The 56,724-nt window shown below is 46.0% G+C and carries 46 protein-coding genes (1 of these 46 running past the window's edge); 8 read left to right on the forward strand and 38 right to left on the reverse strand.

All coding sequences use genetic code 11. The annotated features are described in order from the left end of the window. Positions 1-1,413, forward strand: the 3' portion of a protein-coding gene (locus AC1DYT_RS24370) for a hypothetical protein (RefSeq protein ID WP_477472100.1). Its footprint begins 1,383 nt before the window's first position; only the last 1,413 of its 2,796 coding nucleotides appear in the window; the start codon falls outside the window, past its left edge; it ends in the stop codon at positions 1,411-1,413. Between the two features lie 170 nt (positions 1,414-1,583). Here AC1DYT_RS24370 and rpsA read toward each other — a convergent pair whose 3' ends face one another. From rpsA to AC1DYT_RS24390, 4 genes are all read right to left on the reverse strand, one after another. Further along, positions 1,584-3,590 carry a 30S ribosomal protein S1 gene (rpsA, locus tag AC1DYT_RS24375; RefSeq protein ID WP_477472101.1) on the reverse strand — a complete coding sequence of 669 codons (2,007 nt, stop codon included), beginning with the start codon at positions 3,588-3,590 and terminating at the stop codon, positions 1,584-1,586. 340 nt (positions 3,591-3,930) lie between these two features. After that, complete coding sequence (locus tag AC1DYT_RS24380) at positions 3,931-4,212, reverse strand: Txe/YoeB family addiction module toxin (protein ID WP_477472102.1); 282 nt, start codon at positions 4,210-4,212, stop codon at positions 3,931-3,933. Continuing rightward, positions 4,194-4,403: a DUF2683 family protein gene (locus AC1DYT_RS24385; protein ID WP_477472103.1), complete on the reverse strand. Its 210-nt coding sequence runs from the start codon at positions 4,401-4,403 to the stop codon at positions 4,194-4,196. Before AC1DYT_RS24385 ends, AC1DYT_RS24380 begins: the two co-directional genes overlap by 19 nt. A 45-nt stretch (positions 4,404-4,448) precedes the next feature. Then, complete coding sequence (locus AC1DYT_RS24390) at positions 4,449-5,111, reverse strand: ACP phosphodiesterase (RefSeq protein ID WP_477472104.1); 663 nt, start codon at positions 5,109-5,111, stop codon at positions 4,449-4,451. A gap of 381 nt (positions 5,112-5,492) precedes the next feature. Between AC1DYT_RS24390 and tyrS the strand changes: the two genes are divergently transcribed. Then, positions 5,493-6,776, forward strand: coding sequence for a tyrosine--tRNA ligase (gene tyrS / locus AC1DYT_RS24395; RefSeq protein WP_477472105.1), 1,284 nt, complete (start codon positions 5,493-5,495; stop codon positions 6,774-6,776). Between the two features lie 77 nt (positions 6,777-6,853). On the opposite strand, the gene AC1DYT_RS24400 is transcribed toward tyrS, so the two are convergent. From AC1DYT_RS24400 to AC1DYT_RS24410, 3 genes are all read right to left on the reverse strand, one after another. Then, a complete protein-coding gene (locus AC1DYT_RS24400) occupies positions 6,854-7,525 on the reverse strand; it encodes a PH domain-containing protein (protein ID WP_477472106.1) in 672 nt (223 codons plus the stop codon). Positions 7,526-7,617: 92 nt separating this feature from the next. Continuing rightward, the gene (locus AC1DYT_RS24405; RefSeq protein ID WP_477472107.1) at positions 7,618-9,570 is read right to left on the reverse strand and encodes a gliding motility-associated C-terminal domain-containing protein; all 1,953 of its coding nucleotides are present in this window, start codon (positions 9,568-9,570) and stop codon (positions 7,618-7,620) included. Positions 9,571-9,661: 91 nt separating this feature from the next. After that, positions 9,662-10,648, reverse strand: coding sequence for a LuxE/PaaK family acyltransferase (locus AC1DYT_RS24410; RefSeq protein WP_477472108.1), 987 nt, complete (start codon positions 10,646-10,648; stop codon positions 9,662-9,664). Between the two features lie 676 nt (positions 10,649-11,324). Here AC1DYT_RS24410 and AC1DYT_RS24415 point away from each other — a divergent pair. Next, positions 11,325-12,005: a lipid-binding SYLF domain-containing protein gene (locus AC1DYT_RS24415; RefSeq protein WP_477472109.1), complete on the forward strand. Its 681-nt coding sequence runs from the start codon at positions 11,325-11,327 to the stop codon at positions 12,003-12,005. 65 nt (positions 12,006-12,070) lie between these two features. Here AC1DYT_RS24415 and AC1DYT_RS24420 read toward each other — a convergent pair whose 3' ends face one another. The 8 genes from AC1DYT_RS24420 to AC1DYT_RS24455 all read right to left on the reverse strand — a co-directional run bounded on the left by AC1DYT_RS24420 (position 12,071) and on the right by AC1DYT_RS24455 (position 19,276). Next, entirely contained in the window at positions 12,071-13,168 is a 1,098-nt protein-coding gene (locus AC1DYT_RS24420; protein WP_477472110.1) for an adenylate/guanylate cyclase domain-containing protein, read from the reverse strand. Between the two features lie 59 nt (positions 13,169-13,227). After that, on the reverse strand, positions 13,228-13,899 hold the full coding sequence (locus AC1DYT_RS24425) for a hypothetical protein (protein ID WP_477472111.1): 672 nt from the start codon (positions 13,897-13,899) through the stop codon (positions 13,228-13,230). 14 nt (positions 13,900-13,913) lie between these two features. Then, entirely contained in the window at positions 13,914-14,420 is a 507-nt protein-coding gene (locus AC1DYT_RS24430) for an RNA polymerase sigma factor (RefSeq protein ID WP_477472112.1), read from the reverse strand. Between the two features lie 93 nt (positions 14,421-14,513). Further along, on the reverse strand, positions 14,514-15,155 hold the full coding sequence (locus AC1DYT_RS24435; protein ID WP_477472113.1) for a hypothetical protein: 642 nt from the start codon (positions 15,153-15,155) through the stop codon (positions 14,514-14,516). Positions 15,156-15,166: 11 nt separating this feature from the next. Continuing rightward, on the reverse strand, positions 15,167-15,514 hold the full coding sequence (locus tag AC1DYT_RS24440) for a hypothetical protein (RefSeq protein WP_477472114.1): 348 nt from the start codon (positions 15,512-15,514) through the stop codon (positions 15,167-15,169). Positions 15,515-15,518: 4 nt separating this feature from the next. Next, positions 15,519-17,945 carry a penicillin acylase family protein gene (locus AC1DYT_RS24445; protein ID WP_477472115.1) on the reverse strand — a complete coding sequence of 809 codons (2,427 nt, stop codon included), beginning with the start codon at positions 17,943-17,945 and terminating at the stop codon, positions 15,519-15,521. 212 nt (positions 17,946-18,157) lie between these two features. Next, positions 18,158-18,739 (reverse strand): thermonuclease family protein, encoded by a 582-nt coding sequence (locus tag AC1DYT_RS24450; protein ID WP_477472116.1) that lies wholly within the window; start codon positions 18,737-18,739, stop codon positions 18,158-18,160. A 183-nt stretch (positions 18,740-18,922) separates the two neighbouring features. Further along, a complete protein-coding gene (locus AC1DYT_RS24455) occupies positions 18,923-19,276 on the reverse strand; it encodes a VOC family protein (protein WP_477472117.1) in 354 nt (117 codons plus the stop codon). A 62-nt stretch (positions 19,277-19,338) separates the two neighbouring features. On the opposite strand from AC1DYT_RS24455, the gene AC1DYT_RS24460 reads away from it, so the two are divergent. Then, the gene (locus AC1DYT_RS24460; RefSeq protein WP_477472118.1) at positions 19,339-19,623 is read left to right on the forward strand and encodes a (2Fe-2S) ferredoxin domain-containing protein; all 285 of its coding nucleotides are present in this window, start codon (positions 19,339-19,341) and stop codon (positions 19,621-19,623) included. Between the two features lie 81 nt (positions 19,624-19,704). Here the strand turns inward: AC1DYT_RS24460 and AC1DYT_RS24465 are convergent, their stop codons facing one another. Beyond that, complete coding sequence (locus AC1DYT_RS24465) at positions 19,705-20,229, reverse strand: ferritin (protein WP_477472119.1); 525 nt, start codon at positions 20,227-20,229, stop codon at positions 19,705-19,707. A gap of 128 nt (positions 20,230-20,357) precedes the next feature. Continuing rightward, the gene (locus AC1DYT_RS24470; RefSeq protein WP_477472120.1) at positions 20,358-20,726 is read right to left on the reverse strand and encodes a hypothetical protein; all 369 of its coding nucleotides are present in this window, start codon (positions 20,724-20,726) and stop codon (positions 20,358-20,360) included. A 108-nt stretch (positions 20,727-20,834) separates the two neighbouring features. On the opposite strand from AC1DYT_RS24470, the gene pgmB reads away from it, so the two are divergent. Together pgmB and bla are read left to right on the forward strand one after the other, a co-directional pair. Beyond that, positions 20,835-21,488: a beta-phosphoglucomutase gene (pgmB, locus tag AC1DYT_RS24475; RefSeq protein ID WP_477472121.1), complete on the forward strand. Its 654-nt coding sequence runs from the start codon at positions 20,835-20,837 to the stop codon at positions 21,486-21,488. A gap of 19 nt (positions 21,489-21,507) precedes the next feature. Continuing rightward, positions 21,508-22,236, forward strand: a complete 729-nt coding sequence (gene bla / locus AC1DYT_RS24480) for a subclass B1 metallo-beta-lactamase (protein WP_477472122.1) — start codon at positions 21,508-21,510, stop codon at positions 22,234-22,236. A gap of 25 nt (positions 22,237-22,261) precedes the next feature. Here bla and AC1DYT_RS24485 read toward each other — a convergent pair whose 3' ends face one another. From AC1DYT_RS24485 to AC1DYT_RS24495, 3 genes are all read right to left on the reverse strand, one after another. Further along, positions 22,262-22,747 (reverse strand): hypothetical protein, encoded by a 486-nt coding sequence (locus tag AC1DYT_RS24485; protein WP_477472123.1) that lies wholly within the window; start codon positions 22,745-22,747, stop codon positions 22,262-22,264. Between the two features lie 340 nt (positions 22,748-23,087). After that, positions 23,088-25,121, reverse strand: a complete 2,034-nt coding sequence (locus tag AC1DYT_RS24490) for a glycoside hydrolase family 65 protein (RefSeq protein ID WP_477472124.1) — start codon at positions 25,119-25,121, stop codon at positions 23,088-23,090. Positions 25,122-25,131: 10 nt separating this feature from the next. Beyond that, entirely contained in the window at positions 25,132-26,460 is a 1,329-nt protein-coding gene (locus AC1DYT_RS24495) for a vanadium-dependent haloperoxidase (protein WP_477472125.1), read from the reverse strand. Between the two features lie 204 nt (positions 26,461-26,664). Here AC1DYT_RS24495 and AC1DYT_RS24500 point away from each other — a divergent pair, with 204 nt between their 5' ends. Next, a complete protein-coding gene (locus AC1DYT_RS24500; RefSeq protein WP_477472126.1) occupies positions 26,665-27,603 on the forward strand; it encodes a GyrI-like domain-containing protein in 939 nt (312 codons plus the stop codon). Positions 27,604-27,606: 3 nt separating this feature from the next. Here the strand turns inward: AC1DYT_RS24500 and AC1DYT_RS24505 are convergent, their stop codons facing one another. The 8 genes from AC1DYT_RS24505 to AC1DYT_RS24540 form a co-directional block, all read right to left on the reverse strand. Next, positions 27,607-30,972 (reverse strand): FG-GAP repeat domain-containing protein, encoded by a 3,366-nt coding sequence (locus AC1DYT_RS24505; RefSeq protein WP_477472127.1) that lies wholly within the window; start codon positions 30,970-30,972, stop codon positions 27,607-27,609. Between the two features lie 46 nt (positions 30,973-31,018). Next, complete coding sequence (locus AC1DYT_RS24510) at positions 31,019-34,321, reverse strand: VCBS repeat-containing protein (protein WP_477472128.1); 3,303 nt, start codon at positions 34,319-34,321, stop codon at positions 31,019-31,021. A gap of 80 nt (positions 34,322-34,401) precedes the next feature. Then, positions 34,402-35,940 (reverse strand): RagB/SusD family nutrient uptake outer membrane protein, encoded by a 1,539-nt coding sequence (locus AC1DYT_RS24515; protein WP_477472129.1) that lies wholly within the window; start codon positions 35,938-35,940, stop codon positions 34,402-34,404. A 13-nt stretch (positions 35,941-35,953) separates the two neighbouring features. Beyond that, complete coding sequence (locus AC1DYT_RS24520) at positions 35,954-38,977, reverse strand: SusC/RagA family TonB-linked outer membrane protein (protein WP_477472130.1); 3,024 nt, start codon at positions 38,975-38,977, stop codon at positions 35,954-35,956. Positions 38,978-39,427: 450 nt separating this feature from the next. After that, positions 39,428-41,041, reverse strand: coding sequence for a DUF6377 domain-containing protein (locus AC1DYT_RS24525; protein ID WP_477472131.1), 1,614 nt, complete (start codon positions 41,039-41,041; stop codon positions 39,428-39,430). A gap of 245 nt (positions 41,042-41,286) precedes the next feature. Further along, the gene (locus AC1DYT_RS24530; protein ID WP_477472132.1) at positions 41,287-43,749 is read right to left on the reverse strand and encodes a glycoside hydrolase family 31 protein; all 2,463 of its coding nucleotides are present in this window, start codon (positions 43,747-43,749) and stop codon (positions 41,287-41,289) included. Positions 43,750-44,005: 256 nt separating this feature from the next. Continuing rightward, positions 44,006-44,533 carry an adenine phosphoribosyltransferase gene (locus tag AC1DYT_RS24535; protein WP_477472133.1) on the reverse strand — a complete coding sequence of 176 codons (528 nt, stop codon included), beginning with the start codon at positions 44,531-44,533 and terminating at the stop codon, positions 44,006-44,008. 49 nt (positions 44,534-44,582) lie between these two features. Then, on the reverse strand, positions 44,583-45,422 hold the full coding sequence (locus AC1DYT_RS24540; RefSeq protein WP_477472134.1) for a ComEA family DNA-binding protein: 840 nt from the start codon (positions 45,420-45,422) through the stop codon (positions 44,583-44,585). Between the two features lie 60 nt (positions 45,423-45,482). Between AC1DYT_RS24540 and AC1DYT_RS24545 the strand changes: the two genes are divergently transcribed. Further along, positions 45,483-47,237 carry a lysophospholipid acyltransferase family protein gene (locus AC1DYT_RS24545; protein WP_477472135.1) on the forward strand — a complete coding sequence of 585 codons (1,755 nt, stop codon included), beginning with the start codon at positions 45,483-45,485 and terminating at the stop codon, positions 47,235-47,237. 279 nt (positions 47,238-47,516) lie between these two features. Here the strand turns inward: AC1DYT_RS24545 and AC1DYT_RS24550 are convergent, their stop codons facing one another. From AC1DYT_RS24550 to radC, 10 genes are all read right to left on the reverse strand, one after another. Then, a complete protein-coding gene (locus AC1DYT_RS24550) occupies positions 47,517-47,999 on the reverse strand; it encodes a hypothetical protein (protein ID WP_477472136.1) in 483 nt (160 codons plus the stop codon). Positions 48,000-48,057: 58 nt separating this feature from the next. Continuing rightward, entirely contained in the window at positions 48,058-48,522 is a 465-nt protein-coding gene (locus AC1DYT_RS24555; RefSeq protein ID WP_477472137.1) for a hypothetical protein, read from the reverse strand. Then, entirely contained in the window at positions 48,477-48,983 is a 507-nt protein-coding gene (locus AC1DYT_RS24560) for an Mpo1 family 2-hydroxy fatty acid dioxygenase (protein WP_477472138.1), read from the reverse strand. Before AC1DYT_RS24560 ends, AC1DYT_RS24555 begins: the two co-directional genes overlap by 46 nt. A gap of 84 nt (positions 48,984-49,067) precedes the next feature. Next, positions 49,068-50,633 carry a ribonuclease Y gene (rny, locus tag AC1DYT_RS24565; protein ID WP_477472139.1) on the reverse strand — a complete coding sequence of 522 codons (1,566 nt, stop codon included), beginning with the start codon at positions 50,631-50,633 and terminating at the stop codon, positions 49,068-49,070. Between the two features lie 223 nt (positions 50,634-50,856). Then, the gene (locus AC1DYT_RS24570) at positions 50,857-51,150 is read right to left on the reverse strand and encodes a cell division protein ZapA (RefSeq protein WP_133234236.1); all 294 of its coding nucleotides are present in this window, start codon (positions 51,148-51,150) and stop codon (positions 50,857-50,859) included. 21 nt (positions 51,151-51,171) lie between these two features. Then, the gene (locus tag AC1DYT_RS24575; protein WP_128531645.1) at positions 51,172-51,462 is read right to left on the reverse strand and encodes a hypothetical protein; all 291 of its coding nucleotides are present in this window, start codon (positions 51,460-51,462) and stop codon (positions 51,172-51,174) included. Positions 51,463-51,639: 177 nt separating this feature from the next. Beyond that, the gene (gene pheT / locus AC1DYT_RS24580) at positions 51,640-54,039 is read right to left on the reverse strand and encodes a phenylalanine--tRNA ligase subunit beta (protein ID WP_477472140.1); all 2,400 of its coding nucleotides are present in this window, start codon (positions 54,037-54,039) and stop codon (positions 51,640-51,642) included. 104 nt (positions 54,040-54,143) lie between these two features. After that, positions 54,144-55,190, reverse strand: coding sequence for an acyltransferase family protein (locus tag AC1DYT_RS24585; RefSeq protein ID WP_477472141.1), 1,047 nt, complete (start codon positions 55,188-55,190; stop codon positions 54,144-54,146). 111 nt (positions 55,191-55,301) lie between these two features. Continuing rightward, positions 55,302-55,529: a hypothetical protein gene (locus AC1DYT_RS24590; RefSeq protein ID WP_477472142.1), complete on the reverse strand. Its 228-nt coding sequence runs from the start codon at positions 55,527-55,529 to the stop codon at positions 55,302-55,304. A 150-nt stretch (positions 55,530-55,679) separates the two neighbouring features. Further along, positions 55,680-56,378 (reverse strand): RadC family protein, encoded by a 699-nt coding sequence (radC, locus tag AC1DYT_RS24595; RefSeq protein ID WP_477472143.1) that lies wholly within the window; start codon positions 56,376-56,378, stop codon positions 55,680-55,682. Between the last annotated feature and the right edge of the window lie 346 nt (positions 56,379-56,724).

Genomic DNA, 56,724 nt, shown 5'->3' on the forward strand with positions numbered 1-56,724 from the left:
CTTCATGCGTGCGACCCCCAGGGCGCACCAATAATCGGCAGCTTCGCGGTTTCGGTAACGGACGATGCCTATATCAATGGTAAGGCGGGTACGGATAACATCGTTAGCCATTTGTTGCTTACCTCGGAACTGAAAGGCTACGTAGAAGATGCCGCCTGGTACCTCACCACTACTGATGCCGGCAAAGCAGCAGCGTTGGATAACTTAATGCTTGCGCAAGGTTGGGCGGCGTACGATTGGGCCAGTGTGCTGCAATCCACCAAACCGCCTAAATTTTTAGCCGAGCCTGATAATAGCCTGACCGGAAACCTGCGCAACCTTTTTAACAAGCCCGTGAAAGATGCAAAGCTAAGCCTGTTTTCGATAAACAAAAAATACGGCCTTGTTTTATACGACACCGTTAGCAACGCACAGGGCGAGTTTACTTTCAGCAACCTGCCTGTGTTTGATACCATAGCATACACCTTAAGGGTTAACAACAAAAAAGGTAATGCATCTACCGCCGACATCCATTTAAACACTTTTACACCCGCCAAAGTTGAGGAGGACGGTATCCGCCCTATGCCCTGGTTTGTGCACCTTACCGATAGCCTGATGCTGGGCTACTTTAATCGCCCGCAACCCGAGCGCGTGCCCGGCATAGATATGAAAGAGGTAAAAGGAACGCTGTTAAAGGAAGTAAATATAAAAGAACGAAAACCCTATGTAAAGGCTGGCGGGATGACAGGTTCCCTGGTAAAAGAAATAACCGAAGCAGAATTGATGGAGGCCGGCAAGATGACGCTGTATGACCTGCTATCGCACAAACTAAACGGTTTTGGCCTTAGCGCCCTTTACAAAGAAAGCCTATTTTCAAAACCTACCATGCACGATAAGCCCGCTCTTGTCAAAGGCATAGATATGATATATGACATAATAGTAGACGGATTAGGGAGCAATGTGATGACCGGCTCAACGTCTACGATAGACGTCCCCATTGGCGACCCACAATCTATGATAGACCTAATGCGTTACATTGGCGCAGATGACGTGAAGGATATAAAAATAGCCGACGGCCTAAGAACATTCATCACCGTAACTACACGCAGCGGTAATAGCTATTATACCCGTACATCGCCTAATGTAGTGGCCTACAGGCCCATCCCCTATTGTTTGCCAAGGCAATTTTACCGGCCCCGCTATACGGTTAATAGCACCGCACCTATTGCCCCCCGCCCGACAGTACACTGGGAACCCAATTTAATCACCGACAAAAACGGCAAGGCAACGCTATCCTTTTACGCGGCAGATAAGCCGGGAACCTATACGGTTACTATTGAAGGGACGGATATGAACGGGAATTTTGGGTATCAAATGAGTAAGATAGTGATATCCCCGCCGTTGGCGGCAAATAAAAGCAGCGCAACAAGGTAAGCTCTTACCCAAAAAGTACGCAAATCGCTCAAAGCTCTATAATCTCTGTGAACCTCCGTGTTTTTTCTCTGCGTGCTCTGTGGTTAAAAAAACAGAAAGCTTAAATCATCACCCAACAAAAAAGCCCTCCCGATTGCTCAGGAGGGCCTATATTTTAAACCTTAAGAGGATTAAACCTCTTCGGTTTCTTCTGTTTCGGCAGCAGCTTCAGGTTCAGCTTTTTTCGCCGGTGCAGCAGCAGGGGCTTTTTTAGCCGCTTTGCTTTCTGCGCCTTCCATTTGCTCTTTTAACTGAGCCAATACGCTAAGATCGCCTAAAGTTGATTTCTCTACAGATTCTTTCACTTTCTTCACCGCGTTGTTAGCAGATTTTGCTTCTTTCTTACGGTTTTCAAATTCCTGCACACGAGCGTCAGCGCGAGCTTCTTCCCATATACGTGAGTGTGAAATAACGATACGTTTGTTCTCTTTGTTGAATTCGATGATCTTGAACTCAGCAGCTTCTTCCGCTTTTACAGGTTTGCCGTCTTCTTTAATCAAATGTTTGGTTGGGGCAAAGCCTTCAACACCATAAGGTAAAGCTACGATAGCACCTTTATCGGTTACTTTGATAACGGTACCTTCGTGTATCGAATCGATAGTGAAGATAGTTTCGAAAGTATCCCAAGGGTTTTCTTCAAGCTGTTTGTGGCCTAAGCTCAGTTTGCGGTTATCGATATCAAGCTCTAATACAACCACGTTCAATTTTTCGCCAACCTTAGTAAATTCGTTAGGGTGGTTTACTTTTTTAGACCATGAAAGATCAGAGATGTGGATCAAACCGTCGATGCCGTCTTCCAGTTCAACAAACACGCCAAAGTTGGTCATGTTTTTAACTGTAGCAACGTGGGTAGTACCAATTGCATACCTGGTACCGGCATTTTGCCAAGGATCAGGAGTTAATTGTTTGATACCTAAGCTCATTTTGCGGTCGTCGCGATCTAGGGTCAATACCTGAGCCTCAACCTCGTCGCCCACTTTCAGGAATTCCTGAGGGTTGCGCAGGTTTTGCGACCACGACATTTCTGATACGTGGATCAAACCTTCAACACCCGGGATAATTTCCAGGAACGCGCCGTAATCAGCAACGGTAACAATCCTGCCTTTAACTTTAGAGCCGATAACTAAATCAGTATCAAGCGATTGCCAAGGGTGCGGGGTAAGTTGTTTCAAGCCTAAAGCGATACGTTTTTTCTCGTCGTCGAAATCAAGCACAACAACGTTGATTTTTTGATCTAATGCCAATACTTCGCGTGGGTGCTCTATGCGGCCCCAAGATATATCGGTAATGTGCAGCAAGCCGTCTACGCCACCAAGGTCGATGAATACACCGAAATCGGTAATGTTTTTAACGGTACCTTCCAATACCTGGCCTTTTTCAAGCTTAGCAACGATTTCTGTTTTTTGGTTTTCCAAATCGTCTTCGATAAGCACTTTGTGCGATACCACAACGTTTTTAAACTCGTGGTTTATCTTAACAACTTTGAATTCCATTGTTTTGCCCACGTAAACATCATAATCCCTGATAGGTTTGATGTCGATTTGTGAACCTGGTAAAAAGGCTTCAACGCCCATTATGTCAACAATCAAACCACCTTTGGTGCGGCTTTTTACAAAACCGGTGATGATTTCATCGTTATCCAGAGCCGAATTAATACGCTCCCATGATTTTTGTGTTTTAGCACGTTTGCGCGATAATACTAACTGACCGTTAGCATCTTCCTGCGACTCAACGAATACTTCAACCGTATCGCCGATCTTCAGATCAGGCGTATCACGGAATTCAGAAACCGATACCAAACCGTCAGATTTGAAGCCGATGTTCAAAACAACGTCTTTGCTGTTGATATTTACAACGGTACCCGTGATAATTTCGCCTTTGGTGATAGAACTGAAAGTACCATCATACAATTTCTCTAATTTCTCGCGGTCGCTATCGCTGTAGTTACCAAATTTTTTGTCGTCTGCATCCCAGTCGAAATCCTCAAGGGGTGCAACTGCGATTTTAGATTTGATTTCTTCGATTGATATCGAATCAGCTTCTGATTCAATAGTTTCTTTTTCTGCCGAGGCTGTAACTGTACCCAGTTCAGCTTCTTTAGCTTTTAATTCTTTTTCTGCTTCTTGTTTTTTTGCCATTAATAAATTTTACTCCTTTTTCCCAACACTCGTTTGGGACTGCAAAGGTACGGATATAATTTTTATAGATAAAAATATTTTTATTGTTAAATATTGATTTTTAGGCGGTTTTTACGGGGAATTTCAGGCGAAGCTTGCTCCGGAGAGGAATTATTGATGAGGTGGTAAGTGTTAAAATCTTTAGAACAAGATTTTGCACTAAGTACTTAAATATTATGGCGTTGCCTGCGTTAGCGCTTTCCGCTGCAAATCCTCGCCCTTGCCTACGCTCGGCCCCTCCCGCGGCTGTGGGTTTTCCGCTGCAATCGCTAACGCAGGAAATGATGGCTTTAATTTGAGGCTATTTATCAGAATAGTGACCTATGGCGGAAACCACTGTCACCGTAATGATTTGATCTTCAATAAAATATACTAGCCTGTCTTTTTTATTGATTCTCCTGGACCAATATCCGGCCAGGTCGTGCTTTAATTTTTCCGGTTTTCCTGTGCCTGTCTCGGGGTGATCATACAGTTCAGATATAATAACCTCAGCTTTTTTGATAGATGCTTTATCTCCTGACCTTTGAATGGCTAATAAGTCTTTAGCGGCATTATTGGAAATAATTACCCTAAATTTTCCCATATTGATTTATTGGGATCAAGTGTTATGAATTTACCATCTTCCACTTGCTTTTTACTTTGCTTGATTTTTTTAACGAAATCAGGATTGTACGGGCTTTTGGTAGTTTCAAAGTCCATTTTAAGTGCTTTAGCGAATGCTTTTATAGCAGACAATTGCTCATCGTTTTTTGGGTGCACAATCACTGTTTCCATAAACAAATTTAATAAATACCATTAGCCACACAAAATCTATTTTTCTCATAACTTCTCCCCTATCTCCTCATATATCTCCATAAAACTATCCAGCAAACCCATGCGGTAAGCTAACACAACCTCCGTCATAGCCGTTTGGTGCTCCGACGTAAACGGGTCGCGCCATACGCGCATGCAAATACGTTTGAGGGCATAAGTAACCTGGCCAAGGTTAGCATAGGTATGCAGGTAACGACTTCTTTTGAACTCAGCGTAAAACTCCCCGAATATCGCAGGGTTCTTCATGCCCGCAAAAGCCAGGAACTCATTGATGACTTCGATATCGCAACTATCCAGATGGCCGTAAAAATCATCTACCACTACGCTGTTCGTAGTAATGAGCAGGTTATCCAATATCAACTCAATGGTAATATGCCCTAAAAAGAAAGGCTTTACCGGCGAGCCCGCTATGGCAGGCGTAAGCAGGTTTTTAAGCGCATGCGAGTGGCGCAGGAAAAACTCCGAGGAGTGGAAGTACTTATCAACCAGCAAATGTTTGTTCCAGCCTTGTATAATGGAGTTGATATGCGGATTGCTATGCACCAACTTTTCGGGATGCAGCACGATGGTTTTATCGGCATTCTTCAACAGATCGGGCAGTACGGTACCTAAGGTAAAGTAGCAGTCCGTAGTATCGCGGTCGAAGTAATAATGCGACAAAAAATTCATAAACAGGGGCTAAAATGTTGCGTCATCAGCAAGAAACGAAAAAATCGGCACATAAAAAAGGCTTTACACAGATGTAATGGCAATATCACCCTGCGTTTACACCAAGAGTACGCGAAAGCTTTTTTGGTTCCCCTCTTGAGAGGGGCGCGCTGGTGTGTGTTGTGGCGGGGTGTGTTCGCCACCGCGCAATTGCGTAAGAGAAAGTACAAAGGACACACCCCTCCACCCCTCTCAAGAGGGGAATCGCACATTCCCCCCGCTTTTTTTCCAACGCCTCATGTACTTACAAGGGCAAAAAGGCGCATTTACATTTACGTGCAACGTATAAACTACTATCTTTGCCGTCCCGATAGCTATCGGGATTGATAACATACACACAACATGAATTTTGTAGAAGAATTACGCTGGCGCGGCATGCTGCACGATATAATGCCCGGGACTGAAGAATTACTGAATAAAGGGATGGTTTCCGGCTATATCGGCTTCGACCCAACTGCCGATTCGCTGCACGTAGGCAGCCTGGCGCAGATCATGACGCTGATACACTTCCAGCGTGCCGGCCATAAGCCTTATGCATTGGTTGGCGGCGCAACCGGCATGGTAGGCGATCCATCGGGCAAATCTGCCGAACGTAACCTACTGAGCGAAGAAGACCTACAACACAACCTCAACGGCATTAAAAGCCAATTGGAGAAATTCCTCGATTTCGGCAGTGGCGAAAACAGCGCCCAGATGGTAAACAATTACGACTGGTTCAAAGGCTTCGATTTCCTCAACTTTATCCGCGATGTAGGCAAGCATATCACCGTTAACTACATGATGGCCAAAGATTCGGTAAAGAAAAGGCTGGAAGGCGAAACGGGCATGTCCTTCACCGAGTTTTCTTACCAATTGGTGCAGGGCTACGATTTTTACTACCTATGGAAAAATAAAAACTGCGCCCTGCAAATGGGCGGCAGCGACCAATGGGGCAACATCGTAACCGGTACCGAACTGATACGCCGCAAAGGCCGCGGCGAAGCGTTTGCACTAACCACGCAACTCATCAAAAAATCCGACGGCACTAAATTCGGAAAATCTGAAGGTGGCAACATCTGGCTTGACCCGGCAAAAACGTCGCCTTACCAGTTTTACCAGTTTTGGCTAAACACCGGCGACGACGACGCCAAATCATACATCAGGATATTTACGCTATTCGATAAAGAAACAATCGAAGCAATAGAGGCCGAGCACGATGCGGCCCCTCACCTGCGCACGCTGCAAAAAGCGTTGGCGAAAGATATCACCCTGCGCGTGCACGGCGAAGCAGGCTTTTTAAAGGCTATCAAATCAACGGAGTTTTTATTCGGCAATACCGGAATCGAGTTCTTAAGCGAACTTAACGACGATGAAGTGCTGGCGATATTCAGCGGCGTACCAAACTTTACCATCAGCACGGCTGAGCTCGAAGCCGGCGTGCCTGTAACCGATTTACTGGCAGCAAAGACGACAATTTTCCCATCAAAAGGCGAAGCAAAGAAAATGATACAGGGCGGCGGCGTTGCCATAAACAAAGAAAAAGTTGGCACGCCGGATGATATTTATAGTACTGCTAACCTTATCAATAACAAATACTTAGTGGTACAAAAAGGAAAGAGGAATTATTTTTTGATTGTGGCTGAATAATCGCAGTCCTGCTAAAGCAAAAGCCCTAAGCAGCAACAACTGTTTAGGGCTTTTATATTTTATGGCAATAAAGCGAATTAAAAATCGCTCAGTAAATCCAGCTTCTTGGCGTTGTACTCTTCCTGCGATATTAGCCCGTTTTCAAAAAGCATCTTTAGCCTCTTCAACTTCTCGGTCAACTCATCCTTTTTAGGCTCTTCCGGTGCAACAGATGCAGGCGGCGGGGTGGGCACAGGTGCCGGAGCAGCAACAGGCGGCTGATATACCGGCGCAGCGGGCTGGTAGGCAAGCGGCGCGGCTTGTTCTATCTGCATCGAACCGGATTCGGCGCGTTTTTCTTCCAGATCTCGCAGGCGACGGGCCTCGCGCTCGGCTTCTTTGCGCTCCTGTGCATATTGGTACAGTTTACGGGCTTGTACTTTGGGCAGGTAATCCACACCCATTTCGGCACCATTGGTTGTTTTTACGCTGAATATGGCACCTATTATTTCTTCGCGGGTGTAAACATCTACGATATCCTTCCATACAAAATCCACAAATTTGATGGACAGCCCCAGGTTTGCCGGGGTAAAAAACAAGATACGCTTGTTGGTAAGCGCAATACAATCGGGAAACAGGTTCACTATCGGTTTCTTTTGCACCGCTATGTATAATATCTCCTCGCCGGTAGACAGCAAATCTACCAGGCGGCCGTAAATACGTTCAACGGCTTTGGGGTCTTGTTCTTCCTTTAAGAATTTCTCTATCATGATGATGGTTGATATTTTGTATCGGCGGCAAAAATAACAATAATATGCCGCTTGTAAATATACGTTTTATACCGAAAAAAACTTCCGGCACGTTACCTCAACAAGGTAATGTATGTTTTAAGCATATGGCTCAACCCATCGCCCATGGTGTACTTGGCAACCAGGTAATATATGCCCGCTGATGCCGGCTTGCCCCTATAATTGCCATCCCAACCACCGTTAAGGTTTCTCGAGTGGAAATATTGCTCGCCCCATCGGTTGTATATAAAATATTCAACGCCAATGGGGTTGCTGTTTTGGTCGGGCCGGAAGGTATCGTTCACGCCATCGCCATTGGGCGTAAAGGTGTTGGGGAAGGTAACCATATCGCAGCGGTCCTGCCCTATGGTTATGTCCAGTTCGTCTAATATACAGCCCTCTGCAGTCAATACCGTGAAATGGTTGCTGCCCGGCACCAGCCCCTTTATGGTTTGCCCTATGGCGTAAAGGTTTGCCCCATGCTTTATTTTAGTTGCGCCTTTTAAATCGCCGGCGGCAATAAAGGTTATCTGCCCCAGGGCGGTACAAACCGCATTCCGCATGGTATAAGTTAGTGCAGGCTTGTTTATGGCCGAAAGTGCAGGCACCAATACTTGCCGCTCTTTGCGGTCGCCGCCGGATGAGGTTACCACCAGCGTATAAGTCCCGGGCGGCACATTGGCGAAGGAATTGCTCAAACCTGTAACGCCATTAAGCGAATAGGTGTAAGTATCGGGATGTGGCGTGGTAATAACGGTTACGTTGGCATTGTTGTAATTGATGCATTCCTGCAAAAACTGTATGTCGGTAATTGCTATGGGAGGACAAACATCCTGCTCCAGCACGTAATCCTTTTCATCAATAAGGCAGCCATTTTTGTTGATGATGGTAAAATGGTAAGTACCTGCCGCCAACCCGGTAAACTTATGCCCAAACTCGTAAACGGCGTTATTGTACTGAATAGCATAGGCGGTGTTGCCGCTTGCGGTATTGAGCGTAATCTCGCCGGGCACATCGCATACAGGGTTCTTTTTGGCAATACTGATTATAGGATTATTCAGGCTGTAATCGGGGATTACAAAGTCGGCTTCGACGGGGAGTTCGCCCCCATTGGAGGTAATGGTAAGATGGTAATTGCCAGGCACAAGCGGGGCGATGATGCCCGAGGTATTGCTTTGGCCGGTATTGAGTGTGTAGGTGTATTCGCTGGTGTGCGGCTTGCATATCACCTGTATGGTGCCTTTATTTATCGCCCCGCATTCCTGGTTTATTTTAAGTTCCTGCAGGTCGATCACGGGCGCTATACCATTTTCGGTACTGCTGGCTGCGTCATAAACGGTGAACGGCAGGGTGCCAATGGTGCCTTTCACGGTTTTGGCATCCATATCAAGCTCCAACAGGTCGGTGCCGGATGTAAGGCTGCCCGCAAGCGCATATACTTTCAGTCCACCATTCTGAAGCACGGCAGCCAGGCCCAGAATAGATCGGTTAGGGATTGGGATGTAAAGGCTTGCAACCGCCGGGTTGTTGAGCGGTATCTTTACGATACCCTCAAAAGCCGCCATGTATAATTCATCTTTATAAAACATCAGGTCGCCTGCAGACTGGAAGGGCATGTCGCCTAAATAAACCGCCGCCGATGCCCCTGGTGCCAACGAAAACAGCTGGCTACCTGCTGCGTAATACACCACGCCATCTTTATCCACTGTGAGCGAATTGGCGGGGGCAGTTATGGGCAAAGAGATACAGTCGCTTACCGATGGTGTGCTGCCATCGGTAAGAGTGGCTTTCATCAAAGTGCTATAGGTTAGGTTATAATAAAGCGTATTTTGATACATTGCTATAGAGAAATAACCATTGCCGCATCCGGTTACATCCTGGGTTACCAGGCCGTTGCCTGTTATAGTAACCCGTTTAAGCTCCTGGTTGCTGGTATTTACGTAAAAAGTTTGGCCATAGGCGGCCGCGAGGATGCTCACCAGCATCGCGAATAAAGCAATCGTCTTTTTAATAAGGGGAGTTATCACGGGCGACAAGTTCAGGGACTTAAATATGCTGTAAGATACTATTTTGAAAAGACGCCTGCAATACATAGGCACCATTACGTGCATTGACGGGCTAACCCACCAATAAGTTACAACCACGGATGTCGGAATTATCGAAACGGCCCAAAACCTCAAAAGAACCATCGGCATACACCTTGCCCAAATCTTGCGTGGCTATGAACGAGCAGGAATTGATGTTGGCCAGATCGATAATGTTTACGCCACCTGTTTTGCCATCACCAACCATTGTAAGTGGGTCGTTGGTATCGCGGGTGATAACCTTCATCCAGGGCGGGCAATTAAATATCCCCTCCCCTTTGGAGTACGCTTGCGACAGCAGCTCCGTCATCCCGTATTCCGAATGGATGGTGCTTACGCCGAAACCTGCGCAAAGCGTGGCATGCAGTTCCTCACGTATCATCTCTTTTCGGCGGCCTTTCATTCCACCTGTTTCCATAACGATAAGGCCTGGGAAATCTATTTGGTACTGCTCCACAAAATCAAGCAGGGCAAAGGTTACGCCAATGAGTAAAGTGGGCTTGCCTGCCTCTTTTTGTGTGAGTAAGTTATTATAAAGCTCCTGGTGATTGTATAAAAAGAAACCACTATCCGCATTAGCAGATTCGGTTATCATATCCTGCGCCATATAAATAAGCGAGGACCCTTCGCGCTCCAGGTAGGCCGGCAACAGGGCAAGCACGGTATAATCTGTAATGTCTCCGTAGAATAAGTTGAAGGCCCGCCTAAAGCTTTGCACATACCAGCTTACATCGGTAACCGTGTGGCTGCTGGTAACCATGCCGGTGGTACCCGAACTGGTGAATACCACGTTAGGTTCTGCATCACCCGTAACAATCCGGTGCGATTTAAAGAACTCAACCGGCATGAAGGGTATTTGCGCCAGCTCAAAAACCAGCACGGGGTCTATTCTCAGGCCATCAATAAATGCCTTGTAAGCCGCACAATTGGCCGCCTGGTACCTGAATACCTGCAAGGCCGCATCCTCGAATGAGGCTTGGTTATTTAAAGTGAATATGGTTTCTTTACCCGGCTTGATCATGCTTTTGCAAAGATAAGGAAGATGCGTCAGATGTGCGGATTTCAGATTTCAGATGTGCAGATGATGCATGTTGGCGCGCAGTGATTGTCCAGTTTTATTTTATAGAAATTCTGGACAAATCCTGTAAAATCGGGCCGGGCCCGGAAAGGCCGACCTACCGTGATGTTGCCCTGCCACAGGCTTAAACTTGTTGAAACGTCGCTGAAAAACCCGCGTTTTTCTGTGTTTTTCTGTGTTTTTCTGCGTTTTTCTGCGTTTTTCGGAATTTTTTTGGGTTTTTCTGTAAAAGTATAAAAGGCCGAAATTTGCATGGAATGGCTGTTTTTGGCTAAATTCCGCCTGTACGGCCTCAAAAATATTTCCAGCTTTTTCTAACTTTTCGACACTTTTCTAAGCTGATTTTCCAGAAAATTCCAGGCGGGAAAACATCTCGATGTGCAGATTTCAGATGTGCAAATATGCAGATTTGGAATACGGCAGATGTTTCAAAAGTACCTGCACCTGACCTACATCTGCATATCTATCGGTTTCCGCAATCCACCGACATTTGCACATCTGAAATCTGCACATCTGCACATCCGCCAGCATTTGCACATCTCCCAGGCGTAACAAATCGGCCATTTTTGAGTTATTATAGCTAAAGACAATCAATAATTACACATCATTCTTATCTATCATGAAAGCTATTAAATTTTTAAGATTGCCGCTTCTCTTAAGCGCATTCTTTATACTGGCATCGGCCAAACCGGTTTCTACCGAAAAAGGCCTCGAGAAGATACACCAGGCTACCAACGTATTAAAAGCCTTCGGCGAGATGAAAGAAAGCATCCCGAGCGAATTGCTTAAGGAGTACGAGGGCATCGTTATCGTACCAAAGCTCATCAACGCAGGTTTTGGCATAGGCGGCAAACGCGGACAGGGCCTGGCTATGGTAAAACTGCCCGGCGGCAAATGGAGCGACCCTGTATTCGTTACCCTTACGGGCGGCAGCTTCGGTTTTCAAATAGGCGTACAATCGGTAGACCTTGTTTTGGTTTTCAAGAACAAAGGGGTACTCACCAAAGTTAAAAACGGCGATTTTACCATCGGCGGCGATATATCTGCCGCGGCCGGCCCGGTTGGTCGCAGCTCTACTGCCAGCACAGACCATAAGCTGGAAGCGGAAATTTACTCCTACTCGCGCAGCAAAGGCTTGTTTGCCGGCATCAGCGTAAACGGATCTAACCTGGCTATCAACAAAAGCCTCAATGCCGATTTTTATGGCGAGGGCGTTACCTCGGCACAGATTTTCGAACGTGCTACCAGCACCGAAAGTGCCATCGCCGAGTTGAAAACCACATTGAATTCGTTTGAATAATAAGCGATATCTTAAAACGAAAACGCCCGGGCAATGTGCCGGGGCGTTTTTTGTTTCCATGCTTTTTAGGGCGTATATACTACCGTAAGTATTTCCATTTGCTCATCCCTCCCTTTTAAATTATGCTGCCCGAGGGATTTTGTATGGAAAAGAAAGCTTGGCCCGAGGACTTTCGCGAGGGGACCAGAGATGAGTATATCCACATCGAACTGGTTGCACAGGCCCTGTATGCGGGCGGCTGTATTGAGCACATCGCCGGTAAAAATGATTTCCTTTTTTAACACACCTATCTCGCCGGTGGTAACCATGCCATAATGCAGGCCTGCTTTAAAGCCGGGCAGCAATCCAAAACGCGCTTCGTATTTTGATGCCTGCTGCGCCAGGGCATTTTTCATCGCAAAGAAACACCCGATACAGTCGTTGTTTTGCACGGTCTTGAGTTTCCAGGAGATAATCATTTCGTCGCCGGCGTATTGGTATATCTCGCCCTGGTAATCTATCACCGGCTCGGACAGGTCGGCAAAATATTCTTTGAGCATCTCGAAGTATCTTACGTGGCCCAGTTTCTCGGCAATCGTCGTGGATGAACGCATATCCAAAAACATGAATATCCTCTCTTCCTGTACCGGGCGGTGGTATTTCCCCAAAAAGAAATTACGCAGGGCGGCGTGGCCGATGCTAGCGCTTACCTCGGTATAAAATTGCGTAACCAAAATAATGGAAGCGATGTAAATAGTGACGCTTAACATGGAATAGTTGGTAAAAAAAATCCATGCAGTGTTCCAGAACGCTTTCCGACCCACTGCGATTACCATGTCGGGTGCTGTGCCGATGAAAGTAATGACGAGGAAGCACAGTATTATCAGGAGATAGACAAGCGATTTGTAAAGGATTTTTTTAGTGAAGCTTTTTTTGACGAACCACTTATTGAAACAAAAAACCTCCAGCACGCCCATAATTAAACCGGTTACCAAGGCCGCAATTGGCATGGTAATGATATTCCTCGTAAAAAAATAAGGGTTGCCGGTGGATGGGTAATAATTCAGCTTGCCCAGCAGGCCACGCTCCAGCAGGGTGTAAACCAAACTGAATACCAGCCACAGCACGCCGAATGGCACGATGCGCAGGATATTCCGTTTGGCTTTGGGCGAGAGCATTGTCATAAAAATCCGGTTGTAGCAAGGTATCGTTCTTTAGGCGTAATTGCAAGTTAAGCTGTAGGCTACTCCTGCCGCTCAAAATCCTCAATTTCGCCTAAAAATTGGTATGCGGCATTGGCCTGATACCAGCCGGAGCCCATTAATAAAGTTTTGGCAACTGTAGAGTTTATATTTTTTGAACTTAATTTATTAATGAGCCATAAAGCCAGGGGCAATAGAATTATATCAAAGGCCACGTTTGATAAAAAATAAGCCTTATGTGCGGGTTCCATAAAATCAACATTAAAAATCATTTTGCCGGCCAATAGTAACAGCAAAGGATATAATGGAAAGAGTATCAGAATATATCTAACGTAGATAACAATGCTCAATTTAAGTTGCTCTATTTTCTTCTGAATCGGGGCTACGGCATTATCAAACCCCATATCAACTTGTCTTATAATTACTAGCTGTTTAATAACATACACCAGGAATAGGATAAATAATAACCCAATGGCTGTTGCGGGCAAACTAAACTGTGGTATGCGCCAATTGTCGGCTGCAAAATTGCCGAGATATAGTATTGCTGGTATCAGCATCAGCAGCTCTATCATTTTCAGGTAAAATAGCTTGCTAAGCTTACTCTTTGCTCTGTCGAATTTCAGTTGTTTTAAAAGTTGCATATTCATTTGTAGGTTTTTATCCAGTTTGCGGTCGTACTCGGCCCATATATTTTGTAATTCCTGTAGTTCCATGGCTTCTCTGTATTTTATTGTTTGTTGAATTGTTGCTTGAGGTGTTGTTTGATGCGGCTTATTTTGGTGGCCACGTTGGTTTCGGTGATGCCGAGGATGTCGGCCATATCCCGGTAACTATTGTTATCTAGGTAGAGGATCATCAGCGCCTTGTTCAGTTCGTCCAATTGGTTGATGAATTGGTGCAATAGGGTAACCTTCTCATCCAACTGGCGGGTGGTATCAGCATCATCAGCTATCTCGAAAATGGCCTCGTTGATGGATATCGTAGCAGATTGCCTTTTATGATGCGAACGGTAGAATGAGATAGCGGTGTTGAGCGCTATGCGGTACATCCAGGTGGAGAGTTTGTACCTGTCGTTGTAATTGGGGTAAGCGTGCCAAAGCTGTATAATGACTTCCTGCACCAGATCCTTACGGTCCTCCTCATCCTTGCAATAGGTATTGCAGACTTTAAAAATCAGCTTTTTGTTCTGCTGAATGAGTTGTAAGAACTGGTCTTTATAGGCCTGCGGTGTCATTGGGTGATTTCTTTATACCATTATTCGCAGGAAGAGGAGAAAAATCACATGGGGTGAAGGAATTTTCTTTTTAAAATTTCCAGAAGCTTCTGTTTAAGCAAAATCGTTCAAGTGCTCTAACACAAACTTCAGGTTACCATTAACCGGAATTATTTCGAATGGGTCATGGGTTATTTTATATACGTTTTTTTCTAAATCAATGCCAATGAAATCGCCATCGCCAAGGTCTATAAGATGAAAATAGGTCTTATTATTTAAACTCACATTGTATACATCGCTAACGCTAACTAATTGCGTTTCATCGGGAGTTAAAATGCCTTTGATTTTTTCATAGTCGAGATTTTTAATGTATTCGATTTTTATCTTTTCGGTGTTGACCGTTTTAGCATCCAACTTAAACTTTCCCCTGTTATTTAACGAATACCCATTGATGACCCCCGACGAAACATAAATGGTGTATTGTAGATTCGTCTTGGTGTTTATGTCCGGAACAGTAATACCCGTTATTTTGTATTGACCAACATTCTTCTCGCTAAATTTCGAGAAGACTTTAGAATTAAAAGTAAATGCGTTATAACCAGGAATATCGCTTGCGCCAATTAATACCCCTCTGAATATCCCAGCCTGAACTTGTTCAGTAAGCTTTTCATATCCATGCGGAAGAGATTTAAGAGATTCCAGCAGCATCTCTATTTCCCATGCCTCAATCTTTGTTCGCTTAAATAATCCAAACATCGGTTTGCCAACTATCGCTTCGCTTCCTTCTCAAACACCCTTTTCACCAAAAAACCCGACATCGCGCTCATCCCCCCTATCAAGCCACCAATCAGAACCGTAACCAACAGCAACAGCAACCAATGTGATAATTGAAACAGGTGCGCAACGCGGGTAGCCAGGATGTTCTCGTTCGGCAAGCTTTTCAGCAGGGCCAATGCCAGCCAGGCCAATGCCAATGCACCAAAGCCCGACCAAAAGGCATGGCCGGACGCTTTACCTAAAAATATTGCCGAGGCAAATGCAAATATGCAGGCCACCCACCAGGGCAATATAAACCCGCTTATAAACGATAATAAAAGTATCAGTGCGAATAACATAGGTTTATTTGCTAAGGGTTAAGGTTGTCTTGATTCGGGGCGATTTTTGGGTTGGCGATTGCAGGTACAGCAGTTCGTTTAGCTTGCCGTCTTTCCAGGTCTGTAGCATATCGTCGTAATAAAAGCTGCCTGGGTTGCCGCTTTGCCCGCCGGGTAATATGCCGTAGCCCTTTACCTGCGGGCCTAATTGCACCACCATGCGCCATGATGGCCCGTGCCCGTCGATAAGCGCGTTTACTGTTGAACCCGCACCACCGCTTGCAAAATTGCCCGAGCCAAAACCCGGCAGGTTGGCCAGATGCCGCACCTCAAAGGGTTTAACTTTACCCCATTGCCAGTTGCCGGGCTTGCCTTGGTCTTTTACTAATTTATCTACCGCTACGTTAAAGCTGCGGCTCAGTACATCTGCGGCAGTCTCTTTCGTAGAGGTATTTCTACTGTCGAACCATACGGAGTTTGGGTCTTTCAGCAATAATTCCTCTGTCCTGTCCATCGATGGCCAGTTGAGCGGCATATCCTTGTCAGAGAAATTATTTTGCCAGGTGGCCCGGTAAAAATTGCTCCACCAGTTGGTGAATATAGCTGCCCCTTCCGAATCGGCTGCCAAAAACTTATCCCATTTCTTAAGGATGTTGAGGGCTGTTGTTTGGTTCTCATCCAGCTTGCTGGCATCGAGATATTTGAGCATGGTGGGCAATATATCCTGCGCGCGGATGCTGTAAGTATCTGTTTGCAGAATACGCATGCTATCGGCAGTGGCTTTTTGCATCGCGCCGAGGCGGTCGTTAATACGCTTGCCACGTTGGTAGGGCGCAAACTGCCAGTTGATGTAATACGGGTAAGTTGGGTCGGTAGAGCTCTGGTTGGCCGAGCTTACGAAGCCGCGTGGCGGGTTCTTCACCGTTGGGTTCTGTTCAAAAGGGATAAAGCCATGCCAGTCGTTAGCCGGGTCGCCGCCATCCATCAGGAATTTGCCCTGGTCCTTATACTTCAAAGGAAGCTTGCCGTTTGGGGTAATGGCTATATCGTTATCAACAGAGGCGAATACAAAGTTTTGCGCCGGTGCGCTGAAGTATTTCAAGGCCTCGCGGTAGTCGGCATAATTGCTGCCGCGGTTAAGCAGGTAAAAGGTTTTAAACTCGTTGCTTTCGTCGTGCGCTATCCACTTTAAAGCATTGCCCACGGGGATATTATCGTGCCCTTTGGCCATACCTGCATTATCATAAACCACCGGGCCAAATCGCGTGTAACGCACGGTATCGATGATATCCCGCTGGCCTTTTACGGCAATTTTCTCAACGCGGAGGGTAACTTTGTTCCATTGATTGTTGTACCAGTATTCGTTGCGGCTTTCGTCTTTAAATTTCAGCTGGTACCAATCTAAAATATCAGCATCAACATTGGTTACGCCCCAGCTTATTTTTTTGTTATAGCCGATAACGATGCAAGGCGCACCGGGCAGTGATACCCCGTAAACATTTACGCCGGGCGCCGATAACTGCATCTGGTACCATATGGATGGGAAGGTCAGATCCAGATGCGGGTCGTTAGCCAAAATGGGATAGCCCGATGCGGTTTTGCTGCCATTAATGGCCCAGTTATTACTGCCTATGCCCTCTACCCTTTCCTTCATCTTCATGCCCGTAAGCAGCTGCGCTTTAAAGGCCGCAGGCGGCGCAGGAATGGGCAGCGGTTTAAAATCCCATTTGGTACCTACCGGGATGATAGGACTCTCGTGCATAGGGTAATCGGGAAATAAATCGTTGGTTATCTTTGCGYCAAACTTATTCAGTACATTGGTCATAGCCAGTTCGTTGGTGCCGCCGGCTAAAGTTTCAGACATCAGCTTGAGCAAAAACGCGCAATTGATGGGCTTCCATTCCTCTGGTGCGTAATCCAATAGTTTGAATTCAATAGGATAATCTCGTTTAGATAACTGGTGTACATAGCTGTTCACCCCATCGGTATAAGCGTTGATAACCACCTTCATCACGGGGTCCTTCATCATAGCTTTCAGGGTATTTTCGGCACCGTACACCATGCCCATGCGGCGGTGGTAACGGTCAACATCCAGTGCTTTTGCGCCCACTACTTCGGATAATCGGCCCGATGCGCTGCGGGTTTGGATGTCCATTTGCCAGAGGCGGTCGCGCGCTGTAATAAAGCCCTGGGCATAGTATAAATCGTGGTCGTTTTCGGCGAAGATGTGGGGGATGCGGTTATCGTCGTACTGTATGGTTACCTTGCCGGTAAGGCCATCAATCTTCAGTTCTTCGGCGGCATCTATGTTTTTGCTTTCGGCATTTTGCCAAAAACCGGTGGCCGGGTTCAGGAACTTGCCTATAGGCGGTATATCGCCAAATTTTGTTTGTAGTGCCCAAATGAGGGCTGTGGTAATTATTAATGAAACCAGTGCCTTAAAAATTTTCATCGGGATGGGAATGGTGAAGCAAGATAGGGAAACGAGCGCGATTATGCGCGGAAAGATTTGCCAAATTTAAAAAGTTGACAAATCTAAATTACTACTTACGTCATGTTGGACTTGTTTCAACACCCCATCATAAAAGTCGTCATTTGCAAAGCCATTTCGCATTGTGGCCAACTTGTAGATGGGGTACCGAAATAAACGGCATGACGTATTGATTAAAAAGCAGTCGTATCGCTGTATTTCGGCTTCCTCTTCTTATAATGCCGTTTAGCCTTTTTGGGCTGTGTTACTTTATTTTGCGCGCGTTGCGCTTTTCCTTCCTTGCGGAACTCCCATGGCGGGGTTGGGTTGGCATCTTGCCAAAGGCCCAGATGGCTTTGTCGGGCTTCTTGCTCCAGTGTGGCCAGTTGCGGGCTTTTTGAGTAGGCGAGGTATTGCCAGGCATAGCCATTTTTCACCAAGGCGTAATTTACGTTGGTGCCATCGGCCAATTCTACCTGACCTACCGTGCGACCGTACCTATCCTGCGTGTTGGCTATAAGCTTTACCTGCTTGCCAAAGCACAGATCTGATGTAAATTGTTTGGCAGCCTGACCGAATGCCTGGCTCTTCTCGGGACAATCCACCTCGGCAAGACGCACTGTAGTTTGGATATTATCGGGAGAAAGCAGTACCATAGTATCGCCATCTTTAACGCCCACTACTTTGTAGATGTAATCTTTGCTGGTGTCTTTTTCGTCGTTGTTACAGGCGGTGGCAAGTATGAGGAGGAAAAGGAAAAAGTATCGTTTAAGCATGGGGCTAAACATCGTAAAAATTATGCATGGTTTTAATTAACCGCAAAGAACGCAAAGGATTTGCAGCGGCGTTAGCGCAAAGAACGCAAAGTCTTGCAAATTATTTAGTAAGCTTTTACGGTTGCAAGGCTTTGCGGCTCTTTGCGTTTTTCTTTGTGTCCTTTGCGGTTAAAACTAAATCGCTTATTTCCCGTGCAAACTCAAGGCATTCCCATCAGGGTCTATCACCGTTGCAAAACGCCCCCAGGGCATTTTTTGGGCGGGCTGCACTACCACGCCGTGGGCGGTCATCTCTTCGATATCTTTATCCAAATCCTCGCATTTGATAACCAAGCCGCGGATGCTACCCGGCGGCATTTGGGGGAACCAGTTCACCAGCGTAATAGAGGTATCAGATCCGGGGATGCCCAATTGTATCCAGTTAGAGCCGCCTTCGTATGGCGCTTCTACTATCAGCGTGAAGCCCATTTTTAAATAAAACTCCTTGGCGGCCTGTTGGTTGGATACAGGGATAGAAATAATCTCGATACCTTTCATTATGGTTGTGTGCTTTGTGGTTATAACATCATAAAAGTATAAATAAAAAATAAACCCGTTATTTGTATGGTTATTTATTTGGCAATAAGGAGGATGTGATGAGCAAGTTTACCGTACCCGATAAGGTTTTATTTGTATGTACCGGCAGCAAATGCGCCAAGCGCGGCGGTAAGGACATGTATAAGCTTGCCCATAAATTTGCCAAACACGCTAAGGATGATATCGAAGTCTTCAGGATAGAATGCACGGACAGGTGCGATTATGCACCGGTATGTACCATATCTCCGGGGAATACTTGGTTAAAAGAGTATTCGCCTAAGGAAGTTTTGAAATTGCTGGAGAGCTAAAAAGCCCCATCCGGTCGGGATGAGGCTTAAATATCATAGCCCTTCTCCTTCGGAGAAGGGTTGGGATGAGGCTTCTTACGCTTAGCCGTTGTATTCTATACCGCCAACGTGCTTGTCTATCTGCCACCTGCCGGTGCCTTCTTCGCCAATCACTTCGAATAATTCCAGTGCACGGCGTGCTTTGTATTCTTCTTCGCGCTGCTCTTTCAAAAACCAGTTCAGGAACTCGTTGGTAACAAAGTCCTGCTCTTTTAAGCAACGGGCGTAAATATTTTTGATTGACTGGGTAACGCTTATTTCCTGGTCTAAAGCTTCTTCGAAAACTTCGCGGAAAGAGTTATATTCCTGCTTGATACCGGTAACATCGGGCGAAATGGCGTTGCCACCCATATCCAGGATGTATTTATAAAATTTTAGTTGGTGCTGGCGTTCTTCTTCGGCCTGTTTGAAAAAGTAGTCAGAAGAAAAATCGTAACCATTGCGGTTACACCAAGAAGCCATGGCTAAATATACGGAAGACGAATACGCTTCTTTTTTTACCTGCTGATTTAAAAGCGACTCTACTTCGGCAGAAATCAGGCTTTTGATACGGATAAGATCTTTCATGTTCTTGTGGTTTTAGAGCTGATAACAAAAGGCAACAAACGTGCCGATTTATTTCGCTACACAATAATACCGCTATAAATCAGCAGCAAAGAAAATAAAAGCAATATGAATTCAGTCTAAATTATTTGTTAACACGACAGGCGGTACAGGCGGTCCTGTATAATGGTGTTCAGTTCAAACATCACGAAAGTTCCCTCTAGTATTTCTTTAAGGGCGATGATTTGCAGTAGGGTAAGCACGTAGGTATGGTCGCAGGCACAAATGAAGATGATTTCTACATCGGGCGCTTTGCCGCTGTTCAGCAGACGGTCTTCGATATCTACATGATAAACCGCTTTCTTCAATTTCAGCAGGCAACGGTAATCGAATTTATTAAGTTTACCCGCAAAATCAACGTACCAGCAACGCTCTTCATCGCACTGGTATATAGCGCCTTTTGTGGTGCTGAATACGTTAGTCCAGGTAGAAAGCTCTTGAGTATGCTGCGTTGTAACCATGTTTGCAATGCAAAGGTTGTATTTATTTATAATTAATCCAAATAATGTTAACAATTATTTATAATGATTATTAACAACCAAAACCTACATTAGCGGTTTAGTATAAAGATGAGCATCATAAAAGCCTGCATATTCGACCTCGACGGCGTTATCGTTGATACTGCCGTGTACCATTATAAAGCCTGGAAACGCCTGGCTAACGAGATGGGTTTCGATTTTACCGAACACCAAAACGAGCAGCTTAAGGGCGTAAGCCGCATGGCATCGCTTGATTTGGTGCTGGGCTGGGGTAATATTACCGATGCTACCGATGCCGAGAAGGAAGAAATGGCCACACGCAAAAACAACTGGTACACGGAAATGATTAACCTGATGACACCAGATGAGATACTCACCGGCGCAGGCGAATTTGTGCAGAGCTGCCGCGATGCAGGCATCAAAACGGCCATCGGTTCTGCAAGCAAAAACACGCCGATTATATTGGCCAAGCTGCAATTAACCCCCTTATTCGATGCCGTGGTAGATGGCAACAGCGTAAGCAAAGCCAAACCCGACCCGGAGGTATTCCTGAAAGGCGCCGAAGCCCTGGGCGTATCCCCTGCCGATTGCGTAGTATTTGAGGATGCCGTGGCGGGTGTAGAAGCTGCAAAAAACGCAGGCATGAAAGCCGTGGGAATAGGTTCCCCCGAAACACTTAGCGAAGCCGACGTAGTAGTGAGCGGTTTGGATAAGGTTACTTTAGATATGATAGAAGCATTGTAGCACTGAATGTTTTTTTGAAATGAGAAGAATTGCCTTTTTAATTACTTTTTTAGTAAGCATTGCTACCGCCGCCCTTGCTCAGCAAAAACCATTACCGCCCATAACCATTACCCCATTGGTTAAAAACTACTACGTAGTAACATCGCATGGCTACCCAGATAAGGATAGCGAACCATACCCTTCTAATAGCTTATTTGTGGTGACAGATGCCGGCATTGTTTTGATAGATACCCCCTGGGGCGAGGCGCAAACGCAGCAGTTGATAGACACCCTCGATAAAACTTACCATAAAAAGATAGTGCTTTGCATTGCTACCCACTTTCATGATGATAAGGTTATTGGTTTCGACATACTGAAGAAAGCCGGCACCAAAACCTACAGCAGCACGCAAACCTATAAACTCGCCAAAAAGGAGCACAATAAACTGCCCGAATTTACCTTCGGTCGCGATACTACTTTTACGGTAGGCGGCTTAACCCTAAAGACCTACTACCCCGGCGAAGGGCACACTAAAGATAATATTGTGGTGTGGTTCCCCGATGAGTTGGTGCTGGTTGGCGGCTGCCTGGTGAAAAGCCTGGATACGAATAGCAAAGGATTTACCGGCGATGCAAACCTGGAGCAATGGCCCGCCGCTATCGAAAACGTGATTAAGTATTACGGGCACGCCAAATATATCATCCCCGGCCACCTCGGCTGGCAAGGCGGCATTGAGCAGTTGAGCCACACCCTGGATATAGTGAAGTAGAAATTATCGGATTGCCGGAATGACGCTAAGCGGGAATTTGCCCAGCGAGTAGCGCTTTCTTTTGACTGTGCTTTAAATAACGCATGACTAATAGGTTCTTCAAAACCACAATGGCACCTATAATGATAATGTTATTTAGCGATTCTAAATCGACCAGGCCTTTGCTGCCAATAACAATGTTATTAAAAATCACGATCACCAAATTGGAGATAAACAAACAGCAGATATCTAAAAGAACCGGGTAAACGATGGTGTAACCCTTAAGGCCATACTTCCGCACAATCAAAAAATCTGCCAGATGGCAAATAATGACGAACACCAGGATACCAAAGAACACCCCACTCTTTAGGCTTGCTTGATAATAGTTAATCTTTGAAAAATTGTTGATGAGGAAGTTTTGAAATTCCGGATATAAGTTTTCTGCCGCAAAGAAAAAAGTTACGAATAGCAGGAAATGGAATCCATATTTCAGCAAGGCGTGCAGTATGATTTTATCCTTTAGTTTTTCCATTTTAAAATTTGTTTTTATTAGTCACACCGATAAGCAAAGCGCACTTGCATATCCGCTCTGCTTGCCGATGATTATTAATGCATCTTTTTGTTTTTCAAAGGAATTAATGAGCCCCCCTTCGGTCGGTTGTCCGCGTCGCCCCAACGCACTTTCCCCTCGCCGCTCCTTACAGTAAAGACCCGTTGGTGGAGCGCTTTGGGGCGATGCCTTTGGCCCGGGCTTTCCGTTACAAATCCTCGCGCAGCCGCACAAGCCAGCCCTTCGCTGCGGGTTTTCCACTGCAATCCCTATCGCGGTGGTAGTCGCCAACCATCTGCTGGGTGGCGGCCCGCCCTATTGCTTACTTCACCGTATAAGTCGCCTTATTCATCCCTACCCCGGTAATCTTCAACGATTTCCAGTTGGCGGGCAGCTTGCTTTTTATTTGTACAATGCCCGCTGGCGTAATGTCCAACCCGCCGAAGCCCATCAGCATAGCTTGTATAATGCCCCCGGCTCCTGTAGCAAAGTATGGGTTGGTACCGCCTTTGGTTTCGGCTATCACGCGGAATGGCGGGTTAAGATTAGGCTCGTAAGCTTCCTTAAACCAATGGTAGGCTTTGTCGCCATTGCCCAGGCGGGCGTATAGCAAGGCGAAAACGCCCTGCGTCATCGCCGGGGTGCCTTCGTTAGGCACACGAGTTTCGTAGTATTCCAGGTCTTTTTTTATCTGGGCCGGATCGGTGATGGTTTTCAGCGGGTAGGCCAGCAGGTTTACGTCGGCTTGTTTAATGCCCTCGCCTTTGTAAGTGGCAAACTCGGCGGTTACGCCATTATCCATCTTCAGGATAGGGATATTGTTGGCTACGTTCATCCAATCGGGGTTGGCGGTCAGGCCCAATATTTTGGCGGCAGCGGTTGCGTTTTTCAGATTAACCTGCGCGGCAGCGTTAGTAAAGGCGTTGTTATCGATATTCTCCGCCCATTCATCGGCAGCAACTACGTTCTTGATATCGTAATGGCCGGGTCCGTTGCGCTCTACCCGGCTTGCCCAAAAATCAGCGGTGGCCGATAGTATCGGCCAGCCTTTCTCGCGCAGCCATTCCTTATCCTGCGTTACGCAGTAATAGTTCCAGGCGGCATTGGCTACATCCGCAGTAATATGGTGTTCAAAAGGGCCGCTCAATGCCCAAACAGGCGTTTCTTCTACCCCGCTATCGGCACTTTCCCAGGGGAACATCGCTCCTTTATAACCATGCGAAAACGCATTCTTGCGGGCGGCATCCAACCGCTCGAAACGATATTCTACCATCGATTTGGCGATCTCCGGGTGCAGCACCAGCATGGCAGGGAACATCCACAAATCGGTATCCCAAAAAACGTGGCCGTTATAACCCAGGCCCGAAAGGCCCATGGGCGATGGTGATAAAGCCGTGCCCTCGCGCGAGAACGAGTATAAATGGTACAGCATACTGTGCACGTCTTGTTGTGACTGGGCATCGCCTTCTATCTGTATATCGCTCTCCCAAAGCTTGTCCCACGCCTGGTTGTGGAATTTGATCAGCCTGTCCTTACCTTCCAGCAGGGCAAAAATGGTTAAGCGCTCGGCCTCGTTCAATGGGTCGGCATGATGGGCAGAGGTAATGGACGAGCCTGTTACGCCATAGGAATAAGTTTGCCCCGCAGCAACCTGGTGGCTGAATTTCATCAGGTGCATGTTATTATCCCACATCTCGTGTATCACGCGCGGCTCCTGCCCGTGCGGTTCGTTGAACAAGAACGAAGTTGATGCACAAAGCTGCAGCTTGCCCGTAGGACTTTTTGCGGTGGAAGTTAACAAGCTGATAGTTACATGCGGACGGTCAATCTCATTATAATAGTTCTCTACCTGTTTCAAGGCATCGGGTGCCTCCATTACGCTGGCAGCGGTAATAGTGATTGCTTTTTTGGCAGTCACGGCAACATCCATCAGTACAGTATAAGGCAACTGCCGCAACGAATAGTAGGTGTATTTTATGCTCGCCTTATCGCCATAATCGAAGGTGGTGGTCATGGCGGCGTGCTGCATATCCAGCTCCTGCTTAAAATTGCTTACCATTTTGGCGTCCAGGCGGCGGCCATCAACCTCCAGGTACATGTTTAGTAAATTGAAGCTATTGAGGAAATTGCTTACCCGGCCGCGGCCATACAAATCATACGCGCCGGCCAGCACCACATTCTTCACCTTGAACGGCTCGGGCGAGGATACGATTCCAATCATGCCGTTGGCTACGGTAATGCCGTAGTAGTTCGCCGGGTCTATCTTATCGGCTTTTATTACCCAGGGGTCCTGCGCCATCAGCTTTACCGATGCCGAAAGGCTCATCAGCAAGCAAAACAGTTTAATACTTCTCATAAAATTGGTGCTATTTTATTTTCAATTGCAGTTTTTGGGTAACCAATTGCCCTATTTTACGTCCCTGCACGTTACCAACATCGCAGGCAATTTTATAGTGGATGCCGCCATAAACACGGGATATGGCCGCTTCCAGCGCCGCCGCACGGAACGACGGGAAACTGCGCGGCTCGATACCGAATTCAGATTCAGACGAATCGGTGTAAGCAATATTGTCGCCAAATGCACTAGTCAACACTTCGGCAGCAGCAGCCGAGATAACCGCGTGACCGCTGATATACTCGGGGAAAGGCGGGGTTTGTATGTAAGGACGCCAATCGGCATCTATTTGTTTAGTAATAACCGTTTCGGGGCGCACGCTGTTAGCCTGATATTTTACGTACCAGCAGTTGATGAATGCATCGAATAAGGCGATAGATGTTTCGGTGTAGGCTGCTACGGTTGTACCGAAGTCGGCTTTTTTTAACCTGCTGCCTGTGCCGGCAATATTCATCCAGTGCCCGCCGGGCGAGAACTTTTTGGTCGCGAAGGACGCATGGCCTATCACATTCAACTTAAAGGCGTTATCGTCCCAAAAATCGGCTATGTGTTTTTGCTCTTTGTTCAGGCTGTCTACCAGTGTTTTAACCTCCATAACGTTCTTGTAAAAAACGCTGTTCTTATCGGTCATGTTATAGGCTGGCGGCTCGGGTGCAGCAACCTGCGATGCCGAATCCAACACCATCGGGCGTATTTCGCCCCAGTGCGGCTCCAGTGCCTGGGCATACATGGGTGGCGTGGGTATCCAACGGCCGTCTACACGTTTTACGGTATATTTACTTGCCGAGCGTGTTTGCGCATAATGGTCCTTCTTGCTCCATTTAAGTATGTATTTGGCTACAGTATCGGCATACGCCACGGTATTATCGAACACGTCCGATGGCATACCTGCGTCCTTAGCCTTCTGTTTCAGGTCGTCGATATAGATCGACATGCTGCCTTCCGGAAAGGTAACCGCGTTGCCTACGGTGCAAAACGACAGCATGGAGGCAAACTTGAAATCGATCTCGATATCTTTTGGCGGGGTTGGTGCGGCGGGCAGGTGCTTTATTTGGCCCGATAAGCTGCGGAAATGCTTAGGGTCGCCGGCGGCTATTACCTGGTATGCGGCAATATTGGCGTACACATAGTTGCGCGACGCGATAACCGGCGGGAAATTATTCTCGAGGACGATATCGTTTAATTTCTTTACCGTAATGCGGTACAGTTCTGGGTCGTCGGTAACTTTTTGATAATCAGCTTTCTTGCAGGATGCAAAAGTTAGGGCTACACCTGCAAGCAAAATCAGGAAACGGTTCATAATGATGTATTGGTTTACGGAAAAACGCCCGGGAAACTGACGCCAGGCAGGTAATGGTTTTTCTTTGTTTAGAGGCTAATATAAGGGTTTTATTGCTAATTGGCGGGCATAAAATTGTTTGATTTTACCACATTGAATTAGTTACTTTTGCAACGCAAAACGCGTTCCTGCGTATTGCTTTTTTATTTGTTATTTATCCGTTTTATGAAGAAACCTGCTCTTTTAGTATTAGGTGCATTGTTATTGGCTTTCATCAGCCTTTATTTTATTATCCCACAAAATATCACCGCTACCAGTACTGTTACTGTTGATGCCGTAGATGGCAACGTATTCAAATTCCTGGTGAAAAAAGAGGCCTGGCCCAAATGGTGGCCCGGCGAACATATGGCGTCAGACAGTAATCTTTTTGCCCTTAACGGCAGGCTGTACACCATTCAAAAAGATGCCAATAGTTATATCGAAGTAGACATCAATACCGGCAAGGTGGAATTAGACGGCAAAATAAACTATCTGGCAATAGACGATGTTTCTACGAAAATTACCTGGGAAGCCGTTAAGCAAAGCAGCCTTAACCCCTTTACACGGGTAATGGAATTTATGCACATAAAAGACGAGCAAGCAGACATGGACAGCATATTGACCAGCTTCAAAAACTTCATACAAAAGGACACGAATGTTTACGGGCTGCGGATAAAAATCGTAAAACTAACTGATAAAAACATGCTTGCCACCAATATCACTACGAATGCTTTGCCATCTACATATTTATTGGGCAAAATGATTGCTGACCTGCGCCAGCAAATAGCTGCGCAAAATGCAACCGAGACTAATAAACCAATGCTCAATATAACCCCAACAGACTCTAATGCTTATCATGTGATGGTAGCCATCCCTATTAACAAGGTTATAAAACCCGGCGTCAAATCTGTTATCAACAATTTAGTACGTGGCGGTAATAGCATGGAAACAGAAGTGAAAGGCGGCAGGCATACCATCGATAACGCTTTTGCGCAAATGCGTGCTTTCCAGAAAGACTATAAGCTTACCTCTGTAGCCATGCCTTTTGAACTAATGGTGACCGACCGCATTGCACAGCCCGATACCGCCAAATGGGTAACCAAACTTTACTGGCCCATCCTTTAAGGTCTACTTACTTATCAGGAGCAATTTACCCTCGTAAGTAACTACCACATAGCTTTCGCCCGCGGCGGTCTTAACCAATTGTGGCGCGGTCATTTCCTGGAAGTTGAATAGCGGGTTCACCCAATATTCGGGCAATGAAAGCTGTTTGGTTTGCTTATCGTAATGCATGGTAACCAGGCCCAGAGCATCGTACTTACCCTCATAGGGCACTACGCCCCAAAAGTTGCCGTTTAGCAATACATCGCCCTGCTTATTGTTTAGCGCCGTAACCGAGCGTACAGGCGCTTGCTGATATAGATAAGGTAAAGCCGTAGAGGCTGTTGCATGTAGTACATCGCTAATGAACAGGCTTTTAAACTCATTGGATACCAGGCGGCTGTTTTGGTTGATGCGGTCCTCAAAGATATCCTCGGTGGTTTTATCTGCCATCTTCTGAAAACTCAGGAATTCCTTTTTTAAATAAGGCAGCTCCTGCTCCAGATCGTTCTTGGGGCGGAAAGGATAATACCTGCCTTTATAGGGGTACGATAGGATGAGGTCGTTCTTGCCATCGTTATCCAAATCATTATTGTAGGCGTACAAGGGCGCATCGGCCGATACGTTGTACTTGCTGTTTTCGCCCCAGTTGCCGGCTATCAGGTCGGCTTTTCCGTCGCCATCCAAATCGGTAATGGTGGCAGATTGCCACCAGCCTTTTGCCGCGTCCAACAACGGACTGCTGAATTTCGCCAGGTTTTTGCCTTTGTTAAGGAAAATCTGTACCGGGTTCCATTCTGATGCTATGATTAAATCTTCTTTTCCGTCCCCATCGATGTCTTTAGCGGTTATCTCGGTTATATATTTCAGCGTGGTGATTTCTGTATAAGCCTTCGGCGATGCCAGTACAAAATTGCCATTACCCTTGTTCAATAAAATGGTTGATGCCGCCGGCGCGGTATAATCCACAAACGATACACCCGCGCTCAGGAAGATGTCTTTTTGCCCATCGCCGTCAAAATCATAAAAAAGTATCTTTGACGCCAACTGCTCCGGCTGCGGGATAGCCTTATACTCAAACTGGTAATTGCCCTTGTTGATGTACAAGCGCACAGGCTGCCGTTTATTCGATTCTAAAAGCGGGTGATTTACAGTAAGCACCAGTAAATCGGGCAGGCTATCGTTATTTACATCGACCCATTGCGCGCCGGTATCGCCGTAATCTTTAAACGCATCAAAGGCAGCAACGCTCACTTTTGTGAAGCCGCCGGCCTTGTTGCCTGCCAAAATATATTTGTCATCGCCTGCCATACCGCCCACGTAAATATCGTCGAGGCCGTCTTTATTTACATCGGCTACGGCTACCGGCGGGGTGTGCGGCAGATAGGTATGCGGCAACAGGTTGTAATAATTAAAATCGGGTATTTCGTTCTGCTGCAGGGTGGCGAGTATGCTTGCCTTCACTTGCACATAGCTAAACTGCGCATTGCGTTTGGTATAATTGGTTATCAGGCCAACCATATCTGTAGTTTGCTGCGTTTGGCTTTTGTTGTAGGTAATCAGCGTTTTTTTGTTCGGGCTGAAGCTTTTGATAACCTGGTACGAATTATCAGGCCAAACCACCATCAGTTCTACGGGCTTATCGCCGGGCAGAAAGGTAAAGGTAAGGTTGTTATTCTGCGTACTTTCGTAAGCGGTGCTGGTTTGTATCTCCTGATGGTCAACCTCGTTGTTGGAGCGCAGAAAAAACTTTGTGCCGATACCATCCGGATTTAGCGCGGTGTATTTTACGCTGAAGTTTAGGTAAAGCGGCTTGACATCCTTAGCCTTCTCCATCGTCGTGTTCTGATAGATAGACGCCAGGGCATCCATATTATTGGTCACCATATCCAGATCGCCGTCGTTATCCAGATCGATAGAAACCGCACCTGCCGAAATGGTGGTATCGCGCATATCGTTCCCTTCGGATATATCGGTAAATTTCAGTTTTTCACCCGCGTGGTACAAATAGTTGTGCACCTGCCCGTCGGGCATCAGGTTTATTTTTTCTTTATCGAAGAAACGGCTCGTCTTGAAATCCTTTACTACGGCAGGGTCGCCCAGGTATTTCAGGTAATCCATATCATTAAGGCGTTTTTTGATGCCGTTGCTAAAAAAGATGTCCTTGCGCCCGTCCATGTCAAAATCCTGCACTAAAGGCGACCACGTCCAATCCGTAGCCGACACGCCCGCATACAGACTCATATCAACAAACTTGCTGCCGTTGCCCACGTTTAGTTGCAGGCTGTTTTTCGAATACTGGTAGTAGTACCCTGCATTCACCTCCTGGTTATAAATATCCAGCGGCTCGTCGTTTATGGTCGATTTTAGTGCTTTGATATCCTCGGGAAGCATGTCTGTACTTATCACATCCAAATGCCCGTCTTTATTGATATCCGTTATCGCATTCCCCATGGAGAAGAGGCTGGTATGCCCGAATGCGTTTTTCATTTCCTCTTTAAAGGTGCCATCCTTTTGGTTTACGTAGTAGTAATCCTGCTCAAAGAAATCGTTGCTTACATAAATATCGTCCCAGCCATCGTTATTCAGGTCGCCCACGCTTAAGCCAAGCCCATACCCTATTGGCGCCGAATAAATACCCGAGCCCTGCGTTACATCGGTAAATTTGCCATTATCATTGCGGAACAGGTGATCGCCCGCATCATGGCTGTATTTAAAGCGCTGGGTAGAATCGCCATAAGTATCTGTGCTGTGTACCGATGAAGTGAGCAGGAACATATCCAGATCGCCGTCTTTATCATAATCGAAAAAGCTGGCCTGGGTAGAGAAGCCTGAAAAATCGAGACCATACTTAGCTGCCGATTCGGTAAACGTGAGGTCGCCATTGTTGATGTATAGTTGATTTTTACCCTTGAAGCCTTTAAAGTTGCTCACCACGCAAACGTAAATATCCTTTAAGCCATCGCCGTTGATGTCTACCACGGTTACGCCGGTTTTCCAGTTGCCGGTGCCGGCAAGGCCCGCTTTTTTTGTAATGTCTTCGAATTTAAGCCCGCCCTTATTAAGGTACAGTTTGTTTTGGCCCTGGTTAGATACGAAGTAAAGGTCCTGCAGGCCGTCGTTATTGAAATCGGCAGCAGCGAGGCCTGCCCCGTTGTAGAAGTACAGGTAATCCAGGATATTTACCGAATCGCTTACCACGTTACGGTTCACAAAATCGAGACCGCTCTCGCTGGCTGGTACAAGCTTAAAAATACCATCACCTGCTTTTTTAGATCCGCAAGAATAGAAAAAAGCAATCAAAGCAAGCACCACACAGCATACTGCCACTGTGGAGCGGAGAATTATAGGGCGGGTATTAGGTAAGCGTTTTTTGCGCTTGGCGTTCTTCATTTTATAGATATTCCAGGTTTTCTACCGTCAAATGGTTCATGCAGGTTTACGGGCGTAATTTATAGGCTTTCAGCTTATCGTCGTTCAGGCCGAATAAAAAGTATTTCTCTCCATTGGCATTCTTTATTATCAACGACGAACGCACCTGGCCCGACAAATCCATCCCGCTTTGCGATGGCGAAATATACGTAAATCCGCCTTTACCATACTTATAAATTTGACCATGGCTGGCATCTAAACGGCCAACTTCGGGTTTAAAGCCATAAAAATTGCCGCCTAATATAATCGAGGGGATGCCGCTGCCGTCCAAATCCTCGCAAAGGATAGTATTTACGTTGGCCAACTGAGCGTTATAAGGCAATGCCTTCGCTATAAATTTGCCCCCCTGGTTTATGAACACCGCCGAAGCCAGATAGTTCATTTCGTGCGTTTCAGCTCCCTCCAATTGTTCATCGGGGAATATCTCGCTGAACGGCTTGCCTGCGTAATCGTTGTATTTAAGGTATTTCTTTTTGAGGATAGGCATTTGGCCAACCAAATCAGGCTTCATGTGGAACACGTAAGGGATGTGGTCGCTCTTGTACATCGATGTTACGCACTCTTTGGTTCCATTCTTGTCGAAATCTTTCACGTAAATCTTCATCGGTTCCTCAAAGGATGCTTTGAATTTGATGTTGAGCCCAATGTTACCCGCTACGATATCCGGTTTGCCATCGCCGTTCACATCGGCAATCTGCAATGCGCTCCACCAGCCCTTGTAGTTATCCAATTGTTTATCATGGGTAAATTTGCCCTTGTTGTTCATGAATATCTCAATCCCCATCCAGTTACCCGCCACTACCAGGTCGGGATAGCCATTGCCGTCGATATCCGCCCATTGTGCCGATGTTACCATCCCCAGCTTGGTATCGGCACCAAGCACCTGTGCAGATACATCGGTAAAGTGCCCGTCGCCATTGTTGTGGAACACGTATGATTTTGGCGATACCCCGTAAGTACCGGGCACGCTCCGGCCGCCGATGAATAAATCGAGGTGGCCGTCCTTATCGTAATCGCAGGCCATCATTACCGATGCATTTACCGGTGCCGGCAAGCTTTTCTGCGGATTGCGGTGCAGGTTGCCTTTGCCGTCGTTCTCATAAAAACGGGGGAAATATAATGGGTTTTCGGGTTCATCTTCGTTGCCGCCTACGCCTATGATCAGGTCTTCGTCGCCATCGCCGTCAAAATCGCCAAAGGCTGCGCCTGCGTTTTCCATGTAGCTCTGCTTGCCCAGGTCATCGGGCACGTATATCTTAAACCTGCCGTTTTTTTGTTGCAGGTAGATGGATGCCGGACTATCCTTCGAACTGCCGAAGTAAAAATCTGCGAGGCCGTCCTTATTTAAATCGCCTTTTGCCATGTAAGGGTTCTCGGTAGAGAGCATCTGGAGCATCAGGCGTTCGTTATCGAAATCGATGAAACCGTTCTCTGTGTGGGTGGGCACAGAATCGAACAAGGCTTTGGCGGTTTCGGCAAACAGCGGCTTAACCGTTTTCCTGCTGAAATCGTAAGTGCCCTTCGCATCCGCGATGTTGTAGGTGTATACTTTGTTCGCCTTTACGTTTTTTGCCACCTGGTATTTACCGCCGGGCCAGATAACCTGTACAGAATCTACCGAAGCTACCTTGCCGAGGCCAATGGTAATTAAATTTGGTGAGGTGCTGCTCTGGAAACCGCGCGTTGGCTGCTGATAGTAAACCAGGGCCTGCCCCTTGCTGAATGTTTTTATGGTTGCCCCTACCCCAAACCGGTTCAGCTTATCGCCTTGCAGCTTTATTTGGATAAAATTATTCTTCAGGGTTTCTGCATTGTTTTTGTAGATGTATAAGGGCGAGTTTACGTTGTTGACGATAAGGTCGTTATCGCCATCGCCATCCAGGTCGCCGTAGGCCGCACCGTTGCTGAACGATGGGTCGTCCAGCCCAAACTCCTTTGCTTTATTGGTAAAAGTGAGATTGTGGTTATTAGAAAATGCGTAGTTGGATAGTGGTGTCGACACCATCTTGTCCGTAAAATCTTTATAATCGAATGATTTTTTCTGGGCTATTTTATCCATATTTTCACGGTTACCCAAAAATTCGATGTAGTCCTGGTCGGTAAGGTCTTTATAGATGCCGTTTGATACGAAGATATCTTTCCAGCCGTCGTTGTCCATATCAAAAAATAGTGCGCCCCAGCTCCAGTCGGTAGCGGCTACGCCTGCATTGAAGGCCACTTCGGAGAATGTTCCATCGCCGTTGTTGAGCTGCAGGCAGTTTTGCATGTATTGGTTAAAGTAACCATCGTGCTGTTTTAGTTTTATTACGTCGAAGGATTCGAAGGAGGTCATCTTCTTCAAGCGCTTGTCGCCTTCAGGCAACATCTCGGTGGTAAAAATATCCAGGTTGCCATCATTGTTGATGTCGGCGATATCCGAGCCCATCGATGCCAGGCTCAGGTGGCCGGTCTCGGCTTGTATGTCTTCTTTAAAAGTGCCGTCCTTTTGGTTGATGTATAGGTAATCGCGCTCAAAAAAATCGTTAGATACGTAGATATCCGGATAGCCATCGTTATTTACATCGGCTACCGATACGCCAAGGCCAAAGCCGATATCGCTGCTAAATATGCCTGCGCCTTTGGTTACATTGGTAAAGTGGCCACCATCATTGCGGTAAAGGCGCGCTCCGCCCAACTCATCTATGACAGCCCGCAAATTCTTGCTGAAATCGAAAGAGCCTATAGGCCTGAAAGAGTTGTTGAGCACGAAGCAATCCAGGTCGCCGTCGTTATCATAGTCAAAAAATATGGCCTGGGTAGATAATCCGTTATCCACCAGGCCATACTTTTCGGCTTCCTCTTTAAAAGTGCCGTTGTGTTGGTTTATAAAAAGTTCGTTGCCTTTCCTATCGATGATATTGCCGCTATGGCAAACGTAGATATCCAGCCATCCATCGCCGTTGATGTCAACCATGGTAACGCCGGTGCTCCAGTATTTGGTGCCCTTAACGCCGGCCTTATCGGTAATATCTTCAAACTTCCAGTTGCCTTTATTCAGGTAAAGTTGGTTGCCGCCCTGGTTTGAGGTGAGGTACACATCGTTAAGCCCATCGTTGTTTATATCGCCAATGGCCACGCCGCCGCCGTTGTAGTAATTGCGGAAGGTGAAAACGTTGGTGCGGTCCTGCTCGTTTAGCGTGTTGGTAAAGTTTATGCCTACGGCGCTATTGTCCTGCAAAGAAAATAGCGGATTATCGACGCGTTCTTTGCCGCAGGATACCAATAAAAAAGAAGCAATAGCAATTAGGGTAAACGGCTTTTTTTTAAACATTATACGTTTAGAAAAAACAAACGTAGCGAATTACTTCGCTACGTTCAAATCAAATATAAAACTGTAAACTGGTTCCTTTATTAGTAACCCGGATTTTGTTTCAGATTAGGGTTGGTATCAACCGCACGCTGAGGGATTGGGTAAAGGGTTTTAGATTTATCAGTTGCCAGTGGGCGCTGATCTACAGGATCGTTGAACTTTTCGAAACGGATAAGGTCGTTCCTCCTCCAGCCTTCGTAGTAAAGCTCGCGACCGCGTTCTGCCAGCATAACAGTAGCATCAACGCTTGCCAGGGTGCTTGCACCACGTGGGGTACGTATCGAATTAACGATGCTTACTGCAGTTTGGCCAAGCGGATCTGTACCGCCACGCATAATTGCTTCAGCTTTTTCTAACAATACGTCGGCGTAGCGTAAGAATACATAGTCGTTGTCCTCGCTGTTATCAGGCACTGTACCATCTGCATTAGGATGTGGGAAGTATTTGAACACCCTGATTCCCTGTGCTTCTGTAGAGAAGTTAAGGTTAACATTTTCCGTAAAAATAAGCGGTTTACCACCACGTTGTTTTAAAGCAACGCCGCCCGGGCCGTATTGCTGGCCCGTTGCAAAACCAGCTCTTAAGCCAACTTTATCTGTTAAGCCCGGGTAAGCAACGCCACGGCGCTCATCAGATGCTTCAAACGACTTGTAGAAATCGGCAAGGGTGGTGAAACCATTCCAGCCATCAGGTGTCTGGTTGTAGTGTAAGCCCATTTTCCAACGGTTTTTTGCATTACCCATTTGCCTTGCCGGGGTATTGTATAAACCAAAGATGTTACCGTGAGACTGGTCTGAATTATCCCATGCAAAATCCTGGAAGTATTTACCTGCCGGCTCTAATGTATAACCTGCTGTAGTTACTTTATTTGCATACTCGATAACCTTATCCATATCTGCCTTAGCAAATGTGAATGGGCCACCTACCGTAGTTGCAGTATAAACCGCTTTGTTAAGGTAAATTTTAGCTAATAAAGCATCAGCTGCTGCTTTGCTGGCAACACCTATGTTAGCTGCTGCGCCTAATTTAGATTCAGCAAACTCCAAATCCTTGATGATAAACGCGGTTGCCTCTGTGCGATTGAACACTGGCGGGATAGAACTGTTTGGCGCATCAGGATCTCGTAACGGTGCCTGGCCATAAAGGTCAATTATCTGGAACATGAAGTAAGCACGTAAAAAACTTGCCTCTGCTTTGATTTGATCCGATGTTGCCCTGGTAATTACCTGGGTTGCGCGGAACACACCGATGTTCAGCTGATCCCAGGTATCATTCACCTGCCCGTGCGATGGTGTCCAGGTGTGAGTGTGCAATTTACGCCATGCACCAAAATCGCCCCAGTCGGTACCGCGGGTCGGGCCCATCATTTCATCTGTTGGGTGCTCCTGTAGTGCGTAGGTATTTGCCTGGTCTGCCTGGCCACCTAATTGTGAATACACACCTGCCAAATCTGAGGCACTAAGCCCACCGCCTGTATCTTCAAATTTATTGCCGTAAATCTTTTCATCTAACTTTGCACACCCCGTAGCAGCTAAAAGAATCATGCTGCACATCGTGGCTCTTACTATAATTTTTTTCATACTCATAATTTTTTTAGAAGCCTGCATTTAAACCTAATGTGAATGTGCGTGCGCTTGGATAAGCGGTATAATCTATACCTCTTGAAGGCACACCGTTTCTTTCTTTGTTTGTGTTAATTTCAGGGTCAATACCACTATATCCGGTTATCAGGAACAGGTTTTGGCCGGTTAATGATAAACGTAATGATTTTATAGCCATTCCTTTTAACGGGAAGGTGTAGCCGAAAGATGCGTTTTGTAATCTCAGGAAATCGCCTTTCTCAAGGAATCTTGTGGAAAGTTCGCCGGAGTTAAGCGCGTTTTCGTTGGTTGCAGCTACAGCTTTAGTTACGTTACGACCACTAACAAGGTTTCCTTTATAGAAAAATGAGTTTGCGGTATTATTGTAAATAAAAAACCCTGTTTGAGCATTTAGGAAGAAGCTTAAGCTGAAATTACCATAGGTAAATGTATTGTTTAAGCCAGCAAGGAAAGTAGGCAGCGGGCTACCTTGTGGTTTAACAGCATCAATACCATCAGGGTATATGGCAAATCCGTTTTCATCGAGGCCATTATAATCTGGCACGTTGAACTCATACAATGGGTACCCGTTACCGAAGAACTGTGCAAAAGCACCAGATAAACCCTGGCCATCGATGTTACCGGTGATAACGTTACGGTTACCAAAGTTCTCGATGCGGTTTTTAACAAACGTCATGTTGTAATTAATATCCCATGTGAAGCCCTTTGCAACTGACGATTGGACAACGGCAAAGTTCAATCCAACCTCAACACCAGTGTTCCTTACGTTACCCGGTAAGTTAACCCAACGCCTTGTAACTGCTGACGGCTGCGCCAAATCCTGTAAGAATAAAAGGTCTTTCTGTGATTTATTAAAATAATCGATAGTACCGCTCAAACGGCCTTGCAGCGTTGTGAAATCTATCCCAGCGCCGTAAGCTGTTTGCGTTTCCCATTTCAAATCGGGGTTGTTAGCGTTATCTGCCGAAGTACCACCGTAGTAATCATATGAACGTATTGATTTAGAAGCTAAAGACGGATAATCCTGGTTACCTGTTTTACCGTAGTTTAAGCGTAAGCTCAAATCATCGAATATGCTTTTTGGAGCCCAGCTTTCACTGCTGATGCGCCATTTAGCAGCCAGGGCCGGGAAGTTTGCGTATTGATTGTTTATACCAAAACGCGACGAACCATCGCGACGAACCGTAGCTGTTAAGATATATTTGTCTTTGTAAGAGTAGTTTACACGTGCAAAATACGATTGTAGTTTGTAGCTGCTGCTATCGCCAAATGCGTAAGGGAACCTGTTGGTAAAACCATCGTAGTCAAAATAATCTTTCACGAATTGCTTAGGTACAGCAACACCCCAGGCAACATTTGTGCGTGGGTAGTTTTTGTAGCTTGAATACGAGTAACCAACCAAAGCTGTGATAGTGCTATTGGCCGAAATCTTTTTGTCGTAGTTTAAGGTATGCTCAGTGGTCATGTTCCTTAGCTCGGTATATTGTAATATACCACGGCCATTGCCAGTTGCTGGCGGGAAAGCGAAACCACGGATGTTACCAGCATCAGTAAAACCAACGATGGTTGGATCATAGTAAGTTTGGCGTAAACCGTCAGACCTGTCAACACTGATATTGCCTTTGTAAGATAATCCTTCTATAATCCTAACGGTTGCAGTTAAGTTATTTAAGTAGCGGTTAAGGTTATCGGTATCATCAATTTGGTTTAACATTGATACCGGGTTACGGAAACTGTTATTAAGAGGATAACCCTGAGGGTTGTAACCGTAGAAAGAAAAATACCTGCCCTGAGCATCATAAACCGGGTAGGTGGGGTTGGTTTGCAATGCAGCACCAATTAAACTACCGTTGAAACCCGCGTTATTTGTGATAGGCGCGAACCTGTCTTTTACGTTTGAGTACAACGATTGCAAATCGAACTTCAACCTTTCGCCAAAGAATGATTGCGAAGCGTTGATACGGGCTGTAAAGCGTTTAAGGTTTGTATTTTTAATAATACCTTGCTGATCGTCATATCCAACCGAAGCGCGGTAATTACCGGTATTGCTTGCGCCACCAAACGCTAAGTTATAATTCTGAGAAATAGCGGTCCTCAAAATCTCTTTCTGCCAATCGGTATTGCCACCTAAATCAACAGCAGCCGGATCGGCACCTACGCTTGCAACCGCTTTCAGGAAGTCTTCGCGGCCAAGCAAGTCATAAGTTTTCGCAGCTTTTGACACACTTGTGCTAGCACCAAACTGGATACCCGCACCTTTGCGGCCTTTTTTGGTTGTGATCAAGATAACGCCGTTAGCACCACGTGAACCGTAGATAGCCGAAGCAGAAGCGTCTTTCAAAACCGAGATATTTTCGATGTCGGCAGGGTTGATAAATGCCAATGGGTTACGGGCAGAAGAGGTACCTGCACCGCTATCGAACCCACCGGAAGTACCACCGTTATCCAAAGGCACACCATCTACTACATACAGCGGGCTGCTACCAGCACGGATAGAACTTGCACCGCGGATGTTTATAGTAGCACCTGCACCCGGCTCACCGCTTGCTGGGGTTACCGATACACCAGCAATACGGCCCTGCAATAACTGCTCTGGCGTTGCTATAACGCCTTTGTTGAAATCTTTTGGGCTTAATGATGCTACCGAACCGGTCGCATCCTTAACGCGGGTACTACCGTAACCAATTACAACAACCTCGTTAAGCGCTTTGCTGGTAGATTCCAGTGCAACTGCAATAAAGGTCTTGCCATCGAGGTTAACGGTTTGCGATTGGTAACCGATGTAGTTGAAGGTAAGAGAAGTAGTGTTGGCAGGCACAGAAAGCCTGAAGGTACCGTCTACGTTGGTTTGCGTGCCGATACCATTGCCAGCACCTACAGTAACGCCAATTTGTGGCGAACCGTCCTTCTTGTCGGTTACTTTACCTGTAATTACTTTATTCTGAGCCAGTGCGGGCTGAATAAAGAAGCAGGTTAAAGCAAAAAAACATAATGTGAGTAAGTGTTTAAATTGCATAGTTTGTGGTTTAATTAAAATTGGTTATATAAAAGTTCTTGTACGTGGTTCACGATAGTTAGTTGTAAAGCACCCGCAAAAAAGCTCAGGACCGCTTCCAAAATCAAAAGTGCTTACACACAGTATTCAAAAAAAATCTTATTAAAGTTTAAATTGGTAATAGCGGCTTAAACAAGCCGCCTGGTATGGTAAATCTTTAAGCGGTTAACTTCTTAAAGAGTTTTACCTCCATACAAAGATGTGTGTCTTGCGCCTCAATCCCTACACATTTGGCGCATTTGCAAAAAAATATAGGTTTATTTATAATTAAATATCTATAAATCAAATACTTAACTATCAAAATATCACTAAAAATATAAGTGTTTTTTAGCGTTTATTAAGCTTGTAATGTTAAAATAGTACCTTAAATAGTTTTTAAAATATCAAAAATGGCCTCTGCTGCTGTATTATCTATTCAACAGAATCAACCGCTTTTATATCCATTATACGATGCTCAAACTGCTCGGGGTTTTTAGACTTTGCTTTGATGCGCATTTTGTACACGTAAATGGTATTTACAGAATACTCGAGTATCTTGGCGATGGTTTCGTTATCGTTTATCCCCATCCTGATGAGGGCAAATATCCGGAGGTCCGTATTTAGCACTTCGTGTTCCTGCGGCCATATCTGGTCTTTCTCGTCGAATTGCGAATTGAACACCGCAATAAAATTGGGGAATATCTTCAAAAAGATATGGTCGAAACTATGGTAGAGCACCTCCCGCTCTTTCTTTATGTTAATATTATTGATTATCAGCCTTATATCATCGTACTTTTTAATAGACAGCTTGGTATCAACAGACATTTTCAGCTTCTCCAGCTTCAGGATATACCCGGATATGATCTTAAAAAACTGCCCGATATACTCTTCCTTGATGTGCGCGTCTTCTATCAGTTTATAATTTACCTGCTTAAGCAACACATTCTTATCCTCGATGATACGCTCCTTGTGCCTCAGTTTGGCCAATTGTTTGTAAATCATTATCAAAAACAATATTACCAGCGATGCCAGGGCGGTTATGGCCAGCAAGAATATCAGTATCCTGTCTTTTTCACTTTCGGTGTGGTTAAGTTCCTCTGCAGCTACCAGGGGCAATATGGCACCTATTTGTATCTTACGTTGCCGGGCGCCGTAAAAATCGGCATCGGCCTTGGCCAGCTGCACAAAACTGTAGGCATCTTTTACGTTGCCTACTTTATAAAGCTGTTCTGCTAGCGTAAAAAGGGCCACAGTTTCCTTGGTGGAGGATTTGATATCGGCAATGGCAGATTGTATCAGGAACGCAATGCCCTCATCGCGCCGGTTGGAGTTGATATAACTTTGCCCCAGCGAACAGGTTATCATGGCACGCAGGTGCATAGATATAGGCACGCCCGGCCCTACCAGTTTGCTCAGCTCCTGCGATCCGCTATAGTTATCGTTCGAGCCTACATGCCTCAGGCCCGCGTAATAAATCCTGTCTACCGAACCGGGCTTGCTCAGCATTATGGCCGAATCGATATACGCGTTGCTCGCGGCGAGGTAATCGGGTGAAAAATATTTGTCGCTGTTGTACTTGGCCAGATCGCTGTTGCAGCGGTACATGATAAAGTAGTACTCCACCTTCATGCTATCGTTAAGCAATTTGGGGTTTACCTTGTTCATGCAGTCGAAGGTTTCTTTGAACATGCCCGAGGAGAGCAAAATAAAACCCAGTTTTATACGGCTGTAATATGCGCGCGACATATCATTCATGCCCACGCTAAGGTCCTTTAGCTTATTTACATATACGTAGGCCGAATCGTACTGGTAGGATTTGTACTCATCGTACAATTTGAGGCAAAGATCGTATTGCAGGGCATAATTAGTGGGCGAAACCTGCGCGCGCCGTTGCATCAACTGATGGATGCGTGTTTGCTTGGCACCCTCATAAGTGTCTTTTTTGGCTATCTCGGATTTAAGCTGGTTCAGCAGCGCGTCGTTATCTGCCGAAAACGCCGGGGCAGCAAAAAGCAACGAGAAGAAAAACAGTAGAAATATCCTCATAAATTGATATTGAGACGGGATTAAAGTTAATAACTAAAAATTAAAGGCCGAACATCTACAGATGCATTTGGTCGTTTTTGCTATAATGATGGTTAATTTTAGCTTTTGTTACCGACTCGGTAACGGCCCTGCAATCAGGGGATGAGATTTTGATAATTTGAAGCAAGGAAGGCGGCTAACCAAACCTGAAAAGCCCGCAGCGTTTACCGCTGCAGGCTGGGTATTTATAAGATCAGTTTTAACTTTTAGTAGCTTATCGTAATTGGGTCCGAAGCGTTCTTCAGCACCAGGCTTTTCACTTTCTCGCCCTCTACCGGGTTTGATAAACCAGTAGGATCGAACCGCGAGATTGGCACCATTAGTGCGCTAAAATCATCATTGGCCTTTGCGGCTTTGTTATTCAACTTAACCGGGCCGCCGCCAAAACCGTGCAAAATCAGTTTTATATTGTTGAATTTGGATTTTGCCGAACCTTCGGGTTTAGCAAAAGTGATGGTTTTCCTGGCTGCATCATAAGTGATGCCGCGTTTGTAAAAATCGCCGTTCTCATAGTTGTAACTTTCGCCATCATCTTCGTAGTAAACAAATTTGTTGTTGATATCGCCTTTGTAAACGTGTACAAACAGGGTATCAGTCGGTTTATCGGCAGTAGTTTGTATCAGCGATTGCATAGGGATAATACTGCTTTCCTTTACATAAACCGGCAACTTGCTCATGCCCAAATCGATATTGAGCTTAGTATTGCCCTGCTGCACCTGGCCATTATATAAATCGTACCATTTACCGGCCGGGAAATACACCCTTCCAATTTGTGTTTGGCTATCGAACGGCAACACCAAAAAGGCCTGGCCAAACATATACTGGTTTTCGTAAGTACCGTTGTACACATTTTCGTCGTGGGTATAATCTATTGCCAGGGAGCGCATCAGCGGCTTGCCGTTTTCTTTTGCCTCGTAAAACGACGAGTACAAATACGGCAGCAATTTATAGCGCAGGTTGATGTAGTTGCGGGTTATCTCCAGCACTTCTTCGCCGTAAGCCCATGGCTCGGATGATTTGGTGTTGATCTGCGTGTGGTTGCGCATGTAGGGGTTAAATGCGCCAATCTGCATCCAGCGGGCATACAATTGCGGTGATGCACCGCCGGTAAAACCGCCCACATCCATACCTGTATAAGGCACGCCGCTTAAGCCCAGGCTGTTCATGAGGCGGATGCCGGCAAGCATGTGGCTATCTTCGGCGCGGTTATCGCCTGTCCACATAGCGGCGTAGCGTTGCAATCCTGCGTAGCCGGATCGCGTTAGCACGAAGGGCCGTTTGTTGCCGCCCAGTGCTGCGCGGTAACCTTCATAACTGCTGCGTATCATCTCCAGGCCGTACACGTTATGTATCTGCAAGTGCGATGCGCCCTTGCCCTCATAGTTAAAGAATATATTATCCGGCGCTTTTTGGCCCCAGGTGCTAAATTCGTTCATATCGTTCCATATGCCGCTTACGCCATCGGCTGCATATGCCTTTAATTCGTTTGCCCAAAATTCGCGGCCCTTTGGGTTTGTAAAATCGGGGAAGTTGCACCAGCCCGGCCAAACCTGCCCGGTGTAATTGGTGCTGTCGGGGTATTTGGCAAAGATATTCTGTGTCAGCCCGCGATCGTACACGCCGTAGCCTTTTTCTTCCTTAACGCCCGGGTCTACGATAAGCGTAACCCTAAAGCCCATATCCTTTAGCTTTTTGGTAAGCGCAGGTGGGTCGGGAAAACGGCTTTTATCCCAGGTGAATACTTTGTACTTATCCATGTAGTGGATATCCAGCGTAATGCCGTCAGCAGGTATCTTTTTCTCGCGCAGGGTGTTAGCTACACGGTAAACTTCGGTATCGGGATAGTAGCTGTAGCGGTTTTGCTGATAGCCGAGGCTCCACAGGGGCGGCATTTTGATGCGACCGGTAAGCGATGTGTACGAGGTGATGATATCCGCCAGGTGCGAGTGATAGATGAAATAGTAGTTCATCTCCCCTCCTTTTGCCGCAAACGACGAAAAGCGGTTGTTGCTGGCACCAAAGTTAAAATCTGACTGCCAGGTATTATCGAAAAATATACCGTATTGTACATTGTGGTGCACGCCTATATAAAAAGGTATCGTAGAATACAAGGGGTCCTGCCCGGCAGAATAAGCAAATACATCGCTGTTCCAATGCGTATAGGCATTGCCACGGCGATCCAATGAGCCGGTTTTTTCGCCCAGGCCTATAAAGTGCTCGCCATCCTGCATGTGCTTGTAGGTGGTAACGTTCTCGCTAACCCATGAGGTAGTTAAGCCGCTTTCGTCCTGGTTTACCACCTCGCCGGCAAGGGTGCTGAAGGTAATGGCATAAGGGTTCTTTTTGATGTTTACTTTAAGCGAATCGGTAATGAGGTTTATCTCGTTATCGTTTTGCGTAACCGCTACTTTGGTAGCAACCGGTTTGGAAATAACTGCATACGAAAAATCTTCGGCCAGGGCTTGTTTATCCATACGCACCCTGATGATGTTTGGGCTATAAACAAGCACCTTAATAAAGGCGTTCTCGGTTTTAATATCTATATCCTGGCTATTCACCGTTACCCCGGTAACTTTACCTACCCTTTTCAACAGGGTTTGCGCGCCGGCAACATGGGTGCTGGCTGCAAAAATTACAGCAAGGGCAATACAACGGTTAATGATCTTCATTCTTCTGTTTGGCGATATGGTTTTATAATTGGTATTGGCGGCCTAAAAGGGCTATTTAAAAAGGTACCGCAACTATGCGTGGGCACCCGTTTCGCTGGTTGAAATTATAACAGATTTACGGTATCGCGAACGGATATTAATTTTTATGGATTTTTTATAAAGCAAAAACCCTCTAATTATTAAAATTAGAGGGTTTTTGCCGCTGTTGCAGCCCGAAAATATAAGGAAAAATATAGATGGCTGCTGCCTAAAAACCTTAGTAATTGGCCAGTACCATTACGTTATTACTTATTGGGGTTATTTTTTCGAGGCCGTTTAAAAAGCCCAGGCCCACTACGAAGGTAAAACCGGCAACCTTTCCACCCATATCCTGTATCAGTTCGCTGGCTGCGGTTACGGTGCCACCAGTGGCCAAAAGGTCGTCGTGGATGAGGATATGGTCGCCGGGCATAAAGGCATCGGTATGCAGTTCAATGGTGGCGGTGCCGTATTCCAACTCGTAAACCTTTTGCTTTACGGTGTGAGGCAGTTTGCCCGCTTTGCGCACCGGGATAAACGGAACGCCCAGCCGGGTAGCCAGTGTTAAACCGAATAAAAACCCGCGGCTTTCCACGCCGGCAACGGCATCAATCCGGGTATCTTTAAGGCCCGCAACAAAGGCCTCCACTATACTATCGCACAAGCTGGGGTCCTTCAATATCGGCGTAATGTCTTTAAAAATTATGCCGGGCTTCGGGAAGTCGGGGATATCGCGGATGGCATCCTTTATTTGTTGCTGTATCATTTATTGCGCTAATGTGCTTCAATTTTACGGAAAAAACTTCCGTGAATTTCTATTTTATTACCAAATAAGGGGATATTTTTATCAAAATTTGGTCGGTTAAAATGGCAATGTTTTTCAAATCTGCTACCGATGCGTAATTGCCATGCTGATTGCGGTATTCGATGATGGCGTTCACCTGTTTATAACCGAGGTAGGGCATCAGGCGCAGCTTATCAAAAGTAATGGTGTTGATATCGATCTTACGTATCCGCCAGGCATCAACCTTTAGCTGCCCGGCAATTTCGGCGTATTTTAATTCATCCAACCCATATACCTCTTTCAGTTGCTCTTTGTTTACGAAACCGCCCAGCCGTTCGCGATAGTTGATAATGCGTTTGGCGTAAGCCGGGCCGATGCCGTCTAACGCAGTAAGGCTTGCAGAATCGGCAGTGTTGAGCTCTACTACGACAGCAACCGGTTCCTTACTTGTGGGGATATCGATATAAGGTGCTAAGGCTTTATAGTTGCTATCTGTAATGCCATAAACCTTCTTCAAATCCTCCACTTTATAAAACCTGCCGCCCTTGCTGCGGTAGTTGATGATGATGGCTACCTGCCTATCGCTTAGTCCCAGTTCTTTCCATTTGGCAGCCGGTAGGGTGTTGGGGTCGAATTTGGATAAGCTTCCATTTTGAGGTCCGGCCGAGGCCGCCGCCTGGTAACCCGGGTTGGCTTGGTTTAGCTGTGCCGCTGCCTCATAGAACGCTTTACTATTAATTGTGCTATCTTTGTGATACCATTGATAAACGTAGGGCGCAGCTAAAACCGCAATTATCAAAATAACCAGCACAAGCATACCGTTCCATTCTTTTTTGGTGAGGGACAGATAGTTTTTCAGCTGCGCTTTCATATCATACAATTGCAAGCGTTAAAGTAATAATTTTACAACCATTTAATCCGTTAAACGAGGATGAAAGTTATAACCACCGAGGAATTTGCCAAAGCAACTAAACTGGACAAACTAAAAATGCCCGGCTTGGCCCCCCTGCTGATGGAACTGATGAAGATAAACCAGGTGAACCAGCTATTTGCCCAGGCCCAGCCCAAACAAGGCCCCGAATTTGTAGATGCTATTTTAAAAGGCTGCGGTATAGAGATAGATTTTGACGAACGCGAACTGAAAAACATACCAAAAGAGGGCGCTTTTATAGCCATTGCCAATCACCCCTATGGCGGCATAGAGGGCATGGTACTGCTAAAGATACTTTGTATGGCCAGGCCCGATTCTAAATTGATGGCCAACTTTCTGCTGAAGAAAATACCCAACCTTGCAGATTACTTCATTGCTGTTAACCCCTTCGAAAATGTGGAGCATTCCTCCAGCATCAGCGGCCTCAAAAGCACGCTGGAACTGCTGGCCAATGGCACGCCCATAGGTATTTTCCCTGCGGGCGAGGTATCTACCTTCAAGATGGAGAAAAAAGAGGTTACCGACCGTCTTTGGCACCCGGTGGTAGGCAAGATAATTGCCAAATCTAAAGTGCCGGTGGTACCTATCTACTTCCATGGCAATAACGGCTTGCTGTTTAACCTGCTGAGCCTGATACACCCTGCGCTGCGTACCGCCAAGCTGCCATCAGAACTATTCAACAAGCAGGGGCATACCATTAAGCTACGTATTGGCAAACCCATCAAAATTGCCGATATCCCCGATAATAACAACGGCGCTAAAGTACTCAACTACCTGCGGGCCAAAACCTACGCCCTTGGTGCAGGGCTGGATGAGGAGAAGAAAATCTTCAATCCACGCAACCTGTTCAAGATAAAGCGCCTGCCCGAAGCCATAGTACCCGAAACTGCTGCCGACAAGCTGGAGGCCGAAATTGCGCCCCTGCGCGAGCACTATAAGGTATGGACGGAGAAGAACTACGAGGTGTTCATCGCCCCTACTTCCGCAATCCCCTGCACCATCCGCGAAATTGGCCGCCTGCGCGAGGTTACCTTCCGCGAAGTGGGCGAGGGTACCAACAAAGCGACTGACCTGGACGAGTACGATATCTACTACCATCACCTGTTCATCTGGGATTTTGAAGCGAAGATGATCGTAGGTGCCTACCGTATTGGCCTGGGCGACGAGATTTTCTACAGCGTGGGCAAAAAAGGCTTTTATATAAACGAGCTATTCAAATTGAAGGAGCAGTTTACCCCTGTGCTGAAGAAAAGCCTGGAACTGGGCCGCTCCTGGATACGCAAGGAATACCAGCTGAAGCCCCTCCCCCTCTTCCTGCTTTGGAAAGGCATCCTTAAATACCTGATAGATAACCCGCGCTACCGTTACCTTATTGGCCCGGTAAGCATCAGCAACTCGTTCTCGCAGTTCTCCAAATCGCTCATCGTAGATTACATCAACCGCAACCATTTCGACCACGAACTGGCGCAATACGTAAAGCCACGCAAAAAATTCAAGGTAAACTTCGAGAACATCGATACCGACCTACTCATGAGCGGCGGCGACAGCTTTAAAGGGCTGGATAACCTGATATCTGAGGTAGAAACGCATAACATGAAAGTACCCGTACTACTGCGCCAGTACATACAACTAAACGCCAAAATCATCAGCTTCAACATCGACCCTAAATTCTCTGATTGTTTGGATGGCTTTTTGGTGCTCGATTTAGAGAAAGTACCGCAGGATATATTGGAGAAACTGGGGAAGAACCTTTAACACGATTAAAGGATTGAAGGATTAGACAGGATTTTGATTTGCAAGGCGGCGATGCAGGCGCTCCGTCCCATGAATGGGACGGCAATGAAAGTGCATAGTTCTTTAATCCGCTTTCATTACCGTCGGTTTTAACCGACGGTAAGCGAATTGACCGCGATTCCCCATTTAGACTTGATAATAAATGAATACAGATATCCCTTCGTCCGTCTGTTTTCAGGAACGACACTGTTGCGGACAGAACCTGTGATACTATTGACGTCCACAGAGATTTCTTCCGTCTCAACCTAACGCTATAAGCCCGGCAACGCAAGCCATATATAAAAAAAACAACAAGGTGTCCAGCCAATTAGGAAAACGTTCGCCAAATATGTCGGTACCGCTGCGAGTTGGCATAACAAATTCCTGATGTTGTATATTTAAGCTTAATATGCGCAATAACTGATAAACAAATAAGAGGATTATGGTATCCTTTAAAGCATTGGCGGCATTGCCTTTAGGCAATGCAAATAAGGGGTTATTCCGCAAATATAAATAAACCACAAAATGGACGATACCAAAACCAAGCCAAACTAAATAAACGGATAGGTTTCTTAGCGACCGATAATTACATACATAAATAAATATTTGAGTAAAGATTACATATAGCAACAACGATCCTTTATTACCATTTATGTAAACCGCAAGGCTGATGATGACATAGGCAGCGATAGTCCAAATATCCCATGCCTTAAGTCGCTCGAAATAAAATATGGGGCGCTTCATGATCGCATACTACTAAAAAAAGTTGTTTGTGAACAGCAGAAACGGCAAAAAGTGATAATTACCATTTCCGGTAAATTAAAATCAAAGCCATTGGCATGAATATTACAACTATGGTAATTACAACCGTGAGCAAGTTGTCCCAAAAACTATATTTTCTCCCATGATACATGATAGACATATCTCTAAACCGAAGATAATAGTCTCTGTCTTGCACTATCATGCTTATCCTTTTAAAAGCGTAGTCCAGCAGTACAACTATTAGTGGAGTAAGTGCGGCTCTTAGTGCAAGATACCAATCCTCATCATTAAACTTTAAGAATTCCAGCATCGCAGACGATAAAACAAACAAGCCAATAACCGCATACCATTTATACCTGGTACTAAACCATGGGTCGTATTTATTATAAAGCAATCCAAAATTAACGCCTACAGGCAACATAATGCCTATTACCGATTCTCCGGTGGTTATCACCATACCTAATACCTCAGCCCGATTTTTTTGAAGATATTGTACATCGCCCATAGCGGGGTTACGAAGGCAAGCTGCAGGTCGTCTTTAAAAGACTGTGGGTTGCCCTCTATCTTGCTGCCCGCATATTGCCCAATCCACGATAGAACGAACAGCCCCAGCGATATCATCCACAACGCAGGGCCGCCCAAAGCCTGCCAGGCTGCCAGCTGCATAACGCCGTAGCTAAGCACGAACATAGCCAGCAGCATAATGTAAGATAACAGCGGGGTGAGTTTGAGGTAGAAATAAATGGCAACGGCTATTACAAACGAGTACCAGTTGAAGTAACTGTTGTAAATGCCGAGGAATTTCAGCGTAGGGAAAGGTATGGCCCACGCTATGCCCAATATGCTGAATATCATGAGCAATATGCTGATGATATGCAAGGTGCGGTTTAACGGCTGTTGATGGCTTGCATCCAGTCGGTTGAAATATACCTCAATAAGGCGCAGCTCTTCCTTTTTGGGAAGCACGGGTTTAATAGTATTTGGTTTTGGTTTCGCCATAAAATAAAAAAGCCCTCCCTATTTCAAGGAAGGGCTCAAATTTAAGCTTATTTATTTTGCAAATGCTACCGAGCGGGTTTCCCGTATTACGGTAACCTTTATCTGGCCCGGGTAGGTCATTTCTGTTTGTATGCGGTTTGATATATCTGCCGCCAGTATTTCACTTTGGGCATCGCTTATCTTCTCGCTCTCAACCACAACACGCAATTCGCGGCCGGCCTGTATAGCGAAAGTTTTCTCTACGCCAGGGTACGATAATGCAAGCTCCTCAAGCTCTTTCAAGCGTTTGATGTAACTTTCTACCACTTCGCGGCGTGCGCCCGGCCTTGCGCCTGATATGGCATCACAAACCTGTATTATCGGCGATAGCATCGAGGTCATTTCAATCTCGTCGTGGTGGGCGCCTATGGCGTTGCATACCTCGGGGTGCTCTTTATATTTCTCGGCTAATTGCATGCCCAAAATAGCGTGTGGCAGTTCGGGGTTATCATCTGGTACTTTACCGATATCGTGCAGTAGGCCTGCGCGTTTGGCAAGCTTTACGTTAAGGCCCAGTTCTGCTGCCATGGTAGCGCAAAAGTTGGCAACCTCGCGCGAGTGCTGCAGCAGGTTTTGCCCGTATGATGAACGGTAACGCATCCGGCCCACCATGCGGATAAGCTCGGGGTGAAGGCCGTTGATACCAAGGTCGATAACGGTACGCTCGCCTATCTCAACAATTTCTTCTTCAATCTGCTTGCGGGTTTTGGCAACTACCTCTTCAATACGTGCCGGGTGTATGCGGCCATCGGTAACCAAACGGTGCATAGCCAAACGGGCAATCTCGCGGCGTACCGGGTCGAAGCCCGAAAGAATGATGGCCTCGGGGGTATCATCCACAATGATTTCTATACCGGTTGCGGCTTCCAGCGCGCGGATGTTGCGCCCTTCGCGGCCAATGATACGGCCCTTTATCTCATCGTTCTCGATGTTGAAGATAGATACCGTATTCTCTATAGCGTTCTCGGTAGCGGTACGCTGTATAGTTTGGATAACTATTTTCTTGGCTTCCTTGGTGGCGGTAAGCTTGGCTTCGTCTACGATATCTTTTATCTGTGCCATAGCCTTGCTGCGGGCTTCTTCGCGCAGGTTATCTATCAGCTGGTTCTTGGCATCCTCGGCGCTTAAGCCGGCAATAGCCTCCAACTGGGTTACATGCTGGTTTTTCAGGAGCTCAACTTCCTCCTGCTTTTTGGCGAGGGTATCGGTTTGGGTTTCCAGCTTTTTACGGGCGCCATCCAGTTCGGTTTCCTTACGATTAAGGTTTTCCAGCTTTTGGTTAAACGATTGCTCTTTTTGTTTGATGCCGTTCTCGCGCTGGTTCAGCACGTTGTTTTTGGCGTTAACGTCCTGCTCGTGCTCGGCCTTAAGCTGCAAAAATTTCTCCTTGGCTTCCAGCTGGCGGTTCTTTTTAAGGATGTCGGCGTTTATTTCTGCCTCTTTTAAAATCTTCTTTACTTTATTCTGGGCGTTTACTTCTTGGTCTTTAAACAGCTTCCGTAGCAGGAAACGGCCTATGACGATGCCCGCGATTACTCCAACGAGAATCCCGATTATCAGGTACAAATATGTGTTCATTTCTTAGGTTATATAAATAAAAAAAACCGCAACTAAACTTCTAAGTGTTCATGTATTGTTAAAACTTCTGGTCGGATGGCTCGGGATCACGGGTTACCGTAAATTACACGATCAACGCATGCCTCTTTGATCCGTAGATATTGAAGCGTTAAGTTTTTAATAGTGAAAACTTAAAATTTAACTGCGGTTAAATCTTAATGGCTCTGTTTTATGTGTAAGAACGTTATTGTTTAGAAAAAAAATCAGACAGGATATGGTCTAAATGATAAACCTTATCGGTAACTTCTGAATCGTCGGACGTAACTTTTTTATCCGCTTTTAACGCAGATGTTGCGTAATGCAACACGCACATCGAAAGCAAATCCTGCTTATCCCTAACCGCATAGTTCTCCTGGTACTCCTTTATGCGGTCGTTGATGAGCTTGGCTGCCCTTCTTATTATCTCTTCTTCTTCCATGTTTACCTTTAAGGGGTAAACCCGGTCAGCAATATTTATTTTTATTGAGATTTCTCCCATCTGAGCTTTTCACTTTTTGTACTACTTTTTAAGCAATACAATACACTTATCTATTTCCTGCACAAAGTCGTTAATTTTTTGCTTAATGTCAACACTTTTTTCATTTGTTTCTGAAAAAGACTTTGCCAGTTTCAATACACGAAGCTTTTCCTCCAGGTCTTTCGTCTTGTTTTTGCTGGCATCAAGCGCTGCATTAAGCGCATCGCTTTCCAGTTTAAGCAAGTCGTTCTCTTCCTGTAGCGCAGCACAAAGCTCTATCAACCGCTCGGTTTTATATACAACTTTAGTTAATTGTTCTGCTACTGAAGGCATGGGTGTGTTAAAAATTCTAAATGCTAATTCCTAAATTCTAAAAATGTTAAACTCTAATTTCTAATCCCTAAATTCTAAATTGAAACTCTAACCGCGAAACTTTAACTCCTTTTAGAATTTAGAGTTTAGGTCTTAGAATTTCTTCTCTTTTAGAATTCAGAGTTTCGGCTTTAGGATTTACCTACGGATTTCTGCTCCTGCTTCTTTGTCTAAATTATAAATTAATTTCTGCATGGTGGCATCAATTGCCTTATCAGTTAAAGTTTTTTCGGTGTCTTGCAAAATAAAGCTCAGGGCGTATGATTTTTTGCCAGCCGGCAGCTTATCGCCTACGTACACATCAAACACATCCACCGCTTTCAGCAGCTTTTTGTCCGTCCGTCCGGCTATCTGCTTCAACTGGCCAAAGGTTACGCTCTTATCTACCAGCATGCTCAAATCCCTCCTCACGGCCGGGAACTTGCTCACTTCCTGGTACACTATCACGTTTTTGCGCACCAGCTTCAATACTACATCAAAATCGAAATCGGCATAGAAAACCTCCTTATCCACTTCGGCCTTTTTTAATGCCGAAGCCGCCACCGAACCGAAGCCCACAAGCACCTTGTTGCCGCGCAGGTATTGCAGGCCATAGGCCAAACCATTGCCAGTGGTTTCTTCTGTAGTATAATCAGTAATGCTTAGTTTTCTCAGCAGGCCATCTACCACCGCCTTGAGGTTATAGAACGATGCTGGCACCGCTTTACCGTTCCATTGCTCGGTTTTGAAAGCACCTGTAAGGAAGATGGAGAAGCGTTGCGCCTCTACGTACTTCTCATCTACAAAGTTGTATATCTTGCCAAACTCGTACAGTTTAAGGTCGGCAGCTTTGCGGTTTTGGTTGTAGGCAATAGCCTCTAAACCCGAGTACAGCATGCTCTGGCGCATCACGTCGAGGTCGCTGCTTAGCGGGTTCAATATCTTCACGGCATGCTCTAAATCGTCTGAGTAGGCCGATTTGGTGAGCGAGTTGTTCATGATCTCGTTGAAGCCGTTGGCGCTCAATAAATCGGAGATAGCGTTCTGCACGGTATCGCGCTCGGGCCTTACCGAGTTATTGAGCGATGCCCTTATCTGCGTAGGTATCTCGATATTATTGTAGCCGTAGATACGCAGAATCTCTTCCACAATATCCACCTCTCGCGTTACATCGACACGGTAAGGGGCTACTTTTAAGCTTAAACCTTCTTCGCTCTCCGTTACAATGGTAATATCCAGCCCGGTTAATATGGCCTTGATGGTATCGTGCCCGATGGCTTTGCCTATCAGCCTGTCGATGCCTTTGTAAGTAACTTCTATCTCGAAAGGTGCTACCGGGTTAGGATAATGGTCGAATATTTCCGACGACACCACGCCGCCCGCTACCTGCTGTATTAGCAGCGCCGCACGTTTCAAAGCAAATACCGGCATATCAGGGTCGGTGCCGCGCTCGAAACGGAACGATGCATCAGTTTTAAGCCCGTGCCGTTTTGCTGTTTTACGTACAGAAACCGCGTTGAAGTAAGCACTCTCTAAAAAGATGCCGGTTGTAGTTGCACTAACGCCGCTTTTCGCTCCGCCGAACACGCCCGCTATACACATAGGTTCTTCGGCGTTGCATATCATCAGGTCATTGGCAGATAGTTTCCTATCCACATCGTCCAGCGTTTTGAATACGGTGCCTTCAGCAACGGTTTTTACGATAACCTGGTTGCCTGCAATGGCAGCGGCATCAAAGGCGTGCAGGGGCTGGCCCAGTTCGTGCAATACATAGTTGGTAACATCTACCACGTTGTTGATGCTGCGTACGCCAATCACTGCCAAACGCTCTTTAAGCCATTGCGGCGACTCCTTTACCTCGATACCCGAAATGGTTAGGCCGGCATACCTCGGAGCAGCCTGCTCATCCTCTACCAGTACCTCTATTTTGCTGTCCGTGTTATCTACCTTAAAGGCTGATACATCGGGTTTGGTGATGCCAATTTTTAGGAACGCAGCAATATCGCGGGCTGTGCCCAGGTGCGATACCGCATCGGCACGGTTTGGCGTAAGGCCTATCTCGTACATGTAATCGTCGTTCAGGTTGAAGTATGCCTTGGCGGGGGTACCCACCGGGGCATCGGCAGGCAATACCATAATGCCTTCGTGGCTGCTGCCCAGGCCTATCTCGTCTTCGGCGCAGATCATCCCTTCAGATGCTTCGCCGCGTATTTTTGATTTGCCTATCTTGAATGGTTCGCCCACGGTTGGGTGCACGGTAGTACCTACAGTGGCTACAACCACCTTTTGCCCTGCGGCTACATTAGCTGCGCCGCAAACGATGTTAAGGGGTTCCGCACCGCCAACATCAACTTTGGTAATGTGCAGATGATCGCTGTTCGGATGGTTTTTGCATTCCAGCACGTAACCTATCACCAGGCCTTCCAGCCCGCCCGGTACAGCCTGTACCTTTTCGAGGCTCTCAACCTCTAAACCCGTGCCGGTGAGTATGGTGGATATCTCCTCGGGGGTTTTATCTGTATCAATAAATTCTTTAAGCCAGTTATACGATATCTTCATTATAGCAGAATGATAATCGGCAAAGATACGATTTAGGGGGAAAGGCGGAAAGACGAAAGGTTTTAAATAGCAGATTTAAGATTTCGCACCCGCGGCACTATTTATTAGCTATCTAAGGGCAACGGGGCCTTTTTTAGTCGCATAAACGGTTTCTCTATCAGCACGAAGCTTAAAAACCCGGCTAACACGCTTAATAACAAAGCAATCAATAAACAAGGCACGAAGCCAAGCGTTTTGCCATAAGCCGTAAAAACAAGCTGCTGAATTGGGAAGGCATAAATGTAAAGCCCGTAAGAAATGTCGTATTTAAGTTTTACTGTAAATTCCGAAAACAGTTTTATGCCCAATATTGCGATTGCAAGGGGTGCGGCAATGTTAAAGCCGCCAAACCGCAAAAGCGCCAGGGTTGCCAGCAGTATAAACAACTGCCCCTTCAAATCTATAAACAACCAATTCCTGAATACATACACCGCGGTGCCGCACAAAAAGGCAATATATAGCTTAAAAGCGTTGGATAGTAGCAAAAAAGTAGGTCCTATTTTGCTGGCACCGTTAAATAAATTGATGGAATAAATAAAGTAAACAAATGCCAGCATCAATAAAAAAGCAAATTTATTTTTGTTGATGAGACCAAACAGGCCGATAACCAGTATCAATACGTAGCATTGCATTTCGGGGTAGAGGCTCCATAGGCTGCCGTTTATCGAACCGTGATAAAAAGAAGAATCCAACACTCCTTTTATGTTCCATTGATTTATAGCCAAAAAAAAGTTCCTATAAAAAAACGAAAAAGCGCTCCCGTCGCCAAAAAATGCAAAACCGCTTAATGATTGATGGCCGTTTAAATAAATAAACGGGGCAATAACAAAACCGGTAACCAACAGGCATACCCAATACCCGGGGAATATCCGCAGCACCCGGTTAAGCAAAAACCGCGAAATATTTTCTGAGCGATCGAAACTTGAACTGATAAGGTAACCACTTAAAGTGAAGAAACCAATAACGCCGATATCAGAGAGAGAGGTTTGCGCTTTGGAAAGCATTGTTACAAACTCCCCTTGCGTGCCGGTTAAAAAGTAACTATGAGAGAGAAAAACGAACAAAGCGAATATTAACCGGAGTAGATCGTAAGCGTTGTTCCTTGGATGCATAACAATTTAAAGTACCTAATGTACAAAAAACTCCGGTTTTCGCTATACACAAAAAAGCAGCGGCTGTAGTGCCACTGCTTTAAGTAAAATTTATTGGTTAACCAGCTACATTTAATCCTCATCTATTGCATCCCCGTCATCATCCAAATTGAGGGTGAAGGCAGATTCTGCAGCATCATAGGCACGCTGCAATGGTGCGCTTTCGTCAACTTCGCCAACAGGCTCGTTTGTTTCATCGAAACCGTTGGAGTGGATATCCTGCTGGCTCATCTGATCGTCGTTCTCGGTTTGGCCAAGCTGGTCGTCTTGTTGCAGTTGGTCGTCTTCTGGCTCTATCATGGTTTGCGGGTTTTTGATTGTTTATTTACAACGACTAAAGTACGGGGTTGTTTTAATTTATCTGAACCTTGATTTGCACGATTTTTAGATTACCTGATGAACAGCATCAGGGCCATCCTCAAATCCTAATAATCAAGTTTCAGACAATCTCTACAGCATCGCCTCATCCCCAAAACTAAAATACCCCTTATCGGTAATAATCACATGATCTAGCACCTTTATATCCAGCAGTTTGCCGGCTTCTACCATTTTTCGGGTGAGGAAAATATCGTCGCGACTGGGCTTTAGGTTTCCTGATGGGTGGTTGTGAACCAGCACTATGCTGCTGGCCTGGTGCTGAACGGCGGTGTAGTAGATGATACGCGGATCGGCAACGGTGCTGTTGAGGCCGCCTTTACTAATGAGTTCCTTGCCCAATACTTTACTGGATTGGCTGAGCAGCATTATCCAAAATTCCTCGTGGTTCAAATCCATTAGGTGGCGGCGCATTACGTTGTATATATCGCGGGAGCAGGTAAGCACTTCGGGTATTGCACTTTCCGTTTCGCCGCGTCGGCGGCCAATTTCCAGGGCAGCTATGATGCTGATGGCTTTAGCCTCGCCTATGCCTTTGAATTTTGAAAGTTCGCCAATGCCGGCCTTGCCCAGCTTGTTAAGGTCATTATCGTAATGATGCAGGATGCGCTTACTTAGTTCAACGGCGGTTTCGTTGCGGCTGCCGCTGCCAATGAGTATGGCGATGAGTTCGGCATCGGTAAGGGCACGGCGGCCTTGCCCGCTTAGTTTCTCGCGGGGGCGGTCTGCCTCGGCCCAGCTTTTTATACTTAAGTTGTTACCGTAATCTTCCAATTCAGGTTAGGTTTTATCAGCCTAAAATAGGAAATAAATGGCAAGAAAAAATAAAGGTTTAAAAGCACACCCGTTCCGTCCCTTAAAAAGGGACGGCAATGAAAGTGCATAATCGGCAATGACCATTGCGCTTGCTTAGTTTATGTAGATAAATAACCATTATGCACCTTCATTGCCGTCGGTTTGAAACCGACGGCACATCGAGTAGGAAAGTAGGGATTAGTTCCCTACTTGTCCTCTCACACCACCGTACGTGCCGTTCGGCATACGGCGGTTCATTAAACAGTAACAGTCTTAAGTGGGGTTGAGATGTCTTTGAGACTTACAAAGCCCATTTTCTTTATGA

The sequence above is a fragment of the Mucilaginibacter sp. P1_D10 genome (genome assembly GCF_056406215.1).

Coding starts and splice junctions, on each gene's coding strand:
- rpsA (WP_477472101.1), bottom strand. CDS start 3,590: ATGGCAAAAAAACAAGAAGCAGAAAAAGAATTAAAAGCTAAAGAAGCT.
- AC1DYT_RS24380 (WP_477472102.1), bottom strand. CDS start 4,212: ATGGGAAAATTTAGGGTAATTATTTCCAATAATGCCGCTAAAGACTTA.
- AC1DYT_RS24385 (WP_477472103.1), bottom strand. CDS start 4,403: ATGGAAACAGTGATTGTGCACCCAAAAAACGATGAGCAATTGTCTGCT.
- AC1DYT_RS24390 (WP_477472104.1), bottom strand. CDS start 5,111: ATGAATTTTTTGTCGCATTATTACTTCGACCGCGATACTACGGACTGC.
- tyrS (WP_477472105.1), top strand. CDS start 5,493: ATGAATTTTGTAGAAGAATTACGCTGGCGCGGCATGCTGCACGATATA.
- AC1DYT_RS24400 (WP_477472106.1), bottom strand. CDS start 7,525: ATGATAGAGAAATTCTTAAAGGAAGAACAAGACCCCAAAGCCGTTGAA.
- AC1DYT_RS24410 (WP_477472108.1), bottom strand. CDS start 10,648: ATGATCAAGCCGGGTAAAGAAACCATATTCACTTTAAATAACCAAGCC.
- AC1DYT_RS24415 (WP_477472109.1), top strand. CDS start 11,325: ATGAAAGCTATTAAATTTTTAAGATTGCCGCTTCTCTTAAGCGCATTC.
- AC1DYT_RS24420 (WP_477472110.1), bottom strand. CDS start 13,168: ATGACAATGCTCTCGCCCAAAGCCAAACGGAATATCCTGCGCATCGTG.
- AC1DYT_RS24425 (WP_477472111.1), bottom strand. CDS start 13,899: ATGGAACTACAGGAATTACAAAATATATGGGCCGAGTACGACCGCAAA.
- AC1DYT_RS24430 (WP_477472112.1), bottom strand. CDS start 14,420: ATGACACCGCAGGCCTATAAAGACCAGTTCTTACAACTCATTCAGCAG.
- AC1DYT_RS24435 (WP_477472113.1), bottom strand. CDS start 15,155: ATGTTTGGATTATTTAAGCGAACAAAGATTGAGGCATGGGAAATAGAG.
- AC1DYT_RS24440 (WP_477472114.1), bottom strand. CDS start 15,514: ATGTTATTCGCACTGATACTTTTATTATCGTTTATAAGCGGGTTTATA.
- AC1DYT_RS24450 (WP_477472116.1), bottom strand. CDS start 18,739: ATGCTTAAACGATACTTTTTCCTTTTCCTCCTCATACTTGCCACCGCC.
- AC1DYT_RS24455 (WP_477472117.1), bottom strand. CDS start 19,276: ATGAAAGGTATCGAGATTATTTCTATCCCTGTATCCAACCAACAGGCC.
- AC1DYT_RS24465 (WP_477472119.1), bottom strand. CDS start 20,229: ATGAAAGATCTTATCCGTATCAAAAGCCTGATTTCTGCCGAAGTAGAG.
- AC1DYT_RS24470 (WP_477472120.1), bottom strand. CDS start 20,726: ATGGTTACAACGCAGCATACTCAAGAGCTTTCTACCTGGACTAACGTA.
- pgmB (WP_477472121.1), top strand. CDS start 20,835: ATGAGCATCATAAAAGCCTGCATATTCGACCTCGACGGCGTTATCGTT.
- bla (WP_477472122.1), top strand. CDS start 21,508: ATGAGAAGAATTGCCTTTTTAATTACTTTTTTAGTAAGCATTGCTACC.
- AC1DYT_RS24485 (WP_477472123.1), bottom strand. CDS start 22,747: ATGGAAAAACTAAAGGATAAAATCATACTGCACGCCTTGCTGAAATAT.
- AC1DYT_RS24490 (WP_477472124.1), bottom strand. CDS start 25,121: ATGAGAAGTATTAAACTGTTTTGCTTGCTGATGAGCCTTTCGGCATCG.
- AC1DYT_RS24495 (WP_477472125.1), bottom strand. CDS start 26,460: ATGAACCGTTTCCTGATTTTGCTTGCAGGTGTAGCCCTAACTTTTGCA.
- AC1DYT_RS24500 (WP_477472126.1), top strand. CDS start 26,665: ATGAAGAAACCTGCTCTTTTAGTATTAGGTGCATTGTTATTGGCTTTC.
- AC1DYT_RS24505 (WP_477472127.1), bottom strand. CDS start 30,972: ATGAAGAACGCCAAGCGCAAAAAACGCTTACCTAATACCCGCCCTATA.
- AC1DYT_RS24510 (WP_477472128.1), bottom strand. CDS start 34,321: ATGTTTAAAAAAAAGCCGTTTACCCTAATTGCTATTGCTTCTTTTTTA.
- AC1DYT_RS24515 (WP_477472129.1), bottom strand. CDS start 35,940: ATGAAAAAAATTATAGTAAGAGCCACGATGTGCAGCATGATTCTTTTA.
- AC1DYT_RS24520 (WP_477472130.1), bottom strand. CDS start 38,977: ATGCAATTTAAACACTTACTCACATTATGTTTTTTTGCTTTAACCTGC.
- AC1DYT_RS24525 (WP_477472131.1), bottom strand. CDS start 41,041: ATGAGGATATTTCTACTGTTTTTCTTCTCGTTGCTTTTTGCTGCCCCG.
- AC1DYT_RS24530 (WP_477472132.1), bottom strand. CDS start 43,749: ATGAAGATCATTAACCGTTGTATTGCCCTTGCTGTAATTTTTGCAGCC.
- AC1DYT_RS24535 (WP_477472133.1), bottom strand. CDS start 44,533: ATGATACAGCAACAAATAAAGGATGCCATCCGCGATATCCCCGACTTC.
- AC1DYT_RS24540 (WP_477472134.1), bottom strand. CDS start 45,422: ATGAAAGCGCAGCTGAAAAACTATCTGTCCCTCACCAAAAAAGAATGG.
- AC1DYT_RS24545 (WP_477472135.1), top strand. CDS start 45,483: ATGAAAGTTATAACCACCGAGGAATTTGCCAAAGCAACTAAACTGGAC.
- AC1DYT_RS24550 (WP_477472136.1), bottom strand. CDS start 47,999: ATGAAGCGCCCCATATTTTATTTCGAGCGACTTAAGGCATGGGATATT.
- AC1DYT_RS24555 (WP_477472137.1), bottom strand. CDS start 48,522: ATGGGCGATGTACAATATCTTCAAAAAAATCGGGCTGAGGTATTAGGT.
- rny (WP_477472139.1), bottom strand. CDS start 50,633: ATGAACACATATTTGTACCTGATAATCGGGATTCTCGTTGGAGTAATC.
- AC1DYT_RS24570 (WP_133234236.1), bottom strand. CDS start 51,150: ATGGGAGAAATCTCAATAAAAATAAATATTGCTGACCGGGTTTACCCC.
- AC1DYT_RS24575 (WP_128531645.1), bottom strand. CDS start 51,462: ATGCCTTCAGTAGCAGAACAATTAACTAAAGTTGTATATAAAACCGAG.
- pheT (WP_477472140.1), bottom strand. CDS start 54,039: ATGAAGATATCGTATAACTGGCTTAAAGAATTTATTGATACAGATAAA.
- AC1DYT_RS24585 (WP_477472141.1), bottom strand. CDS start 55,190: ATGCATCCAAGGAACAACGCTTACGATCTACTCCGGTTAATATTCGCT.
- AC1DYT_RS24590 (WP_477472142.1), bottom strand. CDS start 55,529: ATGATAGAGCCAGAAGACGACCAACTGCAACAAGACGACCAGCTTGGC.